Source organism: Thermosynechococcus sp. PP555, from assembly GCF_031583225.1.
GTDB lineage: Bacteria > Cyanobacteriota > Cyanobacteriia > Thermosynechococcales > Thermosynechococcaceae > Thermosynechococcus.
In genome coordinates, this window is record NZ_CP134168.1 from 2358553 (window position 1) to 2415003 (window position 56451).

At 53.7% G+C, this 56451-nt stretch carries 58 protein-coding genes (2 of these 58 cut by a window edge); 35 read left to right on the forward strand and 23 right to left on the reverse strand.

Annotated elements, in window-relative coordinates:
* Positions 1–645, forward strand: partial view of an LCP family protein gene (locus RHH27_RS11600; RefSeq protein ID WP_302678341.1) — the final stretch only. 717 nt of this gene lie to the left of the window's left edge; only the last 645 of its 1362 coding nucleotides appear in the window; the start codon falls outside the window, past its left edge; it ends in the stop codon at positions 643–645.
* Here the strand turns inward: RHH27_RS11600 and RHH27_RS11605 are convergent.
* Positions 642–1298: an ATP-dependent Clp protease proteolytic subunit gene (locus tag RHH27_RS11605; protein WP_206200256.1), complete on the reverse strand. Its 657-nt coding sequence runs from the start codon at positions 1296–1298 to the stop codon at positions 642–644. The two genes, RHH27_RS11600 and RHH27_RS11605, sit on opposite strands and share 4 nt — an antisense overlap.
* Before the next feature lie 106 nt (positions 1299–1404).
* On the opposite strand from RHH27_RS11605, the gene RHH27_RS11610 reads away from it, so the two are divergent.
* The 7 genes from RHH27_RS11610 (at position 1405) to RHH27_RS11640 (ending at position 8154) form a co-directional block, all read left to right on the forward strand.
* A complete protein-coding gene (locus RHH27_RS11610) occupies positions 1405–2244 on the forward strand; it encodes a prohibitin family protein (protein ID WP_206200257.1) in 840 nt (279 codons plus the stop codon).
* A 133-nt stretch (positions 2245–2377) separates the two neighbouring features.
* Positions 2378–3730, forward strand: a complete 1353-nt coding sequence (gene lysA / locus RHH27_RS11615; RefSeq protein ID WP_302678342.1) for a diaminopimelate decarboxylase — start codon at positions 2378–2380, stop codon at positions 3728–3730.
* A 20-nt stretch (positions 3731–3750) separates the two neighbouring features.
* Positions 3751–4629 carry a diadenylate cyclase CdaA gene (cdaA, locus tag RHH27_RS11620; protein ID WP_206200259.1) on the forward strand — a complete coding sequence of 293 codons (879 nt, stop codon included), beginning with the start codon at positions 3751–3753 and terminating at the stop codon, positions 4627–4629.
* A 22-nt stretch (positions 4630–4651) separates the two neighbouring features.
* Positions 4652–5401, forward strand: a complete 750-nt coding sequence (gene uppS, locus RHH27_RS11625) for a polyprenyl diphosphate synthase (protein ID WP_302678343.1) — start codon at positions 4652–4654, stop codon at positions 5399–5401.
* A gap of 58 nt (positions 5402–5459) precedes the next feature.
* Complete coding sequence (gene upp / locus RHH27_RS11630) at positions 5460–6122, forward strand: uracil phosphoribosyltransferase (protein WP_149819559.1); 663 nt, start codon at positions 5460–5462, stop codon at positions 6120–6122.
* A 3-nt stretch (positions 6123–6125) separates the two neighbouring features.
* On the forward strand, positions 6126–7031 hold the full coding sequence (thrB, locus tag RHH27_RS11635; protein WP_302678344.1) for a homoserine kinase: 906 nt from the start codon (positions 6126–6128) through the stop codon (positions 7029–7031).
* A 52-nt stretch (positions 7032–7083) separates the two neighbouring features.
* Positions 7084–8154 (forward strand): RuBisCO accumulation factor 1, encoded by a 1071-nt coding sequence (locus tag RHH27_RS11640; protein WP_302678345.1) that lies wholly within the window; start codon positions 7084–7086, stop codon positions 8152–8154.
* A gap of 7 nt (positions 8155–8161) precedes the next feature.
* Here RHH27_RS11640 and RHH27_RS11645 read toward each other — a convergent pair whose 3' ends face one another.
* Both RHH27_RS11645 and RHH27_RS11650 read right to left on the reverse strand, forming a co-directional pair.
* Entirely contained in the window at positions 8162–10390 is a 2229-nt protein-coding gene (locus RHH27_RS11645) for a polysaccharide biosynthesis tyrosine autokinase (protein ID WP_302678346.1), read from the reverse strand.
* Between the two features lie 16 nt (positions 10391–10406).
* Positions 10407–11528, reverse strand: a complete 1122-nt coding sequence (locus RHH27_RS11650; protein ID WP_302678347.1) for a polysaccharide biosynthesis/export family protein — start codon at positions 11526–11528, stop codon at positions 10407–10409.
* Between the two features lie 111 nt (positions 11529–11639).
* Between RHH27_RS11650 and RHH27_RS11655 the strand changes: the two genes are divergently transcribed.
* Both RHH27_RS11655 and RHH27_RS11660 read left to right on the forward strand, forming a co-directional pair.
* Positions 11640–12362, forward strand: a complete 723-nt coding sequence (locus tag RHH27_RS11655; RefSeq protein WP_302677513.1) for an ABC transporter ATP-binding protein — start codon at positions 11640–11642, stop codon at positions 12360–12362.
* 27 nt (positions 12363–12389) lie between these two features.
* Complete coding sequence (locus RHH27_RS11660) at positions 12390–12674, forward strand: DUF427 domain-containing protein (protein WP_206200266.1); 285 nt, start codon at positions 12390–12392, stop codon at positions 12672–12674.
* On the opposite strand, the gene RHH27_RS11665 is transcribed toward RHH27_RS11660, so the two are convergent.
* The gene (locus tag RHH27_RS11665; RefSeq protein WP_302678348.1) at positions 12628–13560 is read right to left on the reverse strand and encodes a methylenetetrahydrofolate reductase; all 933 of its coding nucleotides are present in this window, start codon (positions 13558–13560) and stop codon (positions 12628–12630) included. The genes RHH27_RS11660 and RHH27_RS11665 overlap by 47 nt on opposite strands.
* A gap of 55 nt (positions 13561–13615) precedes the next feature.
* On the reverse strand, positions 13616–14986 hold the full coding sequence (glmM, locus tag RHH27_RS11670; protein ID WP_206200268.1) for a phosphoglucosamine mutase: 1371 nt from the start codon (positions 14984–14986) through the stop codon (positions 13616–13618).
* Between the two features lie 183 nt (positions 14987–15169).
* Between glmM and rfaE1 the strand changes: the two genes are divergently transcribed.
* Positions 15170–16192 carry a D-glycero-beta-D-manno-heptose-7-phosphate kinase gene (gene rfaE1, locus RHH27_RS11675; protein ID WP_302677510.1) on the forward strand — a complete coding sequence of 341 codons (1023 nt, stop codon included), beginning with the start codon at positions 15170–15172 and terminating at the stop codon, positions 16190–16192.
* On the opposite strand, the gene RHH27_RS11680 is transcribed toward rfaE1, so the two are convergent.
* Positions 16189–17874, reverse strand: coding sequence for an N-acetylmuramoyl-L-alanine amidase (locus tag RHH27_RS11680; protein WP_302678349.1), 1686 nt, complete (start codon positions 17872–17874; stop codon positions 16189–16191). The two genes, rfaE1 and RHH27_RS11680, sit on opposite strands and share 4 nt — an antisense overlap.
* Before the next feature lie 553 nt (positions 17875–18427).
* Between RHH27_RS11680 and RHH27_RS11685 the strand changes: the two genes are divergently transcribed.
* Both RHH27_RS11685 and RHH27_RS11690 read left to right on the forward strand, forming a co-directional pair.
* Positions 18428–18652, forward strand: a complete 225-nt coding sequence (locus RHH27_RS11685) for a replication restart DNA helicase PriA (protein ID WP_149819579.1) — start codon at positions 18428–18430, stop codon at positions 18650–18652.
* A 68-nt stretch (positions 18653–18720) separates the two neighbouring features.
* Positions 18721–18999, forward strand: a complete 279-nt coding sequence (locus RHH27_RS11690; RefSeq protein ID WP_206200271.1) for a hypothetical protein — start codon at positions 18721–18723, stop codon at positions 18997–18999.
* Here RHH27_RS11690 and RHH27_RS11695 read toward each other — a convergent pair.
* Together RHH27_RS11695 and RHH27_RS11700 are read right to left on the reverse strand one after the other, a co-directional pair.
* Positions 18996–20198 (reverse strand): anion transporter, encoded by a 1203-nt coding sequence (locus tag RHH27_RS11695; RefSeq protein ID WP_206200272.1) that lies wholly within the window; start codon positions 20196–20198, stop codon positions 18996–18998. The two genes, RHH27_RS11690 and RHH27_RS11695, sit on opposite strands and share 4 nt — an antisense overlap.
* Entirely contained in the window at positions 20199–20372 is a 174-nt protein-coding gene (locus RHH27_RS11700; RefSeq protein WP_206200273.1) for a hypothetical protein, read from the reverse strand.
* A 273-nt stretch (positions 20373–20645) separates the two neighbouring features.
* Between RHH27_RS11700 and RHH27_RS11705 the strand changes: the two genes are divergently transcribed.
* Positions 20646–20951 (forward strand): DUF3155 domain-containing protein, encoded by a 306-nt coding sequence (locus RHH27_RS11705; RefSeq protein WP_149819587.1) that lies wholly within the window; start codon positions 20646–20648, stop codon positions 20949–20951.
* 245 nt (positions 20952–21196) lie between these two features.
* Positions 21197–22042: a transglutaminase family protein gene (locus RHH27_RS11710; protein WP_206200274.1), complete on the forward strand. Its 846-nt coding sequence runs from the start codon at positions 21197–21199 to the stop codon at positions 22040–22042.
* Here the strand turns inward: RHH27_RS11710 and cax are convergent.
* The gene (cax, locus tag RHH27_RS11715; protein WP_206200275.1) at positions 22039–23106 is read right to left on the reverse strand and encodes a calcium/proton exchanger; all 1068 of its coding nucleotides are present in this window, start codon (positions 23104–23106) and stop codon (positions 22039–22041) included. The two genes, RHH27_RS11710 and cax, sit on opposite strands and share 4 nt — an antisense overlap.
* A 97-nt stretch (positions 23107–23203) precedes the next feature.
* Positions 23204–24643 (reverse strand): DUF3084 domain-containing protein, encoded by a 1440-nt coding sequence (locus RHH27_RS11720; RefSeq protein WP_206200276.1) that lies wholly within the window; start codon positions 24641–24643, stop codon positions 23204–23206.
* Positions 24644–24745: 102 nt separating this feature from the next.
* Here RHH27_RS11720 and xth point away from each other — a divergent pair, with 102 nt between their 5' ends.
* Positions 24746–25531, forward strand: coding sequence for an exodeoxyribonuclease III (gene xth, locus RHH27_RS11725; protein WP_302678350.1), 786 nt, complete (start codon positions 24746–24748; stop codon positions 25529–25531).
* Here xth and surE read toward each other — a convergent pair.
* On the reverse strand, positions 25517–26320 hold the full coding sequence (gene surE, locus RHH27_RS11730) for a 5'/3'-nucleotidase SurE (RefSeq protein WP_302677506.1): 804 nt from the start codon (positions 26318–26320) through the stop codon (positions 25517–25519). The two genes, xth and surE, sit on opposite strands and share 15 nt — an antisense overlap.
* Before the next feature lie 173 nt (positions 26321–26493).
* Here surE and RHH27_RS11735 point away from each other — a divergent pair, with 173 nt between their 5' ends.
* The 11 genes from RHH27_RS11735 to RHH27_RS11785 all read left to right on the forward strand — a co-directional run bounded on the left by RHH27_RS11735 (position 26494) and on the right by RHH27_RS11785 (position 38953).
* Entirely contained in the window at positions 26494–26730 is a 237-nt protein-coding gene (locus RHH27_RS11735) for a hypothetical protein (RefSeq protein WP_225901576.1), read from the forward strand.
* 182 nt (positions 26731–26912) lie between these two features.
* Positions 26913–27494 (forward strand): thioredoxin family protein, encoded by a 582-nt coding sequence (locus RHH27_RS11740; RefSeq protein WP_206200279.1) that lies wholly within the window; start codon positions 26913–26915, stop codon positions 27492–27494.
* Positions 27495–27611: 117 nt separating this feature from the next.
* Positions 27612–29645 carry a BamA/TamA family outer membrane protein gene (locus RHH27_RS11745; protein WP_302678351.1) on the forward strand — a complete coding sequence of 678 codons (2034 nt, stop codon included), beginning with the start codon at positions 27612–27614 and terminating at the stop codon, positions 29643–29645.
* A gap of 11 nt (positions 29646–29656) precedes the next feature.
* Positions 29657–30514, forward strand: coding sequence for a UDP-3-O-acyl-N-acetylglucosamine deacetylase (gene lpxC / locus RHH27_RS11750; protein ID WP_206200281.1), 858 nt, complete (start codon positions 29657–29659; stop codon positions 30512–30514).
* Positions 30515–30576: 62 nt separating this feature from the next.
* The gene (gene fabZ / locus RHH27_RS11755) at positions 30577–31038 is read left to right on the forward strand and encodes a 3-hydroxyacyl-ACP dehydratase FabZ (RefSeq protein ID WP_206200282.1); all 462 of its coding nucleotides are present in this window, start codon (positions 30577–30579) and stop codon (positions 31036–31038) included.
* A gap of 12 nt (positions 31039–31050) precedes the next feature.
* Positions 31051–31857 carry an acyl-ACP--UDP-N-acetylglucosamine O-acyltransferase gene (gene lpxA, locus RHH27_RS11760; protein ID WP_315862932.1) on the forward strand — a complete coding sequence of 269 codons (807 nt, stop codon included), beginning with the start codon at positions 31051–31053 and terminating at the stop codon, positions 31855–31857.
* Between the two features lie 27 nt (positions 31858–31884).
* Entirely contained in the window at positions 31885–32346 is a 462-nt protein-coding gene (locus RHH27_RS11765) for a tRNA (cytidine(34)-2'-O)-methyltransferase (protein ID WP_302678352.1), read from the forward strand.
* Positions 32346–32846 (forward strand): gamma-glutamylcyclotransferase family protein, encoded by a 501-nt coding sequence (locus RHH27_RS11770; protein ID WP_206200283.1) that lies wholly within the window; start codon positions 32346–32348, stop codon positions 32844–32846. The genes RHH27_RS11765 and RHH27_RS11770 overlap by 1 nt, the downstream gene beginning before the upstream one ends.
* Positions 32843–34096, forward strand: a complete 1254-nt coding sequence (locus RHH27_RS11775; RefSeq protein WP_302677499.1) for an HlyD family secretion protein — start codon at positions 32843–32845, stop codon at positions 34094–34096. The genes RHH27_RS11770 and RHH27_RS11775 overlap by 4 nt, the downstream gene beginning before the upstream one ends.
* Positions 34097–34099: 3 nt before the next feature.
* Entirely contained in the window at positions 34100–36307 is a 2208-nt protein-coding gene (locus RHH27_RS11780; RefSeq protein WP_302678353.1) for a glycosyltransferase, read from the forward strand.
* A gap of 402 nt (positions 36308–36709) precedes the next feature.
* The gene (locus tag RHH27_RS11785) at positions 36710–38953 is read left to right on the forward strand and encodes a glycosyltransferase (RefSeq protein ID WP_302678354.1); all 2244 of its coding nucleotides are present in this window, start codon (positions 36710–36712) and stop codon (positions 38951–38953) included.
* On the opposite strand, the gene RHH27_RS11790 is transcribed toward RHH27_RS11785, so the two are convergent.
* From RHH27_RS11790 to RHH27_RS11800, 3 genes are all read right to left on the reverse strand, one after another.
* Positions 38950–40137, reverse strand: a complete 1188-nt coding sequence (locus RHH27_RS11790) for a hypothetical protein (RefSeq protein WP_302678355.1) — start codon at positions 40135–40137, stop codon at positions 38950–38952. The genes RHH27_RS11785 and RHH27_RS11790 overlap by 4 nt on opposite strands.
* A 278-nt stretch (positions 40138–40415) precedes the next feature.
* Entirely contained in the window at positions 40416–41000 is a 585-nt protein-coding gene (gene rdgB, locus RHH27_RS11795) for an RdgB/HAM1 family non-canonical purine NTP pyrophosphatase (RefSeq protein WP_206200288.1), read from the reverse strand.
* Between the two features lie 3 nt (positions 41001–41003).
* Entirely contained in the window at positions 41004–41657 is a 654-nt protein-coding gene (locus tag RHH27_RS11800) for a TIGR02281 family clan AA aspartic protease (protein WP_206200289.1), read from the reverse strand.
* Positions 41658–41719: 62 nt separating this feature from the next.
* On the opposite strand from RHH27_RS11800, the gene RHH27_RS11805 reads away from it, so the two are divergent.
* A complete protein-coding gene (locus RHH27_RS11805; protein ID WP_206200290.1) occupies positions 41720–42301 on the forward strand; it encodes a Uma2 family endonuclease in 582 nt (193 codons plus the stop codon).
* Position 42302: 1 nt separating this feature from the next.
* On the opposite strand, the gene RHH27_RS11810 is transcribed toward RHH27_RS11805, so the two are convergent.
* Positions 42303–42707 carry an NIL domain-containing protein gene (locus RHH27_RS11810; RefSeq protein WP_149819631.1) on the reverse strand — a complete coding sequence of 135 codons (405 nt, stop codon included), beginning with the start codon at positions 42705–42707 and terminating at the stop codon, positions 42303–42305.
* Between the two features lie 225 nt (positions 42708–42932).
* Here RHH27_RS11810 and RHH27_RS11815 point away from each other — a divergent pair, with 225 nt between their 5' ends.
* A complete protein-coding gene (locus RHH27_RS11815; RefSeq protein WP_302678356.1) occupies positions 42933–43127 on the forward strand; it encodes a hypothetical protein in 195 nt (64 codons plus the stop codon).
* Positions 43128–43811: 684 nt separating this feature from the next.
* On the opposite strand, the gene RHH27_RS11820 is transcribed toward RHH27_RS11815, so the two are convergent.
* The 7 genes from RHH27_RS11820 to speA form a co-directional block, all read right to left on the reverse strand.
* The gene (locus RHH27_RS11820) at positions 43812–45329 is read right to left on the reverse strand and encodes a CapA family protein (protein WP_302678357.1); all 1518 of its coding nucleotides are present in this window, start codon (positions 45327–45329) and stop codon (positions 43812–43814) included.
* Between the two features lie 96 nt (positions 45330–45425).
* Complete coding sequence (locus tag RHH27_RS11825; RefSeq protein WP_302678358.1) at positions 45426–45896, reverse strand: CBS domain-containing protein; 471 nt, start codon at positions 45894–45896, stop codon at positions 45426–45428.
* Between the two features lie 2 nt (positions 45897–45898).
* Positions 45899–46330, reverse strand: a complete 432-nt coding sequence (aroH, locus tag RHH27_RS11830; RefSeq protein WP_149819637.1) for a chorismate mutase — start codon at positions 46328–46330, stop codon at positions 45899–45901.
* A 30-nt stretch (positions 46331–46360) separates the two neighbouring features.
* Positions 46361–47185, reverse strand: coding sequence for a signal peptide peptidase SppA (gene sppA, locus RHH27_RS11835; RefSeq protein ID WP_206200295.1), 825 nt, complete (start codon positions 47183–47185; stop codon positions 46361–46363).
* 60 nt (positions 47186–47245) lie between these two features.
* Entirely contained in the window at positions 47246–48364 is a 1119-nt protein-coding gene (locus tag RHH27_RS11840; RefSeq protein WP_302678359.1) for an S-layer homology domain-containing protein, read from the reverse strand.
* Between the two features lie 49 nt (positions 48365–48413).
* Positions 48414–48800, reverse strand: coding sequence for a hypothetical protein (locus RHH27_RS11845; RefSeq protein ID WP_302678360.1), 387 nt, complete (start codon positions 48798–48800; stop codon positions 48414–48416).
* Between the two features lie 8 nt (positions 48801–48808).
* Positions 48809–50722 carry a biosynthetic arginine decarboxylase gene (speA, locus tag RHH27_RS11850; RefSeq protein ID WP_302679169.1) on the reverse strand — a complete coding sequence of 638 codons (1914 nt, stop codon included), beginning with the start codon at positions 50720–50722 and terminating at the stop codon, positions 48809–48811.
* Between the two features lie 156 nt (positions 50723–50878).
* Between speA and accC the strand changes: the two genes are divergently transcribed.
* From accC to RHH27_RS11880, 6 genes are all read left to right on the forward strand, one after another.
* Positions 50879–52240 carry an acetyl-CoA carboxylase biotin carboxylase subunit gene (accC, locus tag RHH27_RS11855; RefSeq protein WP_206200298.1) on the forward strand — a complete coding sequence of 454 codons (1362 nt, stop codon included), beginning with the start codon at positions 50879–50881 and terminating at the stop codon, positions 52238–52240.
* The gene (murG, locus tag RHH27_RS11860) at positions 52240–53310 is read left to right on the forward strand and encodes an undecaprenyldiphospho-muramoylpentapeptide beta-N-acetylglucosaminyltransferase (protein ID WP_302678361.1); all 1071 of its coding nucleotides are present in this window, start codon (positions 52240–52242) and stop codon (positions 53308–53310) included. Before accC ends, murG begins: the two co-directional genes overlap by 1 nt.
* Before the next feature lie 10 nt (positions 53311–53320).
* On the forward strand, positions 53321–53815 hold the full coding sequence (locus RHH27_RS11865; RefSeq protein ID WP_206200300.1) for a low molecular weight protein-tyrosine-phosphatase: 495 nt from the start codon (positions 53321–53323) through the stop codon (positions 53813–53815).
* Positions 53815–54840, forward strand: coding sequence for a phosphoribosylformylglycinamidine cyclo-ligase (gene purM / locus RHH27_RS11870; RefSeq protein WP_302678362.1), 1026 nt, complete (start codon positions 53815–53817; stop codon positions 54838–54840). Before RHH27_RS11865 ends, purM begins: the two co-directional genes overlap by 1 nt.
* 79 nt (positions 54841–54919) lie before the next feature.
* Positions 54920–55576, forward strand: a complete 657-nt coding sequence (locus RHH27_RS11875) for a Uma2 family endonuclease (RefSeq protein WP_302678363.1) — start codon at positions 54920–54922, stop codon at positions 55574–55576.
* Between the two features lie 3 nt (positions 55577–55579).
* Positions 55580–55768, forward strand: coding sequence for a nucleotidyltransferase substrate binding protein (locus tag RHH27_RS11880; protein ID WP_302678364.1), 189 nt, complete (start codon positions 55580–55582; stop codon positions 55766–55768).
* 114 nt (positions 55769–55882) lie between these two features.
* Here the strand turns inward: RHH27_RS11880 and RHH27_RS11885 are convergent, their stop codons facing one another.
* Positions 55883–56451 carry the 3' portion of an AI-2E family transporter gene (locus RHH27_RS11885; protein ID WP_302678365.1) on the reverse strand. 499 nt of this gene lie beyond the right edge of the window, so only the last 569 of its 1068 coding nucleotides appear in the window; its start codon lies off the right edge, out of view; it ends in the stop codon at positions 55883–55885.

Sequence of the window (56451 nt, forward strand, 5' to 3'; positions counted from 1 at the left end):
CGCTTTCGTTACGATGAACTGGGGGATATTGGTCGTGCCCAGCGGCAGCAAATGCTGATCAAGGCGCTGCAAAAGAAACTGGCCAATCCCGTCATGCTGACCCAGGTGCCGAAAATCTACAGCGTCCTGCAAAAATATGTGGATACGGATTTAACCTTTGCCGAACTGATGGCGATCGCCCAATTTAGTTTGCGCATTGAGCCAGACAACCTGCGTTTGATTCTGCTGCCGGGACGCTTTAGTGGTGATGGCTATGAGGTCAGCTACTGGCTTCCTGACTATGACCGCATTGATCGGGTGGTTGCTGAGCACTTTAGCGATCGCCCCTCAAAGCTGGTTGACCATACGTGGCGTGAAACAGGGACGCTACGCATTGCGCTGCAAAATGCCTCCGGTAGCAGTGACGCTGCCCAAGACATGGCGGATTTCCTCGCCCACCACGGCTATACCAATGTGATCATCAGTGAAGAGTGGTATCAGCAAACCCCCGAAACAGAGATTGTGGCACAGCAAGGGGATATTGGGGCTGCGCAAATGATTCGTTCTGTCCTTGGCATGGGGCGAGTATCCGCCAACTCCACGGGGGTGCTGTCTTCGGATATTACGATTCGCATTGGCCGCGACTGGGCAGCCGTCTTGCACTAGGTGAGAGTGGCGGGCAGTTTCTTGGTCATCGCTTCGGGTTCGAGGATGCGGTCAATAATGCCGTATTCCTTGGCCATTTGCGGCGTCATATAAAGCAGCCGATCCATATCGCGGGTAATGCGTTCGGGGGGTTGACCGGTATTTTGCGCCAAAATCTCGACCATCATTGCCTTATTGGCCAGAACCTCCTTGGCACGAATTTGAATATCGGTGGCCTGTCCTTGGGCATAGCTCTTGGTTTGGTGCAGAACAATCGTGGCGTGGGGTAAACTGGCTCGATACCCCTTTGTCCCCGCTGAGAGCAACATGGCGGCCATCCCCATCGCTTGACCAATGCAGATCGTATGCACAGGGGGCTTAATGTAGCGCATGGTGTCGCAGATGGCAAAGGCTTCTGTTTCAAAGCCAATGGGTTCGCCATCGTAGCGGGAGGTTCCCGTCGAGTTAATGTAAATGCGGATGGGTTTTTCGGGATCGTCGTATTGCAGATAGAGCAGTTCCGCAATGATCAGTTCCGTAACCGCTGGCACCAAAGGCATGCCGAGATAGACGATCCGCTCCTTCAACAGCAGTGAAGGGAGATCGGGGGGTGGGGTGCGATAGTAGGCATCACCATAGTAGGCCGCTTGGGCAGCAGTAAGGGGCAACCGCATAGGACGCTCAGCAAATGACAGACTATCTGTACTCTAGCAAGGAATTGCCTTCCGGATCGGCGGGAAGCACCGCCTATAATCAAAGCAGAAATTCAATTCTTGGGTCATGAATCAACTCCTCAGTTCGCGGCTCACCTCCTCAGTGGTGGCGATCGCCATTGTCTTGCTGGTTGTCCTTTTGAATGCCGTGGTGATTATTAATCCTGGCCAAGCAGGGGTGCTGAGTATTTTGGGTAAAGCTCAGGATACTCCCCTCCTCGAGGGCATCCACTGGAAACCGCCGTTTATTGCCAGTGTGGATGTCTATGACGTAACTGTACAGAAGTTTGAAGTGCCAGCGGAAAGTGCCACCAAAGATTTGCAGGACATTACCGCCAGTTTTGCCATCAACTTTCGCCTAGACCCCATGGCCATCGTGGATGTGCGCCGCACCCAAGGGACCCTAGAAAATATCGTCGCCAAAATCATTGCTCCCCAGACCCAAGAGGCCTTCAAAATTGCTGCTGCCCGTCGCACGGCGGAGGAGGCTATTACCAAGCGGGATGAACTTAAGGAGGATTTTGATCATGCCCTTGGCGATCGCCTAGCCAAGTACCACATTCTCGTACTGGATACCAGTGTCGTTAACCTTGACTTTTCCGAGGAATTTTCCAAGGCCGTCGAGGATAAGCAAATTGCTGAGCAGCGGGCACAACGGGCGGTCTATATCGCCCAAGAGGCGGCTCAACAGGCGCAAGCGGAAATTAACCGTGCCCAAGGGAAAGCGGAAGCCCAACGCCTCCTTGCCGAAACCCTCAAAGCTCCGGGTGGCCAGTTAGTGCTGCAAAAGGAAGCGATCGAAGCATGGCGTGAAGGCGGTGCCCAAGTGCCCCAAGTGATTGTGATCAACGGCCAAGAAGGGCTACCCCCCTTTTTCCTCAATTGGACAGGGACAGCAGCAAAATAGCTGAGGGACGGTTCGATGAACTACAGGTTCAGCAGAGACTCAACAGATGAAGGGAGCGATCGCCCAAATCCCCCTAGAATTAAGAATAGCGATTTGTTCTTTATATTCCCCTAATTTCTGCCGATACTGACCCATGATCTCCACCCCGCTTGCTGCCAATCAACAAATTTTACCCCTGACTGCGCAAACCAATGCCCGAGGCCATCTCACCATTGGTGGGTGTGATGTGGTGGAGTTAGTGGCTCAGTTTGGCTCTCCCCTCTACATCCTTGATGAATTCACCTTTCGCACCGCCTGCCGTCAATACCAAGACACCCTCCAGCAGACCTACGGTGGTGAATTTTTGGTGCTCTACGCTTCAAAGGCTTGGAACTGCTTGGCCACCTGTGCCCTTGCCCACAGTGAAGGCTTGGGGATTGATGTGGCCTCCGGGGGTGAACTCTACACTGCCTTGAGTGCCGGCGTCCCCGCCAGCCACATTTACTTCCACGGTAATAACAAGTCCTCCCAAGAACTCCTCTATGCCCTTGAGGTCAATTGCACGATTGTTGCCGATAACTGGCTAGAACTAGAGCGCCTTGCTGCCTACGTTGAGGAGCATGATCTCTCGACCCCACCGCGCGTCATGTTGCGGTTGACACCGGGGATTGAATGCCACACCCACGAATATATCCGCACTGGACATCTAGACAGCAAATTTGGCTTTGACCCGCAACAGTTTCCAGAGTTGCTTCAGTTTGCTAAGGCGCATCCCGAACTGGACTGGGTCGGACTCCACGCCCACATTGGCTCACAGATTTTTGAGGAACAACCCCATTTAGACCTCTGTGATGTCCTTGTGGATTGGCTGGCTCAAGCCCGTGAAGCGATGCTACCCATGCGCGAACTGAATGTGGGGGGTGGTCTTGGCATTCGCTACATCGAGTCCGATAACCCGCCGGCGATCGCCCACTGGACAAAGGCCATTAGTCATCAACTGAGCCAAGCCTGTCAGCAACGCCATCTTCCCTTACCCAAACTCATCTGTGAGCCGGGTCGCTCCATCGTTGGACCTGCGGCAGTGACGGCCTACACGGTGGGCAGCCGTAAGGTGATTCCTGAGCTACGCACCTATATCGCTGTCGATGGGGGGATGTCCGATAATCCACGACCGATTACCTATCAGGCGCAATATACAGCCCTGTGTGCCAATCGCATGACCACTGCCGCCACAGAAACCGTGCGTGTTGCCGGTAAGCACTGCGAATCGGGCGATATTCTGCTGCCCCAAGTCACCCTACCCCCCCTGCAAGCCAATGATATTTTAGTGGTGGCCAGTACGGGTGCCTACAACTACAGCATGGCCTCCAACTACAATCGTGTGCCCCGGCCGGCGGCGGTGGTGGTCTGTGAGGGGGAAGCCAACCTGATCCTGCAACGGGAAACCTACGCTGATTTGGTGGCCCATGATGTCTTGCCCCTGCGATTGAGCACCCCCGCCCCCTAGGAGGTGACGAGCACGATGGGATGATAAGCCTCCTAGGTAACTTGTCGTGGCTGCTGCTGTCCTCGCAGACACTGGCCAAGGTGCGAACAGTCGTGGATGTGGTTTTGGTCTTGACCCTAACCTACGCTATTTTGCGGGTTGTGGCCGAGCGGCGAACCCTCTGGATGATACGGGGCTTTATCTTCCTCCTTTTGGCAACCTCCCTCAGTCGTGCCATTGAGCTACAGTTTTTGAGCTTTGTGCTGCACAACTTAGTGATTGGCTCTGCGGTGGCCTTAGCCGTTATTCTGCAATCGGAAATTCGCATTTTTCTGGAACAGTTGGGACGAGGACAGTTTTTCGGCTTTATGCAGCCCGTGGCCGAGTCGAGCCTGACCAATGATGCCGTTGATTTGATTGTGACGGCCGTGAAGGGATTATCTCAAGATCGTACGGGGGCACTCATTCTGCTGGAAACCCATACAAAGCTCAGCCCCCAAGATTTTACCCATGCAGGGATCGCCCTCAATGCCCGCCTTTCACCGGAACTCATTACCTCAATTTTTCAGGTGAGTTCCCCCCTGCACGATGGCGCAATTTGGGTGCGGGGGGCTGAAGTGATTGCGGCAAAGTTGATCCTGCCCCTCTCGGATCGCACGGGGCCTTGGCAGTTGGGCACTCGCCATCGCGCCGCCCTAGGGATTACCGAACGCATTAGCCACTGTGTCTGTGTAGTGGTCTCTGAGGAAACGGGGTCAATTTCCCTTGCCTTTAAGGGGGAGCTTCAACGTCCCCTCACCAGCAGTAAACTAGGGGAATTGTTGCGGCAATATGTGCAGGATCAAGGGACGGCAACTTCACAACCCCGTCAACGTCGGCACAGCTTAAAATTTTGGAAGACTGTATGGCCACTGCGCTAATTTCCGCCAATAGGATGTGTCCATGACGCTACAGCCCCATTCACTCATTGAGTTACCCGAAGATCTAGATCGCGATCGCCTACCTCGCCATGTGGCGGTGATTATGGATGGCAATGGCCGCTGGGCAAAGCAGCGCAATTTACCGCGTATTATGGGACACCAACGCGGGGTGGACACCCTCAAGGAACTGCTGCGCTGTTGCAAAGATTGGGGCATTGAAGCCCTGACCGCCTACGCCTTCTCCACAGAAAACTGGGGGCGCCCCCTGCCGGAGGTGGATTTTCTGATGACCCTCTTTGAGCGAGTGTTGCGGCGGGAACTGGCGGAAATGGTTGCCGAGGGCGTGCAAATTCACTTTGTGGGTGACTTGGCGTGTTTGCCGAACTCCCTACAAGCGGAAATTGAGCGAGCGATGACCGCTACGGCCAATAACCAAAAAATTAAATTTGTGGTGGCAACCAACTATGGTGGGCGACGGGAAATTATCCACGCTTGCCGTTCGATTGCAGCCCAAGTGAAAGCGGGACGCCTGGACCCCGCCGATATTGATGAGGTACTCTTTGAACGCCATTTGTACACGGGCGGCCTACCGGATCCCGATTTATTGATTCGCACCAGTGGCGAGATGCGCGTCAGTAACTTTTTGCTGTGGCAGGTGGCCTATTCAGAAATTTACGTCACCAAGACCCTCTGGCCGGATTTTGACCGCGCTGCTTTCCATGAGGCGCTCCGGGATTACCAACAGCGACAGCGGCGATTTGGCCGTGTCTAAAGGGGACGATTTCAGTGGAGAATAGGAAAGCTCGCCGGGTACGTATTGGAGCGATACTGTGACCCCCCAATTGCGCATTTATGTCCCCCCTCATCCCCTCATTCAACATTGGCTAACGGTGGCTCGCGATCGCAACACGCCCACCCCTCTGTTTCGCGTAGCCATGACAGAACTAGGTCGCTGGTTGGCCTATGAGGCGGCGCGGGAATGGTTGCCAACGGTGGAAACAGTGGTTGAAACGCCCCTTGCCCCCTGTGCAGCGCTGGTGGTGAATCCGCAAGTACCCGTCGTGGTGGTACCCATTCTGCGGGCGGGTTTGGCCTTGCTCGACGGTGCCCAAGGGGTCTTACCGACAGCAAAGACGTACCACTTAGGGATTGTGCGGGATGAGGCCACCCTTGAACCCAGTTGCTATCTCAATAAGTTGCCCCCGCAGTTTGACCCGCAAACCCGTGTCCTGATTAGTGAGCCGATGCTGGCGACGGGAGGTTCAATCATGACAGCAATGCAGGAACTGGTGCAGCGGGGGATTGACCCAGCCTTGGTGCGAATCATTTCCGTGGTCACTGCGCCGCCAGCTTTGCAGAAACTCGGTGCCCATTTTCCCGCAGTGCAAGTCTATGCAGCCACGATTGATGAGACAGTGAATGAGCAGGGCTTTATTGTGCCTGGCTTAGGGGATGCGGGGGATCGCGCCTTTGGTACCGGGGAGGAAGTGTAACCGATGATGACAGTGGTGACTGTGCCAGCAACAACGGCTAATTTGGGTCCGGGGTTTGATTGCTTAGGAGCCGCTCTGACCCTCACCAATACGTTCACCTTTTCCTTGAGCGATCGCCCCCATGTCAATGTGCGGGGCACTGAGGCAGCCGGTGTCAGCAGTAGCTCCGACAATTTGGCCTATCGTGCCTACCACCGTCTCTATCAATATCTAGGGCGTGAAGCCCCACCTGTGTATTTAGAGATTGATCTGGGGGTTCCCCTCGCACGGGGCCTCGGCAGTTCAGCAACCGCAATTATTGGCGGCTTAGTAGGGGCAAATCGGCTGGCGGGCTTTCCCCTCAGTCATACCGAGGTTCTGGAATTGGCCATTGAAATGGAAGGCCACCCCGATAATGTGGTGCCGGCCTTGCTAGGGGGCTGTCGTCTTGCTGTCCAAGGGAGTGCAGGGGGATGGCATTGGCTAGAGATTCCTTGGGATCAGGATGTGGTGCCGATTGTGGCGATTCCAGACTTTGAGCTAGCCACGGAAACAGCGCGGCAAGTGCTGCCCCCCCACTGTACCTACGGTGATGCAGTTTTTAATATCAGTCACCTTGGTGCTCTGCTGCGGGGTTTGGAAACGGGTCAACGGGAGTGGCTGCAACTGGCCTTGGGCGATCGCCTGCATCAACCCTACCGCCAAAGTCTGATCAAAGGCTATACCGACCTCCACAGGGCGGCTCTTGAGGCGGGTGCCCACGGTTTGGTCATTAGTGGCGCAGGACCCACGCTTTTAGCCCTCGGGGATCCCGTTACCGCTTCCGCCATTGCCACTGCCCTCAAGAAGACTTGGGCAAAGTTTGATGTGCAGGCACGGGTGGAGGTGCTGGCCATTCAACGCCAAGGGACAACGGTGCGCGATCGCTAGGCAATCTTAGGCAATTGTATAGCATGCTTCCCTGTCAATAGGAGGTGATTAAATGAGTCAAGAACAGGATGCCCTGACAACGGAAGTGCTGCAACGCCTACGCCGCAAGGAGGGCACTTGGCAGGATTGGGGAGCCGGATGCCAGCAACTGCAAAAACAAGGGCTATCTCCCCAAGCGATTTTTGAGGCCACGGGCATTGAACCCATCCACCAAAATCAACTGATCATTGCCCTGCAAGTGAGTCAGAGCCTGCGCGAGGCGCCGGAAGCGGTGCGTGCCTATTTTCAAACGCGGGGCAGCGATCTGCTCTATGAACTGCGGGTGTTGTCAGGGAGCGATCGCCTTGCAGCAGCCACACTCATTGTTGAGAAACAACTGGATGTCACTGCGGTTCATGAGGTCTGCCGTGCCCTCAAGGCCGTGAGCTATCAAAAGGATGAGAGTGCAGGTTTTGGTGAGAGTGTGGGCGATCGCATTGGTCGCTACTATTGGCAACTGGCGCGGCAGCAACGCGATTTAGCCCAGCGATCGCGCCTCATTGCCCAAGGCTTTCGCTTTGTTGAATCCGCCACAGGTCGCCAAGCGCTTGAAAAACTGCTGACGGACTTTACCGTGGTTCCCGCTGCTAGCCAACCCCGACTCCCCCTTTACCGCTTGGATTCCGCTGAAGACCTGCCCTACCTCGTTCCGGTCGCAGGAACAGCCCCGCTCGCTGCTGCAGCCTTTAATCAAGTGCCCCAGTTAACTTCTACAGGCGCCTTGCAATTAGTCGCTGTTCCTCAACCCATGACCCTCGTGGCTCTCCCCAGTTGGCAGGTTCTCCTGAATGCTGTTGACCCAGTCACGGTGCTTTGGCCAGTGGCAGACCTACCCGCAGAATTACCGCCCACGCCTGAGGGACTCCCCATTGAACAAGTGCTCCTGATAGTGGATCGTGGTCTTCCAGAATGGGATCGCGATCGCTATCTGTTGATTGCACCTAGGGCCAGCGATCCTGTCCAACTGGCTTGGTTTCCTGAACCCCCTACAGCGCCAATTCTTGGCCAACTCCTGCTCGTCTTACGCCCCCCCCAAGTGCTGGATGAGAGTATCAACAAGGAACTTTGGTTCTTTGAGGAATAGCTTAACCTTAGGCGAGATTCACCACAACGCCCAGAGCGCTACCACGCCCCAAACTGTAATCTGCCAAGGCTAGTCGCACAGGCTGCTGGGGTGCTTTCAGATTCACTACCACAAGGGTCTGATCCACCAGTCCCGACCAGAGTTTGGCATCAGCAAAGTTGGCCAAGGGGGGTGTATCCACAATCACCAGATCAAAATAGTTTTTCAGGTGAGCCATGAACTGTTTGAGCGTGTCTTGGCTGAGGAGCCGCATCGGCTGTTGCCGCAACTCACCAGCGGTTAAAATTGCCAGACCGCGCCGCGCCTGAGCAACGCTATACCAGTGCCGCCGATGAATTAACCAATCCGCCAAGCCCTGTTCATTCGTCAGGCCGAGATAGCGGTGAATCTGGGGTCGCCGTAAATCCCCATCAATCAGCAGAACCCGCTGCCCCGTGCCTGCGGCAGCAAGGGCAAGATGCAGAGCAACGGTGGTGCGCCCATCAGTGGGTAGGGCTGAAATCACGGCTAACGAATGCTCCAAACCCACGGCTTGAAGGTTGGCAAACACATGGTGAAAGGTTTCCTGAAACTTCACCCATTCCCCGACAAAGGGTAGAACTTGAGTCACCTGCCACAGCCCTGAATTGCCCTTCACCGCGCGCTCTAAGCGGAGATTGGTTTGGGGGGTTGCCTTGGGAATTTTGCCAAGGAGGGGCAAGCCTAGGGCATCTTCCACTTGGGCTGGACTGACAAACGTATTGGCGGCTGCATCTGCAACATAAGTAGCCAGAACCCCCAACACAAGGCTGGCGATCGCCCCTAGCACCAACAGCAGTAAGCGCGGGAAGGTGGGTTGGACAGCGGGATTCTCTAAATCCGTCAACACCTGCCACGCAAAGTAATTCTGCGCCAGTTGTAGTTGCACTGCCTGTCGGGCTTGATTGAGCATCTCAAGGGAGAGGTTGGCCGTCCGAATCCGATGTTCAAGGCGATCAATGGCGGGGAGTTGGCTACTCAGTTGTTGTAATTGTTGGGCAACCGCCGCTTGGGGAGCCGCAAGCTCAGCATCATAGCGCCGCTGGTTTTCGTATTCAATCCACGCCGTAATGTAGTTGGTAATCAGCGTTTGTGACACTGTTCCCTGAAAGCCTAGGGCCGTGGGGTTGTCCACTTGATATTGCTCACCAATCACTTGGCGGGCGATCGCCTGCAATTGCTCCACCAAAACTCGCCGCTGTTCCTCAAGAGCTTGGATAACGGGTGTCCCTTCCCGAAAAATGGCTAGATTCTTGGCAATTTCTTGATCCAGTTCTTGAATGCGTGCCAGTTGTTGCTGATAAGCAGGGGAGGTACTTAAGTTCGCTGCTGCTAGGGCTTCTGCGGGCGTCATCTTGAGTTGTTCTTGAAACCCTTGAAAACGACCGTAGGCTTCCACGGCCTTCAGGCGAGCCGCTTGGCGCAGGCTATGGATTTGGCGATACTGTTCTGTTAAAAAGCGCAGTTGTTCTGAGGGTTGCAGGCTCGTGCCTTGGGGTTGGCTGGCTTGGAGTTGCTGCTGGAGTTGCTCTAATTCTGTAAGGTGCTGATTGATGTCTTTGTCCAGTTGCTCTAGGGTGCGATTGAGTTGTTCTTGGCGATCGCGCTGACTGTAGTCAACAAAGGCCTCTGCCACGGCCTTTAATACTGCGGTCACGATTTCTGGCTGGCGATCGCGATAGACCACTTCTAGTACTTTTGTTTGGGTCGGCAGTTGCTCTGTGGCGGAACTAACCACTGGTCGAATTTCCAGATGCTCAGCTAAGACCCGCGTGGTCAAATGAGGATACTGCTGTTGTAGTTTCTGGGCAATGGGAGCTAGTACTTTGTCACTTTCTAGAACGAGAATCTGTGACCCCACATCCACTGGAGGGGGTGTGGTTGGCGGCGGGGAGGGGAGGGTACTGGCAATGCCATCACGGGGGGTCAGGGTTGGCGCAGGCTGTGGTTCCTTCACTGGTTCCATCAGAAGGCGAAAATAGGCCTCGTACATTTCGGGTTGCCAGAAAACATACCCCCCCATGACCAAGAATGAGAGTAAAACCGTTCCTGACAGTAGTCGCCACCGTCGCCGACAGCGATCGCTAAAAGCTTGCAGCCCACCCTTTTGAGAATTCTTTCTGGTGCTGAACCGTGATGGATTTCGCTGGCGATCGCCCGCAGGACGCGCTTCGCGATCAACGACCCGTAAATTGGGTATCTTTTGTGGGAGCGACATCAGTAGTACGCCATTCTTAATTCAATAGATTGATGATAATCCCTAAGGTTCCTAAGGCGCCGATAGGCCGCAGGGCATTCCCAATCGTATCCCCCACCTGCGTCAGCGCTGACCGTTCCACCACAATCACATCCCCCTGTTGCAACACAGGATTATTGTTGGCATTGGGTTGAGCCGCCAAGCTAAAGGGAATCCGTCGCCGACTGACCGTACCATCGCGATTCAGCCGCACCAGCGTCACCCTAGACATATTGGCACGTTGCACATTGAATCCGCCAGCCGCCCCAATTCCCTGAGTGAGCGTGGCATTCGCTGGCACTTCCACCAAGCCCGGTCGCAATACTTCGCCCACAACCTGCACCCGAATCACCTGTGGCGAAAACGTCGCAGAGGCCACCCGTACCGCTTCAGCCGCATTCACTTCCTTCGCCTTGGGCACCACAATCACATCATCGCTGCGCAGCGTGATATCTTGGTTCGCATCCCCCGACTGAATCATCTCCCAAAGATTAATTCTGGTTACGGCTGTTTGGCCATTCCCCAGTTGGCGGCGTATCTCAATGTTGCGAATATCGGCCTCTTGGGTAATTCCACCGCTTTGAGCAAGGACTTGGCTCAGGCGAGGCCATGTTAAGCCACCGGAAAGGCCGATACCGGGGGCAGAAGCTGATACAGAAGTAAAAGGAACAACATAGGAGCCTGGACGGCTCACCTCACCTGCCACTAAAATCTTCATGGGGCGCGGCGTCTGCAATGTAACCGTTACTGCTGGAAAGCGCATGACTTTACTATAGGCGTTCAGAATCACCTGCTCCGCTTGGGGGAGAGTTAAGCCACCCACCATGACGCGCCCTGCCAAAGGTAGGGTGACTGAGCCATCGAGATTAACAGTGAATTGTCGTTGATTAGTAACTGTTGGTGGCAGGTTGACCACTTCAATGAAAAGCACATCCCCTGCACCTAGGAGATAGTCCTGAAGGGGGTTAATGCTGGTAAAACTATAGGAGCTTGGGCTGACGGGCATGGGTTGAGCAGTGGCCGAGCGGGGTACCATCAGTGTTGCCCCAAGGGTGAATCCACTGGCGATCGCCAGGGTGATGACGGTGTTGTGTAGCCTTGGCAATGATTTGCACCCCATGGTTCATTCTCCTCACTCACTTGTTTGTTCTACCATACGCCATCTATTCGCCACCAAGGTTATGAAAAAAGGCTTTAGAATGAGTGCAAATGGCCTTGTCACCTCATTGTAATGCTGAACCCGCCGCTCATTTGCCTAGAACAGATTTCTAAAGTGTATGGCCAGGGGGAAACGGAAGTTCACGCCCTTAGGGAGGTGAATCTCAACATTCAGCGGGGAGAGTACTGTGCAATTATGGGGGCTTCGGGGTCAGGGAAGTCCACAATGATGAATATTATTGGCTGTTTAGATCGCCCGACCTCTGGCCGCTACTTTCTCGATGGCCAAGATGTGGCACATCTCAGTGATGATGAACTCGCCCATATTCGCAATGCCAAGATTGGTTTTGTCTTTCAACAGTTTTACTTGCTGGGGCAACTCACGGCACTGGAAAATGTGATGCTACCCATGGTCTATGCCCAAGTTCCCCCCAAGGAACGGCGCGATCGCGCGATCGCTGCATTGGAACAGGTGGGGTTGGGTCACCGCCTTGAGAATCGTCCCAATCAACTCTCGGGAGGACAGCAACAACGGGTGGCGATCGCCCGCGCCATTGTCAATCAGCCGCTACTCCTGCTCGCCGATGAACCTACCGGTGCCCTTGATAGCCACACCACGGCGGAAATTCTTGCTATCTTTGGGCAACTCAATGCGGCCGGCATGACGGTAATTATGGTGACCCATGAACCCGATGTGGCGGCTGTCACGCACCGCATTATTCAGTTTCGTGACGGTCAAATTCGTTCCGATCGCCCCAATGTGCCTAGCCCGCTGACGGCACCTGCTTTATCTTAAGAAGGGGAACGACTGAGAAAAAAAGCAATGGCAAAAGCAGTTTGGAAAGGCGCAACCTTGGCCGAGAGCGATCGCTATGAAGTGGTCGAAGGCAATGTTTATTTTCCGCCAGAGGCACTCAATCCGGCCTATTTTCAGCCCAGCGATACCCACACCGTTTGTGGTTGGAAAGGCACAGCCAGCTACTACCACGTTGTTGTCAATGGTCAGGTGAACCGTGATGCGGCATGGTACTACCCCGATCCCAAGCCGGCGGCTGCCAATATCAAGGGCTATGTGGCGTTTTGGCGCGGGGTGCAGGTGACGCGCTAAGGGGAGCAATTCCCGCTCGGTTGAGAATTTCGGGAATCAAATCCTCACGGCGCACCGCCATTAAGTGCACCCCCTGGCAGAGTTCCCGCGCCTGTTGTACCTGCTCGGCAGCAATAGTTATCCCTTCATCGAGGGGATCAGCGGCAGCGGCAAGGCGATCAATAAGGTGCTGGGGAATCAGTGCACCGGGCACAGCGCGATTGATAAACAGAGCATTTTTGGCCGACTTGAGGAGAAAAATTCCAGCAAGAATGGGTCGCCCACAGCCCGCCGCAATCTGATCCATAAACTTGGCTAGCCGCTCAAAGTCAGTAATTAACTGCGTCTGGAAAAATTGAGCACCCGCTGCCAATTTGCGTTCAAACCGTTGTTGCAGGCCTGACCAACTGGCAGACTGAGGATCAACCGCTGCCCCGGCAAAAAATTGCGTCGCTCCATCGGCTAGGGGGCGATCCTCGCTATCCACCCCTTGATTCAGTTGGCCAATGACGCGCAATAGCCGCACAGACTCCAAATCAAAGACGGGTTTGGCTTGGGGATGATCGCCTGCTTTGACGGGGTCGCCCGTGAGTGCCAAAATGTTGTGCAAACCTAAAGCAGCAATGCCCATGAGATCCGCTTGCAGGGCAATGCGGTTGCGATCGCGACAGGCGATCTGGCAAATGGGTTCAAACCCCTGCTGTTGCAACAAATAGGCGGCTGCCCAAGAACTCATGCGCAACACAGCGCGACTGCCATCGGTGACATTGACCGCATGAACCCGCCCCTTGAGATGGGCTGCTTGGCGCAACATCGTACTGGCATCCCTACCCTTAGGGGGGCAAACCTCTGCGGTGATGAGAAACTCACCCTGCTCACAGGCAGCTTGAAAACGCGAGACTGACAAGGAAATGGCTAGAGCGCGACTAGGCAATTATCATACAAGCTAGTGACGCCTGTTCCTAGGCCGCTAAATAAGCAGTCACCGTCTGCACCAAGGTCTCTGTCCAATAATCAGCAACACTTTGCTGCTCGGCTTCCACCATGACGCGGATAACGGGTTCTGTCCCAGAGGCACGTACCAAGACTCGCCCGCGATCGCCCATATCCAGTTGCGCTTTGGTAATCATCTGTTGCAAAGGCTCACATTCTTGCCAGTGGAGTCGTCGCTGTCGATCGTCAACACGGACATTGCGAAGAATTTGCGGGTAGGCGGTAAAACTTTGGTCTCGCAGTTGTGCCAAGGATAGACGGGAATCCTGAACTAGGGTCGCTAAATGAACCGCTGTGAGCAAGCCATCCCCCCCCACACCATAGTGACGGCAGAGGATGTGTCCCGACTGTTCTCCCCCCAGCATGGCACCGTGGCGCAGCATCTCTGCATGGACGTATTGATCGCCCACAGCAGCCCGCACCAGTTGTCCACCCCGCGCTTGCCAAGCTCGCTCAAAGCCGAGATTTGACATCACAGTGGCGACAATCAAATCCTTGGGGAGTTGTGCCTGCGACTGAAGCCGTTGTCCCCAGAAGTAGAGAATGTGATCGCCATCAACCACCCGCCCTTGGCTATCCACCGCCAGCACGCGATCGGCATCGCCATCAAAGGCAAACCCCATAGCGGCACGGGTTTCACGGACAGCCTGTTGTAATGGTTCTAAATGGGTGGAACCGCAGTTGACATTAATGCGATCGCCATCGGCGCGATCGTGGAGAGCAATCACCTCAGCCCCTAGGGCATGGAACACCGTCGGTGCCACCGCCACCGCAGATCCCCAAGCCAAATCCAACACCACCCGCAGTCTCCGCAGCGGTTGACGATCCTCAAGGGGCGCTTGCACCGCATGGCGATAGCGCTGAAGCAATTCGGGACGATGATGCAAATGCCCCCAGTGCTCCGTATGGGGCAAGGATAGGCCAGCATTTAGGTGGGCTTCAATTTCTTTTTGCAGATCAGGGCTGAGCTTGCTGCCATCGCTGCCAAAAATTTTAATGCCGTTATCGGCGGGGGGATTGTGACTGGCGGAAATCATGGCGCCACCGATGGCTTCTGTGGTGGCCGTTAGGTAGGCAATACAGGGGGTCGGGCACAGACCCACATTCCACACTTCAAAACCAGCGGCGGTTAAGCCGGCGGCCAAGGCTGTGGCCAACATATCACTGGAGTTGCGGGAATCTTGACCAATGATAAAGGGGCGCTGGGGTGCATCCGTCCTTTGTCGCAGCACTTCTCCCACCCAATATCCCAAGCTCAAGGCCAAGTTGGGGGTTAGCAACTCCCCCGCCCGTCCACGAATGCCATCGGTTCCGAACCGAATCGGCTGCTGCCCAGTCATGGTTGATTCCTCACGCCACACCAATACTCACTATTTTCTAGTCGATCCCCTTGGCTATGCAGGAGACGATTCTTAACATTTATTTACCCTTTTTGGACTATATCATCTCTGTGAACCTTGCCCTGCGCATGGGTGTCCCCCCACAGGAGTATTCTGGATCAGCGGGAATTGAGGCAAAGCCAAATGTTACCACCCGACCTGCGCCAGCAATTGCAATCGTCCCAAGGGCGACTCCTACACCTTTTGGAGTCCTTTTCCTCAGCACGGGTACTGGTGGTGGGGGATCTCACCCTCGATGAATTTCTCACGGGTCAGGTGGAGCGTCTCTCGCGGGAAGCCCCTGTTCTGATTTTGCGCCATGAGTTTACCCGCCAAGTGCCCGGCGGCGGTGCCAATGCCATCTACAATTTGGCCAAGTTGGGTGCTCAGGTGCAGGCGGTTGGTCTGGTGGGTGTAGATCCGCAGGGGGAGGCGCTTTGTAGCATTTTTCAAGGGGCAGGGATTGATACGCGGGGCATCTTTAAGGATGGCGATCGCCCCACCGTGACGAAAACCCGTATTTCTGGCCATGCTCGCCAGTCGGTGACGCAGCAAATTGTGCGCGTGGATCGCAAGTCCGATGATCTGCCTGCCCCAGCCCTTCAGGAGGCGCTAGCGGCCTTTATTCGTCAGCAGGTGGGGACTGCCGATGCCGTGGTTTGCTCCGACTATGGCGATGGTGTCTTTACACCCCCTGTGATTGCGGCTGCCCTAGAGCATGAGCGCACGATTGTTGATACCCAACGGGATTTAGCTCGCTATCGCGGTGCTTTCCTATTTACGCCAAACCTGCCAGAAGCAGAGGCAGCGGTGGGCTACCCAATTCGCACAGAGGCGGAGGTACTGCGAGCTGGGGAAGACCTGCTGGAGTTGACGGCGGCTAAATATATGCTGATTACGCGGGGGGATGCTGGTATGAGTCTCTTTAGTCGCGAGGCGGCGCCCTACCATTTACCCGCCTTTAACCGTACGGATGTCTTTGATGTCACTGGCGCAGGCGATACCGTTGTTGCTGCTTTAACCCTTGCCCTTGTGGCGGGTGCCAGTCTTTGGGAGGCGGCAGTTTTAGGCAATTTGGCCGCCAGTATTGTCGTACGTCAGTTTGGCACAGCCACCACATCCACTGCCGAGATGGCGGCAGCCCTTCACCATTTGCTGGAAGATTAATCCCGCGTCGCCTGCTGTAACCACTCCAGAATGCCTTGAGCCAAGGTATGGGCAAGCTCAGCTTGGGCTTGGGGGTTAACAATCCACTCAAACTCCTCCGGGTGAATCATGAAGCCCAGTTCCAGCAGCACCGCAGGGGCAATTGTCGGACGAGTCAGGGCAAGGTTATTCCAAAACACACCGTACTGCTGCCGCCGCAGCCGCTGACTGAGATACCCCTCTAGGAAAACGGCAAGGTCATGGCTTTGGGGATGATACCAAAAGGCGCCAATCCCTTGGGTATTACGGGCATCGCCAGCATCGGGGAGAGCATTGTAGTGCAAGCTGAGGGCAAGGGTGGGTTGGGCTGATTCAATGGCGAGAAGGCGATCGGGCAAGTCCAGATCAATATCCTCTGTGCGCGTCAAAATGACTGTTGCCCCAAGGCGTTCTAGCTCGGGTGCCAGTTTTTGGGCCAGTGCCAATGTGACGACCTTCTCTGGCGTACCATCTGGGCCGCGTGCTCCCAAGTCCTCAGGCCCGCCATGGCCGGGATCAAGGAGAATTTTAATCCCCCGCAGGGGTTGTGTCCCCCGTTGGAGTTGGGGTGGATGACGCAGTTGCAGCACCAGCCGATTGCCTTCATAGGCCACACGATAGCCCCACTGTTGGCGATGATGCAGCGTCAAACGATACTCCACCCGCTCTTGATCAAGGGGGTACCAGTCAAGGCGCTGGATGACGGGATCGGCATCGAGGCGAATGATGTCGGTTTGGGGAATCGTGTTGTGGAGCGTTAGGGTGAACTGGCGATCGCCCTGCTGAATCGAAATCGGTACGGGCACATCCAAAGGAAAGCTGATTTCTGTCCAACCCGCAAGCTGACGGCTGGTTATACTGCGGATAGTGGCGGTGGTCGGCAGAGCACTGGAGAGGAACCGCACTTCATTGGCGCGGATCCAACCCCCATAGTCCAAATGCAGCCAATCCCCCGTTTGTCCGCGTACCCGTGCGCGTGTTCCCACTGGCAGTGGCGTCAGCCGGGAATAGTCAGTGCTAGGGCCAGTGCGGGCTACCCCCCCAAGGGAGCGGGTGACTTCCACAACTGGTAATTGCGTTGGCTCAGCTACACGAATGCGGGCACCGGGTTGGCGTTGGTTTCCTAATTGCCATTGAATCGGGCCATAGTCGCCCACTTCGGTGAGCTGGAGGCAATTGCGATAGAGAGAAGGGCGAGCAGTAACCACCTCCGCTTGATGAATCAGCGCAGCCAGATTAGAGGGCAGTTGCACTTGGGGCGGTAGGGGTTCTAGGGGCAGAATGCGCTGACCCACTTGGACTTGCACGGCGCGATCGCTGGGGGCAGCAGCGGTAAAGCAAACAATTTCATTGGCTAGGCGCACTAAATCGGCTGTTGGCTCTAGGGGTTGTAGGGTGGTCGGTACTTGGGGCACCGTGCGGGTGATGGCAAAGTCAAGGCGTTGATCCCCTGCTTGCAGGGTGATGTGATTCAATCCGGGTTGCAGGGGAAGACTGGGGGCAAAGTGTCCCGCTGGCGAGCGATCGCCAACGACCTGCCCATTGAGGGTAACGACAACTTGCGGCGGTGCTGTACCAATAAAGAAAATCCGGGGTGCGCTTGTAGTGTGCTCTCGCGGCGGATAAACCACCTGCAGAGAACCCTGTGCTACTGCTGAGGTCATTGAGCCAACGAAACATCCACTTAATAGACCAAGGCTGAACCACTTCACTGGCTACCCCCATGCACTCAACTTCTTAATATTTTCTTCAGATTATTACTATTGAGTTGTCAATGATCAGAGTTACAAACCATTACATTAAGTAAACATCGCTGAATAGAAATGCAAGTAAGGTAGATGCCTTTCTTTTCCAAAGCAGGGAGGACGTAAAGAGAATGTAATACTTTTCGAGGGCAGTTTTGCCTAGCTTGATCTTCTTCAATCTTTGTGAAAAGGGCTGTAATAAAGGTCAATCACCTCTCAGAAAAGCGAAGCAAGTTTCTCTAAGGCCATTTGTAGAATTCCTTGATCCCCGTCGAATTAGCATATTTTTTAACATTGGGATCATTGCCATCGCTAGAAAATCCATCCATAATAAAAAGTGTCCTCTCTCATAAACTCCCTTAATGTTGCGCAATACTATTTGTTGAGTTTTGTTGTTTTGAAACGCAGATTTGCGCAACGCCTTTTATCACAAGTTCCTACACACCAAAAAGAATTTAAGGATTATTTAACTATGGTTACCATGCAAACGATTCACTGTCCTCACTGTGGTAAATTAGCCCTTCGCCAACGCTATGGCTCCGTGAGTCACACCCAGTGTCCCCACTGTGATTACGTCCTAACGATGTGCGATCGCACAGGACGGGTGCTAGAGGCCTACACGCCTGAAATTACCCATGTGGGTCAGTATGGCGCCAATCTCACCTGCACCATAGAGCGAACACGGGCACTGTGCTAGCAAGAATTCATTAGAAGAATCTAAAGATTGATGAGGAAAATCCTGAGAGTTGTTAAGATAGTTTACATATGGCTATCTTACTTCTACTGGTACTGGCATTGGTGCTGTGGTCGGTGCGACTCCTCCACGGTGCCTACCGCCTCCGGGATTTTTCCTTACTGCTGGCCAGTGGCCTCGTGGCCATCTCAGCGGGAGGCGTGATTTTTGTCTATAGCCTGATGAATGGCTGTGTCGGCTATCTCAGTCAAGGGCAGCCCATTCCTGAATCCGATGCGCCTGTTATTCTGTCTGACGTGGCCTACTTTGAGAGTGCCTCTGGAGCAACGACCCCAACCTTTAGCCCCTAGGTCTGACTCACGATCCAAACGTAGGCGATCGCCAGCGTCAACACTGTGAGCGGTGCACCAAAGCGCAAGTGCTGCCAAAAGGAAAACCGCTGTCCTGAGCTAGCAGCGGCCTCAACTGTAATTAAATTAGCCACAGCACCAAAAAGCGTAAGATTGCCCGCGAGGGTACTTGTGGCTGCCAGTAGGTACCAGAGTTGATCGGCACCTTTGGGGATAAACTGTGCGAGCAGCAGCACCGTGGGCACGTTAGAAATTAAATTTGACAGCAGTGCTGTAATCACCACGAGGGGCAAGGGCTGATTCACCCAAGGGCGCAAAACGGCTAATAAATCAAAGTTTTGAATACAGCGGGTAAGAATAAACAGACCCGCAAACAGAACCAATAGTGACCAATCCACCTGAGCAAGGATGCGCTCTGGCTTCACCCGACGGGTGACCAGTAAAGCTGCTGCCGCCAAAAGAGAGGATTCTGCCAAGGGAAAGCCGAGCAGAAAGGCCAAAAACATCAGCCCAGAGACAATCAGTGTCTTGTGGAGTAACCCTTTTTGCACCTGCACCGGTTGGAGCGTAGCCAATGTACAGGGTTGGCGCGATCGCACCTCCGGATAGAGCCACCCCAACCAAGCCACTTGCAGCCCTAACCCCAGCACTGCGACGGGAACCATCACTTGGGCAAACGGCAGATATCCTAACTCGGAAAACGATCCCACGAGGATATTTTGGGGGTTGCCGCTGAGGGTGGCCACAGAACCGATATTCGTTGCCGCGGCGATCGCCAGCAGATAGGGCACTGGATTTAAGCCCAAGACATGGGTAATGCGCAGGGTTAAAGGCGTCGTCACAAGGGCAAGGGTGTCGTTGAGAAAGACCGCCGACAACATTCCTGTAGCTACAGTGAGAAACACCAGTAGCCCCAAGGGACTGCCACTAAAGCGCACCACCGTCACCATCGCTATTTGAAAAAAGCCGCTCAAGCCCAGATAAGCATTGACAATCATCATGCTCAACAGAAACACAATGGTCTGGGGATCAATGGCTTGCCATGCAGTGGGTAGATCAATCGCCCCTAAGGCAATCAAAAGAGCCGCACTCACAAGGGCGATCGTTGCGCGATTCATACATAGCCCCGGCACCCCCCCAAGGGCTAAGGCACTGTAGCTGAGGGCAAGGATCAGAAGTTGCAGGAGAGACCGCAGCACCTACTGTTGGGTTTGAATTTTCTTGGCCTCTAGGGCATCGAGCAATTCCCCAAGCGCTGCCATGTCATCACCGTCATATTCCCGCTTCCACAACAGTTGGGAAATTTGGTTTTCAATGGCTGAGGTTAACACTTGGGTTTCGAGCACCCGTTGCACTAAGCGTTGGCTCATCATAGGGGTTCAGCAGCTTAGACAGTCGTTCTCTAGGGTAGCCCATTGGCTGTGGGGCAAATGGAAGGAACCACTTTCTCAAGTGGCACAATTTGCTATAGTGGGGTCACTGGGATCAGCAAAGCGTTGATCCTAAGCTGGGGATCGTTGTCCCGTCAATAAATCGTGTTTCGATAAATTAAGGAAAGTTGAAATTCTAGGATACACCAGATATACTAAAGGGCGACTTTTGTAAACTCAATAACAGTTCTTTGAAGGCAAAGGAGGTAAGGCAACTTGGCCAGAAGACGGAAGCGGAAGAGCCGGCGGCGTCTCGAAGGACGCAAAATCCTTGAGTGCGTACCTCAATATAGCATCGAAAGTGGCGAAGATAAACCTGTGACAGCGGCACGAAAATTTATTCAAGCCAAGGGGATCACCCCACCCGCTTTACTTCTTGTTAAGCGGAATGAGCACACCACCGATCGCTACTTCTGGGCAGAAAAGGGCTTGTTTGGTGCGCAGTACGTTGAAGAAAACCACTTTTTATTCCCTAGCCTAAGGGAACTGGCAGAAGAGAAAATGGCAGCCACGACTCGTTAGGCTGTTTTTTTTACAAACATCTGTTTTATTGAGGAGTCAGGATCTGTTCTTGACTCTTTTTGCTTTGGTAGTGAGAGGATCTAGGGTGTGGTCTAAAGATTTGATCTTTTTACGCCATTTACTTATGGCAATTTGGAAACTGTCCCCTACAATAGAAATAGCGGAGACGCACGTTTCCGTTCACTCCTCACACCACACCCCGCCTGGACAGTTATTGGTTCGGGCGGCTTCCTTTTAGATATGAAATGGAATACCGCATTTATCATCAAACTAGCTACACCTACAGCGCCCCTGTTGCCCTTGCCCCCCATGATTTACGCTTGATCCCGCGTAGTGATGGCCACCAACGCCTGCGATCGCTCTCCCTCCAAATTTTACCAACTCCCCAAGGCCAAAGTACTGTCCTCGATGTCCATGGCAATCACATTCAACGCTACTGGTGGTCACCACAGCCCACCACCTCCCTGATGATTCAGGTCACCTCTGAAGTAGAAACCTATTGCGACAACCCCTTTAACTATCTGCTTGACTCGTGGGCAGTCACCCTCCCTTTTAACTATCCGCAGCGACTGGCAACTAGCTTGCATCCCTATCTATCACCGTCAGTGGATCCTGTTGCCTATGAATTGGCTTGGCAAATTTTAGCCAGTGGCGATGGCAGTGTCCTCACATTTCTCAGTGACCTCAATAACAAAATTTACCGTACCTGTCAGCACCAAATTCGTGAAACCGGTGCCCCTTGGCCCCCCTGTGTGACTTGGGCAAAACAAATGGGTTCCTGTCGCGATACAGCCGTCTTGTTTATCCATGCCTGTCGGGCTGTGGGCTTAGCGGCGCGGTTTGTCAGTGGCTATCAGGAAGGAGACTTGGATAATCCTGAACGGCACCTCCATGCTTGGGTAGAAGTGTATTTGCCGGGGGCAGGCTGGCGCGGCTATGATCCCACCCACGGCCTAGCGGTGAGCGATCGCCACATTGCCCTTGTGGCTGCCGCTGATCCGACGGATGCTGCCCCCATTCAAGGTACCCTGCGGGGACAAGGGGTGACCTCAACCATGACCTATCAACTACAGATTCAGCGCCTCTCCTAGGTATGGAAGAAAAAGGCGGTGCCGAGAATCCCATAGGTGGCCAACAGCAGCGCCCCCTCCAGCCAGTTGGAGCGGCCATCTAGGCTAATCACATTAGCAATCACGACCGCAATAATCACCGTCACCACTTCAAAAAGACTAAAGTTTAAATCCATCGGCTGACCAATAAACTGGCCAATCAGCACCAGCACAGGTGCCACCAAGAGCGCCACCAAGAGGGATGAACCCAAGGCGATGGACACGGACAAATCCATATTGTTTTTCAGGGCAACCCCCACCGCAGTCACATATTCCGCTGCACCGCCCACCAACGGCAAGAGGATGACCCCAGTAAATAGGGGCGTTAGACCCAAGCCCTCCGTTGCTGCTTCAACTGCGCCGACAAAAATTTCTGACTCAAAGGCTACGCCAATCGTGGCAATCATTAGAACCGTGATCCACAGGGGCAGGTTCGGCTTTTCATGGTGCCCCGCTTCGTCCCCCAGTTCCACCTGACTGACATCGTAAAGATAGCTGTGGGTTTTCAAAGAAAAGAGTAACGTTAGTCCATAGACCAGAATCAGAATGATGGCGGCCACCACTGACATTTTGGAAATTGCGGTTGGCGGCACACTGCTGGAGGTGTAAATGACCATTGCCGGTAGGAGAATCGCGGCGATCGCCACCGTCATCGAGGAAGCATTCACCCGTGCCACCACTGGGGCAAAGGATTGCTCCTTGTAGCGAATGCCCCCCAGCAGCATGGATAACCCCATCACCAGCAAAAGGTTCGCCATCAGGGTGCCCGTAATACTGGCTTTGACAATATCTACTAAACCCGCTCGCAGCGCCACAATAGCAATAATCAGTTCCGTTGCATTGCCAAAGAGGGCATTCAAGAGGCCACCGATCGTCGGCCCCGTGGCAAGTGCCACCTCCTCTGTTGCGGTGCTCAACCAAATCGCCAAGGGCACGATCGCCAGTGCTGCCAAAATAAAGACCGTGAGGGCACCCCATGCCAGTTTTTCAGCGGCAATAGAGAGGGGAATAAACACCAAAAAACCAATCGAAACCAGTCGCTTCATGGGGGCACCCCTTACATGGTGAACGGAGAAAAATCTCCTCTATCCTAGCCTGCGGTTTGATGAATCCAGCCCAATTCGCGGGAAATGATGCTGATGCCTAACCACTGCGCAGGATCACCCGCTGATTTTGGCGGGCGACAAGGGAAAGGGTGAGAGGGCCAGCGGTATAAACAGAGGTGGGGGTAACTGCACTAATATCAATCGTCCCTTGGTGATCTTTGAGGTCGAGGACAAATTTCACCAGTTCAATTTGGCGAAAGGAGCCAACACTGCCAGTCACAGGATCGGGGAGGACACCCGAGGCGATCGCCCGCTGATTACTGACCGTAAACAACTGATCCAAGCGTTGCAAAATTTGCTCATCGGTCATCTGGCTCGGATCCAAGGAAATGGTAGCTAGATTCTCACCCTCGCGGAAAACCTCCTGATTGCGCGCCACTTGGGGCACCACAAGAATGTTACTTTCCCCCTGTAGATAATTGGCCGCAGCTAAAATGCGCACCACATAGGGCTGGCCATCACTAATTTGGCTGCGCAGGCGGTTCACGTCTTCGGTGGTAATTTGAATCACCTGATCCGTCGGTTTGAGGTTCTGGGGACGATTCAGGACAATGGCATTGCGCCGCGCCTCCCGCAGGAGTTCTTCAATAACTTGGGTGGCCTGAGCCGGATCCTTGACATGTTGAATCACTGCAGAGGCCAAGACTTGCCCCGTGCGAATGGCGATCGTCCCCCGCCGTAATCCTAGCAAAAGGATGCTCACGTTTTCCTCAAGGCGTTGGCGACTGGCCTCAAGGGCAGCAATTTCCTGCTGAAGCGTGCGCTGTTGATTGCGTAACACCTGCTGCTGCTGATTGGCAACGGCCAGTTGATCCTGAATGCGATCAATCTCTGCTTGGAGACGATCCTTTTGACCTTCCACCTCGGCAAGGCGCTGTTGAGCCGTGCGAATGGCAGTTTCTAGGGCTGCTTTTTGGCTAGCCACATCCTCGAGGCGGCCTTGGATGGCTTGTCGCTCCCGTTGCAAACGCTGAATTTCTTGCCGCAGGCGTGCCCCTTGGGCTTCAAAGTTTTCGAGGTCTTTTTGGGCTTGGGTGTAGCGGTCTTGAAGTTGCTTGAGTTCTGCTTCTGTGAGGGTTTGACGATTGACGGCCTGCTCTAGGACTTGGTTGGTTTGACTAAGGCGTTGGCGAATGTTGGCCAGTTCAATTTGGGATTGTGCCAGTTCCGCCTCAATTTCATCCTTTTGGGCACGGGTTTCGGCGAGTTCTTGTTCAGCCGCCGCTTGTTGACGGCGAATCGTATCAATGCGCAGCACGCCATCGCGCAATTCACGGCTGAGGGCAAAGAGGATGGCAAGGGTGGAGGCAGAAATTAAACTGCCTGTGAGAATGGTAATCAGGACAGCTGTCTGTCGAGGCCGCAAATTAAACCAGCTCAATCGGGCTTTGCCCACTTTTGAGCCAAGGCGATCGCCCACCGTCGCGATCGCGCCCCCAAGAATAATCACGGCCAACACCAAAACATACCCAGCCATATTTCGGGTACTGCTGCCACTCCCCAACTATACTTTCTACAGTATGTGCCGATGCTGCCCCCTATAACGGTTTGGGCAAATCACTTTGACTGAAATCAACCGATGCCAAAAATTGCTACTTGGAACGTCAACTCAATTCGCACTCGCCTTGACCATGTGTGCCAATGGTTAGACACCACTGGAGTGGACTATCTCTGTCTTCAGGAGACCAAAGTCACAGATGCTGAGTTCCCGCGTCAGCCCTTTCTGGATCGTGGGTATCAAGTTTATTGTAGTGGCCAAAAGGCCTACAACGGGGTGGCCATTCTCAGTCGTCAGCCTCTTGCGGGCGTAGAAGCAGGCTTTGCCCCCCAATTACCCAGTCACAGTGAGTTGGATACGCAAAAACGACTGATTCGCGCCCAATTAGCTCCTGATGTCACCTTGGTAAATGTCTATATTCCCAACGGTGGAGAGTACGACAGTGAGAAATACCACTATAAGCTGCACTGGTTAAAAACCCTCCATGTGTATCTCGAGCAGCTCACTGCCCAAGGGGAGGTGATTCTCTGTGGTGATTTTAATATTGCCCCAGAAGATAAAGACCTTTTTGATGCTAGCGATCGCGCCACAAAAGTGGGAGCCACCGACGCCGAACGCAACCTTTTAGCGGCCATTCGTAACCTTGGCTTCCACGATGCCTTTCGCCACTTTACCGAGGAGCCTGGGCACTACTCTTGGTGGGATTATCGCGCTAATGCCTTTCGCCGCAATCACGGCTGGCGCATTGATCACCTCTACCTTACCCCTAGCATCACAGCCCGGGCCTGCAACTGTTACATTGATACTGCCCCGCGGCGCTTACCCAAGCCCAGTGATCATGCACCCGTGATCCTAGAGATTGAATAGAGGCTGTACAGTGGGCTGGCGCAGCCATTCCGTTAAATCCTGCACCCCTTGACCGTAGGTAAGATCAAAGGTCAACGGCGTAATACTAATCAGATTTTGGGCAATGGCTTCCACATCCGTGGGGGCTTGATTGGGGTCTTGGGGATATTCTTCAACCACTTCACCAGCGAGCCAGTAGTAGGTTTTGCCGCGAGGGTCAATGCGCTTCTGGAACAGGTCATGGTAGCGCCGAATCCCCTGTCGTGTAATGACAACGCCAGCAATTTCACTGGCAGGCAGCGCCGGTACATTCACATTGAGGAGCATCTTTGGGGGCAGGGGGGCGGTTTCCAGCGCCTTGAGGAGACGACTGGCAAAGTCAGCGGCTGGCTGAAAGTCATGAACTGTGAAACTGGTGAGGCTAATGGCAATACTGGGAATTCCCTCAATCACCCCCTCCATGGCAGCAGACACTGTGCCGGAGTAAAGAATATCCGTGCCGAGGTTGGAGCCTTGGTTAATCCCAGAAACGACAAAATCTGGGGGTTCCTCTAGGAGGGCACCAAGGGCGAGTTTGACACAGTCAGAGGGGGTACCGGAGCAGGCCCACGCCTTAATACTGGGGTGAAAGCGATCGCTAACGACTTCGGCGCGAATCGGATCAAAGACCGTGAGGCTATGCCCTGTAGCAGAGCGTTCGCGATCCGGACACACAACCACGACTTCATGGCCAGCGATCGCCAGCGTATCTGCTAACGCCCGAATACCGGGGGCAAAGACCCCATCATCATTAGCAATGAGTAACCGCATTTCCTGCCCCCTGAATCGTGAAGTATTGGCAAAACATTACAGTTGATTGCAAATCGCAACACCCTCCCTGAGAAATGTTAACCTCTAAAAGGGTTAAGTGACGCACCCCACCCTGCCGAACAGTTTGAACGCACCATTCCTGACATGACCGCTTTTGGGGATTGACAGGATCTATGGAACGCCTACTGAACTATCAGTTGAAGGAGAACACTGTGTCTGTGCATCAAAGTCATCCGCTACTCCGCGAAGACCTCAGCGAATACGTTGCCCATTTGCAACTGCACATGGCACTCCAAGCGCGCAATTTGGTGCCTGCCCTGAAACACACCAGCGACAGCCGCGAGCAACTTCTCCATCAAACCCAAGCCACCTTTGAGAAGCACGTCTCCCGTCAAAGCTATATTGGCTAAAGCAATTTTTCTCTGTGCTCAAAAATTAAAACCGATGATATCTAAGCAGGAGTGATCTTGCTGCTTTTTGCGTTCGTTGGGGGAGTTGCTCCTCTCACCACTTTGAGGAACGATCGCAACAGAGTACACTAGGGACGATATTGCTATTTGTAACACTCTTGCCAGCGTTCTCAGGAGGTTTTATGGCGCGGACAGAGTCCACGATGCTTGCCCTTGGTACTGTTGCTCCCGATTTTCAGCTGCCCGATGTGGTGAGTGGGCAAACGATTTCCCTCAGTAGCTTTGCCGATAAGAAAGCCCTACTGGTGATGTTTATTTGTCGCCACTGCCCCTACGTAAAACACGTCCAAGAGGAACTGGCGAAGCTGGGGCGCGACTACAAAGACACAGACTTAGGGATTGTTGCCATTAGTGCCAATGACGCTGCCAACTATCCCGATGATGCCCCAGAGTCCCTGAAGGCGATGGCCACTGAACTAGGGTTTACATTTCCGCTTTGCTACGACGAGAGCCAAGAAACGGCCAAGGCTTACACGGCAGCCTGTACACCGGACTTTTTCCTGTTTGATGGCGATCGCAAGCTTGTGTATCGTGGACAGCTCGATGATAGCCGCCCCCAGAATGGCTTACCGGTGACTGGGAAAGACTTGCGTGCAGCCATTGATGCCGTGTTAGCTGGTCAAACCCCCAGCGAAGATCAAAAACCGAGTCTCGGCTGTAATATCAAGTGGAAAGCGGGGAATGAGCCCGCCTATTATGGCTAAGGGTCAAGGGCAAACAGGGGGGCACTTTTGTTGCCACTTCTGAGTCATTAACCTACTGTTATAGGAATGCCAATGGGTTTGGCTGTGTTGACGCGATTTGTTTTTTAGGTGTGAGCAGTGAATAACCAACTTTTTTCGCCAGTGCGAATGCAGCCAATGGGGGCTGCCCTGAAAACGGTAGCAGCGGCAATGGCAACCGTGGCGATCGCCCTCAGTTCTTTGCATCCCAGTCATGGCCAAGAAGCCCCGCCGCCTGAAAACCAACCTGCGGAAACTCCAGCATCCCCAACGCCACCAGCGGCAGAGCCTGTGCCTGAAAGCCCTCCCGCAGCAACCCCAGCACCGCCCACCCCGCTACCTGTGAGCCAGCCCCCCGCTGATGAACCTCAAGTTCTCATTGCCGAAGTGGTGGTTGAAGGCGCCACACCCGAACTTGAGCAATTGGTGTATCAAGTCATTCGCACTCGCCCTGGCAGTACCACCACCCGCACGCAACTACAAGAGGATACCAACGCCATCTTTGCCACGGGCTTTTTTGCTGATGTCAATGCCGTCCCCAGCGATACTCCCCTCGGTGTGCGGATTACCTTTGTCGTGCGCCCCTATCCAGTACTGCGAGCCGTTCAAGTAGCGGGCAACCAAGTGCTCACCCCAGAAAAAGTCAACGAGATTTTTGCACCGCAAATTGGTCGCACGCTCAATCTAAGAGAGCTACAGTCTGGCATTGAGCAAATCAACCGGTTCTATAGGGACAATGGCTATATCTTGGGGCAGGTGGTTGGTACACCCCAAGTCGATCCCGATGGGGTTGTGACATTGCAGGTGGCTGAGGGCGTGGTTGAACAGGTCACCTATCGCTTCCTGAATAAAGAAGGAGAGCCGACAAAACAGCGTACCCGTGACTTTGTGATCAGCCGTGAAATGGACACCCAGCCCGGCGTGGTTCTCAACCAAAATACCGTGCAAGCAGATTTGCGACGCCTCTTTGAATTGGGACTCTTTGAGGATGTGCAAGTTGCCCTTGAACCCGGTCAAGATCCCCGCAAGGTTAACTTGATTTTGAATATCAAAGAGCGCAATACGGGCAGTATTTCTGCTGGGGCGGGCTATAGTTCCGCTGCGGGGCTATTTGGCACAGTGGCATTCCAACAAAACAACCTCTTTGGTCGCAACTGGAAATTTGGTGTTGAAGCCCAAGGGGGGACGGAAGGGGAGTTTCTCTTTGACATTAACTTTACCGATCCTTGGATTAAGGGGGATCCCTATCGCACCTCCTACACCGTGAGTGCCTTTAACCGCCTGACAGTGCCCACCACCTTCACCAATGGCCCAATTGATGTTCGCTTGCCCAATGGTGACTTTCCGCGGATTAACCGCTTGGGGAGTGCCGTTTTCTTTACGCGACCCTTTACGAAGGATCGGGATCAGATACGCACCGCTTGGACCGGTTCCTTGGGGCTGCAATATCAGCGGGTTACCTCCCTAGACAGTGGTTTTAGCCGCTTTAATACGGATGCTTCAGGCAACTGCTTAACCTTTCCAGACAATGGTGTTTGCCGTGGTTTTAATGACCTGTTTACGGTGCAGGCGGCAATTCTGCGAGACCTGCGCAATGATCCGCTGCGGCCAACGAGTGGTCAGGTGATTCGCTTAGGGGTGGATCAGTCAATCCCTGTGGGGGCAGGCAACATCTTAATGAACCGGGTGCGCGGCAGTTATAGCTTCTATATCCCCGTGAAGTTTCTGCGCATTGAGGGGCCACAAACCCTTGCCTTCAATATCCAAGCGGGCAACATTTTTGGCGATTTGCCTCCCTATGAATCCTTTACGATTGGGGGTGCTAACTCAGTACGTGGTTGGGAAGAGGGGGCGATCGGCTCCGGGCGCGCCTTTGTGCAAGGAACAATAGAGTATCGGTTCCCCATTTTTAATATTGTTGGTGGCGCCCTCTTTGTGGATGGGGCCAGTTTGCTCGGTACCCAACGCAGCGTACCCGGTCAGCCGGGGATTGTGCGCGGTAAACCCGGAGAGGGGCTAGGCTACGGGGCAGGGCTGCGGGTGAATACCCCCCTAGGCAATATCCGCATTGACTTTGGCTGGAATAATGAAGGGGGCAGTGCCTTCAGCTTTGGCATTGGCGAGCGCTTCTAGGAGAAATACCCATGGTAACGACCTCTGTACCAACGGCACCGACTGCAACTGCACAGCAAACTCTTGGAAAGGCTGCCCAATGGTCAGGGGTAGGTTTGCATTCTGGTCAATCAGTTGAAGTGACCTTGAAACCCTCACCCGCCAACACGGGGCGACAGTTTGTGCGCCTTGATCTGGAGAGACAGCCCGTGATTCCTGCTCAGATTGATGCGGTTCAATCCACTCAGTTGGCAACGGAGTTGGTCGCCAATGGCGCCAGTGTGCGCACGGTTGAACATCTCTTGGCAGCGCTGGCGATCGCTGGTATTGATAATGTCACGATTGAGATCACAGGCTCTGAGGTGCCGGTGCTCGATGGCTCGGCGCAACCTTGGTTAGAAGGCATTCAAAGGGTCGGTGTTGTCCCTCAGGAGATTCCTCGGCCAGCAGTCATCTTGAAGGAACCTGTCACCATTTACGAAGGAGCAGCCTTTGTCAGTGCCATTCCTGCTCCTGAGCTACGCCTCACCTATGGCATTGACTTCCCCTATGCGGCGATTGGTCGCCAGTGGTGTAGCTTTACCCCTTCGGAACTAGCGGTGGCCGTTGCCCCTGCCCGTACCTTTGGTTTTGCCGAACAAGTGGAGTATCTGCGCAGCCAAGGCCTGATTCAGGGGGGCAGTTTAGAGAATGCTCTGGTGTGCAGTGCCAGTGGTTGGGTCAACCCGCCGTTACGCTTTGCCGATGAACCGGTTCGCCACAAGTTACTCGATCTTTGGGGAGATTTAGCCCTCCTAGGGACACCCCCCATCGCGCATTATGTCGCCTATCGGGCGAGTCATCATCTGCATACCCAATTGGCACGGGCGATCGCCCAACAGATGGTTTAGTCGGCAACCATTCTCCCCTATGATTTGTGTATATCTTTGATGTGAAGCTGACCCCTATCCCTATGCCAACGTTGACTGACTCCCCACCCACCACTGTGCTGACGGTAACGGATCTCCAGCAATTGCTCCCCCATCGCTATCCCTTTCTGCTGGTGGATCGCATCATTGACTATGTTCCAGAAAAGTATGCCGTGGGGCTGAAAAACGTCACGATCAACGAACCCTTTTTCCAAGGGCACTTTCCCGGTCGCCCAATTATGCCGGGGGTGCTCATTGTGGAAGCCCTTGCCCAAGTGGGAGGGGTTGTCCTGATGCAGATGAATTGGGCAAAGGATAAGCTCTCTGTGTTTGCGGGCATTGATAAGGTGCGCTTTCGCCGTCCCGTCCTCCCCGGCGATCAGTTAATCCTGCGGGCCGAGCTTCTTGTTGTCAAGCAGCAGCGCATCGGCAAAATGCAAGGACGGGCTGAGGTGAATGGTCAATTGGTCTGTGAGGGCGAGATGATGTTCTCGCTGGTGGACTAGTCACAATCAATGATGCAAACACTGATCCATCCTACTGCTGTCATTCATCCCAGTGCCGAGCTACATCCCACAGTTCGGGTCGGCCCCTATGCCGTGATTGGCGAACAGGTGCGCGTTGGTGCCCATACCGAAATTGGTGCCCACGTGATTATTGAAGGGCCAACGGAGGTGGGGGTAGGTAATCGTATCTTTCCGGGAGCGATCATCGGCACGGCTTCTCAGGATCAAAAATATACGGGTGCCAATAGTGCCCTACGTATTGGGGATTACAACACCATTCGCGAGTTCGTGACGATCAACCGTGCCAACGGCGAAGGGGATGCCACAATTATTGGTAACCACAATCTGTTGCTGGCCTATGTCCATGTGGCCCATGATTGTGTGATTGAGGATCAGGTGGTGATTACAAATGCGGCCTCGATCGCGGGCCATGTTTGCATTGAATCAAAGGCTCGCATTGGCGGTATGGTGGGCATTCATCAGTTTGTCCATATTGGCCGCTTGGCAATGGTGGGAGCCATGGCACGGGTAGATCGGGATGTGCCCCCCTATATGCTGGTGGAAGGTCATCCCGCACGGGTTCGTGCCCTCAATCAAGTGGGGCTGCAAAGAGCGGGGGTGACGGAGGCAGAAATGCGCAACCTCAAGGAAGCCTTTCGGATTCTCTATCGGCGGGACTTGCCCCTTGCCCAAGCGATCGCCCAATTAGCAACCCTGCCCCCTTCTGAGTATTTAGAGCATCTACAGCGCTTTTTAACCTATGCCCGCGAAGAGGGACGGCGCGGCTTAACCCCCAGTGGCCGGGCGACAACGGATTAAGTCTCTAGTTGCCACTGACTCAACGCCATGCCTGCTGTGGTGCTTGTCCATCCCCAAATTCCCCCGAATACAGGCAATATTGCCCGCACCTGTGCTGCCACCCACACACCGCTGCATCTGATTGAACCCTTGGGCTTTGAACTCAGCGATCGCTACCTCAAGCGAGCTGGTCTTGATTACTGGCCCTATGTCACCTTGCACTGCCACCCCGACTGGCCGACGTTCCTCAAAACTACCCATAGCGGGGGGCGTCTGATTGCCTTTGAGCCTTCAGCCCAACAGATTTACTGGGACTTTAGCTTTGCTGACAGTGATTGGCTGATCTTTGGCAGCGAACCCGATGGCATCCCCGCCGAAGTCTTAGCGACCTGTGACGCCTTTTTGAAAATTCCCATGTGGCAGCCGGCGGTGCGCAGTTTGAATCTCTCGGCTTCGGTGGCGATCGCCCTCATGGAAGTTTACCGCCAACTCTATTCCTCAACTGCTTGATGACCGAATCACTCCCCCTTGATGATTCCCATATTTTAGACAACGGCTGTATCTGGTACTTTGCCTACGGCAGCAACCTCTGTACCGCCCAAAAAAAACGTCGCATCGGTACCGTCCCCACTGCTGAAGTTGCTGAACTGCGGGGCTATCGCCTTGTGTTCAATAAACGCAGTAATGATGGCACTGGCAAAGCAAATGTTGTCCCTGATCCTCACCGTTCTGTTTGGGGTGTGATTTATCGCTGCACAGAAGCAGACATTGAACGCTTAGATTTTTACGAAGGTGTTAAGTGGGGACATTACCGCCATGAATTTGTTAGAGTCATAACGTCCACGGGTCAGGCGATAACAGCTCTGACTTATGTGGCAGGGGAGGATTTTATTGATGAAACCCTGTGGCCTTCAGCCGACTATTTAGAGACAATTCTCCAAGGGGCAAAGGAGCATGGGTTTCCTGTTGAGTATGTTGCTGAGCTGTGGCAGTGGAAAAACCGAATATGAATACCTCATCATCTTCCAGTGCAGTTGCCACCAAACCCCCACAAACTGAGAAACGGCGCCGCATTTTTCGGATAGTGCGGATTGGCTTGGGGGTGACGCTTATTGGCTTAGCGGTCTATCTCCTCTGGTGGCGACAGCGCAATGTGGTCAGTCGTGTCGGCTACCTCAATGGCACAGTGATTACCCTCTATGCCACGATCCCCGGCACCCTAACCCTAAAAGACTTGCGCCCTGGCGAACGCCTGAATGCCGGTACGGAAATTGGTACCATCCGCAACGATCGCAATCCCCAACTGGAAACCGATCGCCAAAATCTAGAAACTCGACTCAATGTCGCCCTTTCCCAGCAGCAGGGACTGCAACAGAAACGCAACAGCCGTATGGCTCTGATTTCTCAACTCGATCGCTATCAGCAGAGTCAGCAAACCCTTGAAGTTCGCTTTGCCCAAGAGGCAGTGCAGCGTACCCTAGGGGAACTGCGCCAAGCCCAAGAAGCTCTGGCCATTGCCCGCATTGAAGCCGATCGCTATACCAGCTTAGTGGAAACAGGGGCTGTGGCGCGCCAACTCGCCGATGAAGCCGTTTCCCGTGCCAAGCAAGCAGCGAAATTTGTTGAGAGTAAACAGGCCGAACTGCGCCGCCAACAAACAGCCCTACAAGCGGCTCGCCAAGGACTGCAACTCGATGCATCACGCACCTTTAGTTTTCCCCAGATCCGTTTGATTGATTTGCAAGTTGAACTGGTCGATATTGAGGTTGAACGCTTGGCAGTGGCCACAACGATTGCCGAGCTACGCCGTGAAATTGCCAATATCAAACAGCAACTCTCCCTGCAACGCCTTGCCCCCGTGACAGTACCGACGACCGCAGTGGTTTGGTCAGTGATCCACAAAACAGGGGATTTGGGTATTCCCCTGACCGCAGGGGATCCGATCGTTAAAATTCTCGACTGTAGCGATGTTTGGGCAACGGGCTTGGTGGCGGAGCGGGATAATCCTCGCCTGCGGGTGGGTCAGGAAGCAACAGTGCGCTTATTGGATGGGAGCGATCGCCGGCTAACGGGGATTGTCCGTGCCATTCGCGGCGGGCCAGGTAAAGTCGAAGTGGGTGAAAATGTGGCTGTGCCCCCCCCCGATCTAGTGCGCAATGAACTGGCGGTTGATGTTCAACTCTACAACCTACCAGAGGACTTAACCGCTGAGCGTTTCTGTGGTGTGGGCCAAAGTGTCGAAGTGGTGTTTAGAAGCTAAATCATGCGCCTCAAGTCGTTGCAAGCCGATGGCTGGCTCTTGCTCTTAGGCATTCTCGCCCTCCTAGGGGTACTGCTGTGGCAAGTGAACTGGCGAGATTTACTACCGAATCTTGTCGGTTTTTGGCATGGGGGACAAGCCATCATGCGCCCCCAAGGAACCACACTTGAGGCTTTACTGTTGCCGGCGTTTGTCTGGTTGGCAATCACGTTTCTCCTAAAGGAACTCTCCCCTAAACCGACCTTCTGGTCACGGCTGATTGTCAGTGTGGGTCTTGCCCTATTGGGGATTCGCTATGAACTCTGGCGCCTGTTGAATAGCCTCAACTTGGATGATCCCCTCAATGGCACGATCTCCGTCGTTCTCTTTTTGGCAGAATTGCTGACGGTTTTCAATAGTGTGGCCTTTTTCTTTCACTGTATTTTCTCCATTGACCGCACACCCGCAGCCGATCGCCTCAGTCAAGCGGTGATTCGTGGTGAGTATCTGCCTTGGGTAGATGTGATCTTACCGACCTACAACGAAGGGGTGGATATTTTGCGGCGTTCAGTCATTGCCTGCCAAGCCATGGACTACCCCCACAAGCGCATCTACTTGCTGGACGATACCCGTCGCCCGGCGGTACGTGCCCTAGCTGCAGAACTGGGCTGTGAATATCGCGATCGCCCCGACAACCGCCATGCCAAAGCTGGCAACATTAACCATGCACTGCCCACACTCACGGGGGAGTTGATTGCCGTCTTTGATGCGGACTTTGTGCCGAGTCGCAACTTTCTCACCCGCACCGTGGGTTTTTTCCAGGATGCGAAAACGGCAATGGTACAGACCCCCCAACACTTTTTCAATGAGGATCCAGTGACTGTGAATCTAGGGCTAGAGGGGATTCTCAACAACGAGCAGACGCTGTTTTTCCGCTTTATTCAGCCCAGCCGCGATTACTGGGACTCTGTGGTGTGCTGTGGCACCTGTTTTGTGATTCGCCGCCGTGCCCTCGATGAAATTGGTGGCATTCCCACAGACAGTATCACCGAAGACTACATGACAACCATTAAGCTGCAAAGCCTTGGCTATCGCGTCAAATACCTCAATGAAGCCTTGGCGGCGGGGATGTCGCCGGAGACGATTAGTGCCTACATTAACCAACGCTTGCGCTGGGGGCAGGGCACACTGCAAATGCTCTTTTTGGGGGGCAACTTTTTCACTGCCCCTAATCTGCGGTTAACGCAGCGCCTCTCCCATTCCTTGAGTATCATCTACTGGTTTCTTTCCATTCCGCGGGTGATCTTTCTTTTGGCACCGTTGGCCTTTTTGCTCTTTGGTATTGCTCCCTTGCGAGCAACGGTGAACGAGATTCTTTACTTTTACTTTCCCTACTATCTGGGGAATATCATGGCCTTTTCATGGCTCACCGAAGGTCGCCGCTCCGCTTTTTGGTCGGATGTCTATGAAACAATTATTGCCTTTCCGATGGCGATCACGGTGATTCGCACCCTCATCAATCCGCGGGGCAAAACGTTTAAGGTAACGCCCAAGGGGATTGTGGATCCCCACCGCATCAATGTTAATTGGCCACTCATTCGCCCCCTGCTGGTGATTGCCCTTTTGACGATTGGGGGCTTGATTTGGCGCAGCTCTTCCCTTCAAGAGACGAATGTCAATCCCGATAGTTTGGCGGTGAACATGGTCTGGTCAATCTATAATTTGTCACTTTTGTTGGTGTGTATGCTGGTGGCCATTGATGTACCGCAGCGCCGTTTTACCCGCTTCCTGCGGACTGAACCCTGCGAACTCATTGTTGGGGGCGATCGCTATGTCGGGCAAACTGTGGATATTTCTGAAGAGGGCGCCCGCTTACAAATCCGCCACTGTGACACTTGTCAGGAAAACCATGCTTCACCGCAGGGATTACGAACCTACAGTGCCCAATTTCGCCTCTTGCCTCCTAGCGAACTCGCAGATCTATGGCTCTCGGCAGAGCTGCGCTGGCACGATCAGGAGCGCCTGATTCAACTTCAGCAGGGGGCGAGCAGCAACCCTGTCGAAATGCGCATTCGCTTTCTGGATCTATCCTTGGCAGAGCACCGTCGTCTCATCCCCTACCTCTACTGCCAACCGGGACAATGGGATGAAATTCGTGTGCCTGAAATTAAGACCGCTTGGGCAATGATTCAAAGCGTCTTTCGCCTGCATCCCCTTGCGGAAAGTCGCTAGCCCATTGTTGAATTTTTGCTTTAATTTTTCGGTATAGGCTTAGTTTTGCTAAAGCATTGGGTACACTAGAGGTAAGTTCCCTAAATGGATTAGCACCATGGTGAAAAATTACATCTGTCCCATTCTTGCCAAGCCAAACTGGCCATATTTGTTAGCCTACGAATTCGCTGCAATTATTCTAGGCAGTCGGAAATTTTGCTGATAATTAGTCTTGCATGTAGAAGCATTGTTATTCATCAAATCAATTAACACGACTGCTACATCCAAGATTCATTGATCAAAGCATTGAAAATAGTTGAAATCTAAAGAGTTGCTCACCCGATCGTAATTTTGAGGTCGTGGCGTTGTTCAACTCTGAGTGAGTACAGGATGTAGAGCTTCATCCCAACTGACTGTGTTCCCATGAAGCTACTTGAAACTAACAACCTATCCCCTAGGGTTTCTCAGCCATCGAGGCCGCCTACACCACAGGCACCTGCGCGATCGCGACGTATTAGCCCTGATCTGTGGCTTTTACTGTTGGGCAGTGGCGCATTTCTGGCCGTCCTGCTGAGTCAACTGGATTGGCAAAACTTTCTACCCAACTTAGTCGGTCTTTGGCACGAGGGGAAAGCGCTGCTGCGGGCTGACGGCACGACGCTTCAAGCACTCCTATTGCCCACACTAGTCTGGATTGCCATTACGTTCTTCCTGAAGGAGATTTCCCCCAAGCCCAATTTTTGGTCGCGTTTAATTGTGGGTTTGGGGCTGACCCTGTTGGCACTGCGGTATATCCTCTGGCGTTTTTTTAACAGCCTCAACCTAGATGATCCCCTCAATGGCACGATTTCGATTCTGTTATTTATCGCTGAACTACTGACCCTAACAAATACCATTTGCTTTTTTGCCCTGTGTATCTTTTCCAAAGACCGCAGCCCTGAGGCCGATCGCCTAAGCCAAGCCGTGATTCGGGGGGAGTATTTGCCTTGGGTGGATGTGATTCTGCCCACCTACAACGAAGGGGTGGACATTTTGCGGCGTTCAGTCATTGCCTGCCAAGCCATGGACTATCCCCACAAGCGCATCTACTTGCTGGACGATACCCGACGGCCGGCGGTGCGTGCCCTAGCAGCAGAACTGGGCTGTGAATATCGCGATCGCCCCGACAACCGCCATGCCAAAGCTGGCAACATTAACCATGCACTGCCCACACTCACGGGGGAGTTGATTGCCGTCTTTGATGCGGACTTTGTGCCGAGTCGCAACTTTCTCACCCGCACCGTGGGTTTTTTCCAGGATGCGAAAACGGCAATGGTACAGACCCCCCAACACTTTTTCAATGAGGATCCAGTGACTGTGAATCTAGGGCTAGAGGGGATTCTCAACAACGAGCAGACGCTGTTTTTCCGCTTCATTCAGCCCAGCCGCGATTTCTTTAACGCCATTGTGTGTTGTGGCACCTGTTTTGTGATTCGGCGCCGTGCCCTCGATGAAATTGGCGGTATCCCCACCGACAGTATCACCGAAGATTACCTCACCTCGCTCTATTTGCAGGGGCGTGGTTATCAGATCAAGTATCTGAATGAAGCCCTCTCAGCAGGAATGTCACCAGAAACCATCAGCGCCTATATTAACCAGCGATTGCGGTGGGGACAAGGAACCCTGCAAATACTGTTTCTCAAGGACAACTTTTTTACCATTCCTAACCTCAACTTCCTGCAGCGTTTTTACCATAGCCTTGGCGTGCTCTATTGGCTGCTGTCGATTCCCCGCCTGATTTTTCTCTTGTCACCTTTGGCCTTTTTGCTCTTTGGGCTGGCGCCGCTGCGCGCCACAATTAACGAGGTAGTGTACTTTTACTGTCCCTACTATTTGGGCAATATCATGGCCTTTTCTTGGCTTACCGAAGGCCGCCGCTCCGCCTTTTGGTCCGATGTTTATGAAACCATCATTGCCTTTCCCATGGCTATCACAGTGATCCGCACCCTGATCAGTCCTAGGGGCAAAACCTTCAAAGTCACGCCTAAGGGGATTGTGGATCCCCATCGCATCAATGTTAATTGGCCAGTCATTCGTCCCTTGTTAATCATTGCCGCTCTGATGATGTTTGGTCTCATTTGGCGGAGTTTGCCTTTGCAAGAGACGCTGGTCAATCCCGATAGTTTGGCCATTAACATGGTCTGGTCTAGCTACAACTTTCTCTTGATTTTGGTTTGTGCTCTAGTGGCCATTGATGTGCCGCAGCGACGACATCCGCGGTTCCTGCGTTCTGAACCCTGTGAACTCATCGTTGGGAACAACTGCTATGGCGGACAAACGGTTGACCTGTCTGAGGAGGGGGCACGAATACGCCTCAATAGGTTGCCGGCGGAGTTGTTAGATGACCCCCGAGGCGAACTGCACTTTCTGGCGCCGAGCCCTTTGATCTACTTGCGCTTACCGATCCAACTGCGGTGGTCAAGAATGGTGGCGTTAGGAAAAAACGCCACGGCTCTAGAGATTGGGGTGCAGTTTCTTCCCTTTTCTTTGCCAAAGCAACGTCGCTTTATTCGTTATCTTTACTGTCAACCCGGCCAATGGGATGAAGTTCGTGTGCCTGAGATTAAAACCGCTTGGGCAATGATTCAAAGTGTCCTTCGCCTGCATCCCCTCGCCGAGAGCCGCTAACCATTGAGAAGGGTGAGGAGATTTTGAATCGCCATACTGGTAGCGCGAATAGCTGCATGGATATTGGCGTTTTTTGGCTCCACTTGTAGCAGATAGGCCAAGCTGGATTGGAGATACGTCAGCGCCATCTGAATGTTGGGATCAATGTGCTGGTAGGTTTGGGGCGGGTAGGGCTGACCATAACTGGGATGGGCATAGCCAACGGAGTGCTCGTAGTTGGCCGCTGGATACCCTTGGGAATAGTCATAGTTGGGGTGGGGATAGCCCACAGAATGCTCGTAGTTGGCCGCTGGATACCCTTGGGAATAGTCGTAGTTGGGGTGGGGATAACCCACGGAATGCTCGTAGTTGGCCGCTGGATACCCTTGGAAGTAGTCATAGTTGGGGTAGCCGACGGCGTGCTCGTAGTTGGCCGCTGGATGGTCTTGGGTGGCTTCAACCGGTTGTGCAGGCTCAGAGGGGGTTGAAACTGTTGCTGCAACTGCAGGTACTGGTGGCGCTGACGGCAAAATGACGGCGTGATCTTCTTCCTTCTCCGGTTCGCCAGCAGGGGAGGCAATTGGCGTTGATGGGGTGCCACTGGCCTTGGCAGCCATAATTTCCGTAGCCTCAAGGATTTGGGTGGGGGCGCTGTCAATGTCTCCCATGCGTTCTCCCCGTTTGTAGGCACTGATCTGACTGGGACTCTCGGCGGTGTCTTTTTCCTCTTTTTTTAGCCATACCAGAAAGTCAGAGGCACTGTAGGTGGCTTCCCCGCCCAAGGTACGAATGGCAACAAAGCCATTGGCCGCATTGACGCTTTGAATGGGATACCAAGTGCCCCGATAGAGAATCATCGCATCCATCCCAAGGGAGTTACCCCCTGTCAGAGCGCCGCGTCGCTTACCCCGTGCCCAGCGGTCTTTCCACAGCACTCCCGCTTCGGTGTATTGGATCACATAGCCTTCGGGAACGGTGCGATGTTCGTAACGTAAACATCCGGGGGTTTGAGCCACGCCGACTTGGAAGATCTCATAATCTACCATTACCTCTTGAATCAGAGGCCGATAGGGGGAGGCATCTCGTACTTCAATGGCAAGGGTGGGGGCATCTGTTTTCACCCGAGCAACAATGCCATCTTTGTAGGAAATCAACTGAACTTCATCAAATGTTGTTTCTACGCGCAGGTGCCGATTCGAGAGCATTCGCGAATTTTTCTGAATCAAGTCTTTAATAAATTGGTCTATTAATTCGCGATCGCCCATAGTTTTTGCTTTGAATCACGGCAAGAAGACTGCCACTGGGCCTAAGGGACGTGCCCCCTTCCTTTCATTATATTCCCTATGAACTTCTTTCAATGAAGGGCATTGCTGAATGCAACTTTGCGACGCTAGACCCGTTCTTGCATAGGAGCCACAGGTTGGTTGAGGAACACTATTGGCGTCAGTGTAGGACAAAAAGCTTGCTGCCAACAACCGTGAATCTACGGATGAAAGGTTTGCAAATACTCCCGCAGCCGCTGCAATGCCTGACCCCGATGACTGACCTGTTGCTTTTCAGTGGGACTCATCTCGGCAAAGGTACGCTGCTGACTGGGCACCCAAAAGATAGGATCGTAGCCAAACCCCCCCCGACCGCGGGGCGCCGTTAAAATCTCGCCTGCACACCGTCCTTCGGTCGTAACGGCAATCGTGCCATCGGGACGCGCGAGGGCAATGACACAAATAAATTCAGCAGCGCGATCGCTGACACCGGCCATTTCCCGTAATAGACGCTCAATACGCTCAGCATCCGTCGCACCGTAGCGAGCCGAGTAGATCCCCGGTGCCCCCTCAAGGGCATGAACGGCTAGCCCCGAATCATCAGCGATCGCCCACGTTCCCAGCTCCTGAGCAGCAGTGGTGGCCTTCAAACAGGCGTTGCCCACAAAGGAATCCGCAGTTTCAGCAATCTCAAGCGTGGCTGGCAGGGGCAGCAACTCCCCAATCCATGGCTGTAACCAGCCTTGAAACTCTCTGACTTTACCGGCATTGTGACTGGCTAAGACCGCTTGGGCGAGAATGGGCATTGCCTAAGGACGACGCTGCAACTGAATATGATCTTGCCGCAAACTGACATCAAAGTGCTGGAGAAAATCCTGCCCCAATAGGCCAATGGTCATTTCAGGCCCAGCGACAGCAACGGGCACTTGCTTCCGATGAAAACCGCCGACGCTGATGGATTGGACATAGACCACTGGCAGCACCACTTGACCATTCGCGGTATGAAACAGGCGATTATCCACCACTTGAGCGGGGGTAATGCCTAAAGCGCGTGCCATCGATCGCGTAATCACTGTCATACTGGCGCCTGAATCCACTAGCATCTCAAACCGTAACCGTTGATTAAACATCACTGGGATAACGGGAATTCCTCCCTGCCGCCGCAGAATCGGTACGATGCCACTGGGCTGGGTGATCACTGTTGCCATGGGCGGAGCAGGGGTTCGGGGAAGTTGTTGCAGCCGCACCAATTCTTGACGATAGCTAGTAAGGGCTGGCGCCTGTTGGGGATGGGCACGAATGACCTGATCGAGAATTTGCACCGCTGTTGCCCAGTCTTGGCTGGCGATCGCCCGATAAAAACTTTCTGGCAGTGCCACCACAGGCACCCCCTTGGCCGGGGCAATCAGGAGCATCATCCCCGCCAGCGTTGCCAGTGCCCAATATCCGTGTTGTTGGGTCATAATTTTCTTCGTACCCTAGGATCAATAGTAGCGAGATAAGCGTTGGCTATTCTAGGCTGCCAATGAGCACGCAACCTTCGCCACAACTGAGTCCTGAAGACTATCTGCAACGGGAAACCCAAAGTGGGGTCAAGCACGAATACATCAACGGTCAGATCTACGCAATGGCAGGGGCAAGCGATGCCCATGTCACCTTAGCCTTAAATTTGGCAACTCTGCTACGACCAACGGTGCGCCAACGGGGCTGTCGTCTCTACATTTCAGATATGAAAGTGCGTCTGGAGCAGCGAAATTGCTTTTACTATCCGGATCTTTTTGTTACCTGCGATCCACGGGATCGGCAAACCTCTCTCTATAAATCTTTTCCTTGCTTGGTGATTGAGGTGCTCTCTCCTTCAACAGAGGCCTTTGATCGCGGCGATAAGTTCCTTGACTATCAAAGCCTTGAGACGCTAGAGGAATACGTGCTGGTCAATACTCGTCAGCAGCGGCTAGAGACCTTTCGTCGCAGTACCTCGGGCTTATGGGTTTGGCAGGCCTATTCCCCGCCACAAAATTCGGTTGAACTCAAGAGCATCGCTTGGCAAGGCCACTTGTCTGATATCTATCAAGACGTGACCCTTGAGGAGGAGTTGAGGAGTTGAATTAAAAGTTGGTGTGAATCGCCTCCATCGGACACGCGGTCACACATTGCTCACAGACAATGCAACGGGAGCGGCTAAATTGGAGTTGAAACGTCTCTGGATGGAGCGTCAGCGCCTGAGTGGGGCATACCCCCGTACAGAGGCCACAGTGGACACAGGCCTGCTCATCAATCACAATTTCACGGCTGGCAAGGGAAACCTCAATATTCTGTTGCCGCAACCATTCTAGGGCGGCCTCCATTTGATCAATGTCCCCAGCCAACTCTAGAACCAGTTTGCCCACTTGGTTAGGTGCCACTTGGGCGCGAATGATATTGGCAGCAATGTTAAAGTCCTTGGCTAGGCGATAGGTGACGGGCATTTGAATCGTCCGTCGAGGGAATGTCAATGTGACTCGCTTTTTCACTGGTTGAAGCTTTGCATCGCAGTACAGCCCTTTCCACAAGTATCGCACACTCGCAACGCTGTGAAAGTTAGTGCACAGCCCTTTTCATAGGAATTGAAAATGAAAAACCACTAAATTTTGTTTACTAGTCTATAAACCTAAAAGCCATCTCCAAGGTGAAATTGTTACCCTGCTAGATAGGGATGAGATAGAGAATTTTTGTCAAAATTTAATAAATTATTAAAAATGAACATCGCAAAGAAAAACGAATCTCAAATCAAGCTAGAAGGTTCATCCGTTGCTGATGAAATGGCTCTTTTATGGATGCTTGCTGGCTTGATAATCATTTTCTTAAAATTATACTTTTCTCCCATCCTTTCAGGACAGTTGAGTTGTCAGCGCACTGAAACGAAAGATATGACCGCCACTGCCCAGTGCTGAGTTAAAGAATATTGGTTTTGGGGATTGTATAAACGAAATGAAATGTTAGTTGAATACGTCTCAGGGAGTAACATTGAAATCAAAGAGGAAATATTGCGCTTCTTGGAGCCTAGAGGATCATGGGAGTTCCCATTTTGGTGGATGGGGTGGGGGAGATTGTGGTGCGATGAAAGCGGCACAAGACTGATTATCAAGATTCCTGTAGTCTAATCGAGAAACCTAGACGTATACCTATAGAAACCGTGATTAGTTACCGAGTGCAATTATATCTATTTTGACTTTTCCTTTGACGGTTAACTTCTTAGCAGTCTCTTATCAGCGATTCTACTATCCTCGTATGTCAGAGTCGTTGAAATATAAGGAAACATTAATCATTGATCGATCTACAAGAAAGATTATATGGGAGAGTCCGAAAACCAAATTTCGCAGAGAATATGACTTTCCCGATATAGAGGCAATGATTGTCCAAAAATATGTCGAAGTGATACAAGGCAGGCATGGCCGTTCTTGGGAACAGAATCATTTCAAGATTTACTTCACTCTTAATGTGCCGGGGCCTCCTCGCAGAGTGCCTCTTTATCAAGGGTGTAACGATGCCATAGCCGAATCCCTTATTACACAAATTCCTAAGTTTCTACCGGTCAAAATTGAGCACCAACAGTTGTCTCATCGACCAGAGGAAGACTAGGATTGGGAATCGGTGCTGACAATTTCACCGAGGCGTTCAATCTGCAAGGGAGTGTTGGGAAAGTCGGCTTGGGTTAAACGGCGAATCAGTTGCACACTGGCAAAGTTTTGATCAATGTGGGGAATCCCCTTGGCATCGAGGCGTACAGGAATGACTTTACCTTGAAGGAAGCGGCCAGAACCGTCGAGTTCAACATCTAGGATTAAGGACTTGCCAAGGGTGCCGTGACTGCTCAGGGTCTGATAGCCGACAAAGTTCCCTAGGGAATAAGCAATGAGGCGGCCTTTGTACAATTCAAGGGCACGGGGGACATGGGGGCCATGACCTAAGATTAAATCGGCACCGTTATCAATCATGGTGCGAGCAAACTGAACCACATTGCCGCGGTCTTCGCCATAAAAGTACTCAGTGCGATCGCGGGTGTGAATTTGATCGCTGCCTTCGGCGCCACCATGGAAACTAACAACCACAATATCACCGTTTTGCTTGGCCTTCTGTACAAGAGCGGCACCGGCCTTGAGGTCTTGAATGCGATTTTGGCCGTAGTAGGTGGCAAAGCCAATAAATGCGGTTTTCAGGCCATTGACTTCGAGGTAGGTAATTTGATTGAGATCACCAATGGCGGTCATACCAGCGGCGTTGATGTGGCGAATCGTATCGCGAAATCCCTGCTCATGAAAGTCGTAGCTGTGGTTGTTGGCAATGTTGAGAACATTGAAACCAGCTTGGCGCAACACCTGTGCATAACTGGGCGGTGAGCGAAAGACAAAACTGCGACCACTACTGGTGTTTTTGAAGGGATGGGGATGATCGGTGAGGGTACTTTCATAATTGCCAAAGAGGAGATCTGCCCCCTGAAGATAGGGTTTCACTTGGGCAAAGAGCTTTTGTGGATCCGCAGGCAAGCGGTTACTCGGAAAATTGGTGCCAAGGACAATATCGCCAACGGCCTTAATCCGCAGCCGGCGATCGCTCGGGGCGGGTGGGGGGGGCACAAGGGGAACGTCGGGTTCAGGGGTTGTAATGGCTGGACTGGGTTCCGCACTCGGCGGGGCATCGACACTGAGTTGATTTTGCAGGGTAAGGGCAACGGCACTCGTGCCCGCGATCGCCAGTAAACTGAGGGCAAAAGCACTGACCGCTTGATGGGATGGCGTGGTGGCAGGTGTTGTTGGATTTGAGCTTGCCTGGACAGACGGCGCCGCTGGTAAGGTCTCCTGTAAGTCAACAGTCTGTGTCCATTCTGGCCATTCTTCGCCAAGGAGCCGAGCATGGAGCCGTACACGTAGAACGCCTTGGGGCGCCAATTGCTTGAGGCCTCGGCAAACAAACTGAACGCAGACTTGGGGAGGGAGCGATCGCGCCGCTTCAAACATAATTTGTAAACAGTCACCCCGTCGCCGAACGAGGGCACGCACTCCCTTGGCCTGAAGCGTGCGGTTCATCAAATGGGCAATGGCCTCTGCTTGACCCTGCCGTGCCTGCTGCCAAATCAAATCAAGGGAAGCGGTCATGATCAAAGAACCCTCAGGCGATCGCGAGCGAACCTGTGGTTATTCTATGGGAAGTCACCAATCTTGAAAGTTAGTGTCAGGCCAATTTGACAAACGTCACGCAGAAGTTTCTTGGGTATGCAGGGCGCGCAACAGATCATGACGGCTAATAATGCCGATCAATTCTCCTTGGGCATTCAAGACCGGCAGGCGACTAATGTGGTGATTCACCATGAGGCGAGCCGCTTCGGCAATGGGGGCATCCACCCCAATGGTGTGGGGGTTAGGGGTCATCACATCCTGCACCTGTTGGCCAAGGGTTTTCTTGAGGTGTTGATGAAAGGATTCTGGAGACTCAAAGTAAATGATGCTGCCGAGGAACGTAATGTACAACGGTGGCTCGAGAGGCGCTTCGCGCACGATCAGGTCAGCTTCAGACACCAAGCCCACCAATTTGCCTTTATCATCCACCACGGGGAGGCCGCGCACCTGTTTTTCTTCCATCAGGCGAACTGCCTCAGAAATCGGGGCATCGGCACGAATGGTAAAGGGGTTGGGGGTCATGTAGTCACGGACAAGAGCGGTCATAGTTAACCTAGGGAATGAGAGGACAGATGGAGGGGATGGTAGTCGCCGTGCATTGCCAGATCGGGACGGAGGCTCTGGGCATGGCGCAGGTAGGCATGGTAAATCGGTTGATCGGGGTTGGGGGTGTTGAAGTAAATCAAGCAGCGGATACAGCGGGGTAAGCCTCCCTCCACATGCATTTGTTGAACATCGAGGAGAGGAATGTTGCGCCAATGGGGACATTCCCGGGCGATCGCCGCCGGAAAGATTTGATCGAGGTCACGGGTCACAGAGAAGGTCACACTAATCACTTCCGAGAAATCGAGGGCATTGCGCCGCTCAATCTCGCCGAGGAGTTCCAAAACCGCCTCACGGATTGCTGGAATTGAATTTTCAGTGGCGGTAGTTGCTCCACGAATTGCTCGGACGCGCCAGCCCACAGTGTGCTCCTCCATCAAGATATCCGCAAGGGTACTGTATCCAGCTTAGGGGCGATAGAGCCATAGGGGAAGTCCATTGGTGGCCATTTCAAATTCCAACCAGTCGAGACCCGCTTGCCACGGAAAGGGGAATCGTTCCTGCTGACGCGGAAACAGCCGAGCCAAGGGCGACTTGGGTTCTTCAATGGTTTGCACCTTGGTTTTGTCGGGGTCAAGTCCTGCCAATTCCGCCAGCCAGCGACGGGCATCCTCCTCGGTTCCCAAGCGATCCACCAGTCCGAGAGCAAGGGCCTGTTCACCGGTAAAGACACGGCCATCGGCAAAACTGCGTACCGTTTCCACATCGAGGTTACGGCCTTCGGCCACGGTTTGGACAAATTGGTGATAGCTGGTGTCAATGAGGTCTTGGAGAATGCGGATTTCTTCCTCAGTGAGGTCGCGATCGAAAGCAAGAATGTCTTTGTAGGGGCCAGACTTGATCACTTTGAATGAGACCCCCACCTTGTCGAGGAGCCGTTGCAAATTGTTGCCCCGCAGGATGACGCCAATACTGCCTGTAATGGTGCCGGGGTTGGCCATGATGTGCTGTGCCCCCATACCGATATAGACCCCGCCAGAGGCAGAGATATTGCCAAAACTGGCAACGATTTTCATTTTCGACTGCAAACGCTTGAGGGCCGCATAGATTTCTTGGGAATCCCCCACGGTTCCGCCGGGACTGTCAATGCGCACCAGTAGTGCCGGATAGCTCCGTTCTTCAATGGTTTTCAGGGCTTTGAGGACACGACGGCGAGTACCCCCAGCGATCGCCCCCGTAATTTCGAGGCGGGCAATTTGACGATGGTAACCACGGGATAAGGGCCAAGGCATAGGCAGCAATCAGTTCCGCAAATCGTAACAATTGACTCGGATTTCTAATCTAGCAAGGTTCTAGGAGGCAGAGGGCGGTGCTTGCTTCACCATCGCTGCTGAGAGTCCCTCGGTCCCGTTGCCGATATACCACAGGGCTGCTGCGGCTTCGGCGCGGGTGACGGGTTTTTGGGGCTGGAGCAAGAGGGTTTCTCCCCAAACGCGGCGAATGTTTGAGAGATCCCCCGCGAGATAGTCAGCGGCCACGGCATTGATGGCGGGCGGAGCAATCCGTTGACTGTCCTTGAAGCCCCATGTTTGCTGAATGCGGTCAATCGTGCTGGGACTGAGCCGCCCCTGTTGATCGAGGGGCACTTTCCACTGCAACAGCGTTTCGCGAGTAAGGGGAGCATTGGGGCGAAAGAGGGTACTAGTATCGCCGGTGAGGGGGCTGGGCAAAAATCCTGCCATCGCCAGTCCCTGAATATAGGGAAAGTCGGGATGATCACGAAGCACATCTTGGAAAATGGGTGTGTCGTTGCGGCTGCCCAAGCGGATTTGGCGTGCGGGGCGATCGGCATAAAAGCGGTTGTAGGTGGTCACCAACCAACGCACAAACTGAGCACGACTGATGGGGGTATTGGGTTGCAGGCGATCGCCCGTGGTGCTGAGAACCCCCAGTTCTGCCAAGTCACGAATGGCCGGCTGTAGGGGGGCAGGGGCGTCCTCTAGATCAGCGAACGTTTGGGGGGAGGAATGGGTGGGCTGGGGAGACGGTGTGGCCGTGGTGCTATTGACGGCTGTGTAGGCCACGGTGAAGGTTGTCAGGTTATTTTCTGGCACCGTGTTGATGGTGACGCTCACTTCCAGTTCAGCACTGCGCCCCTTGAGGGTGATCGTATTGTCGGCTACCTGTTGCTCCACCAGTTGCCAGCCCGACTGTTGAAATTGTTGGCTATAGAATTGCTGGATGGCGATCGCCGGCGCGGGTGCTTGCCAGCGGGTTTCCGTCGTCTGGGGTGACCCCGCTTGGGGCTGATTGGCTACAAGCATCGCATTAGGAAACCGTAAATTCTCTGGTAGCGTTGTCGTCGGTTCTGGCGTGGGTGCCTTCCCTGCCCATTGATCAGCATTGGGGTCAGCAGCAAACCAACTTTGTAGCCCACTGCCCTCACAACTGCTGAGAAGCAGGGCACTCAAGAATAAGATCCATCCCAATTGGCGCGATCGCTTCAACGTTCTTCGACCCTCAGCTTGCTACCGTTTCACTCAGCACTGATTTCAACCGCCATAGGAGGAAAGTCTGCCCCAACTCTAGAGGCAGCGGTGTTACCCCCTCAATACAGGACTGTACCCAGCCCTCTCCCCACGACCATTCTTGCCAGCCCTCAATGGCCTGCCGCAGCACCAATACCAGTCGCTCTGCTGTGAGTAGTTCCACGCGATGTTCCAGTTTTAACCACAGGAATTCACTGGTGAAGGTATCCCCCACTTGCAGGCGATCGCCCGTCGTCTGAACCTGTAGGGGCCACAACCACTGCCGTAACTGTGCTGGCTGCGTCAAATACTCCCGCAGTTGGTCTGCGGTGGCCGGCACCTCAATGCGCAAATGGCTTGACTGAAATGTTCCCAGCATCGCTTTCCCTAAGAGGATAGATACGTATAGCTGCGCAAACTCCGCTCATAGTTTTCTAGCAGGTGCTGCGCTTCTGCCAATGTAATTTGCTGTTCTGCCAGCGCTGCCTCAGTGCGACGGCGAATTTTTTCTAACAGGGCATCTCCTTGGTACTGCACATAACCGAGGACTTCTTGCATTGTATCGCCCCGCACCAGGTGCTCAATTTCATAACCCTTGGGAGTTAGACGGATATGGACGGCATTCGTATCCCCAAAAAGATTGTGGAGATTGCCCATGATTTCCTGATAGGCACCGTTGAGAAAGAGACCAAGGTAGTAGGGTTCCCTTGGGCGAAAGGGATGCAGTTCCAAGACCGATTTCACATCCCGCAGGTCAATAAATTGGTCAATTTTGCCGTCGCTGTCGCAGGTCAGATCTGCAAGGATGCCCCGTTCTGTGGGTTCTTCATCGAGGCGGTGGATTGGCATGATTGGAAACAGTTGATCGATCGCCCAGCTATCAGGCACCGACTGAAACACCGACAGATTGATGTAGTAAATCGAAGCCATGATTTTCTCAAGATCTTCGAGATCGTCGGGCACATATTCCTGCTGGCGAGCAATGCCGAGGATTTTGGCACAACAGGCCCAAAAGAGACTTTCTGCCCGTGCCCGCTCTGGCAAACTCAAGTAGCCAAAGTTAAAGAGACTGATGGCCTCCCCCTTGAATTGCAGGGCGTCGTTGTAGGCCTCTTGGTAGTTGTTCTCATCAATCGTTTGGTAGGTGTCGTAGAGGTTGCGGATAATCAGGTGCTCGTCCTCCGTGGCCGGTTCGGGGGTAATTTTGGGCACTTCACTGACCCCCAAGACATTGAAAATCAATACCGATTGATGGGAGGCAATGGCGCGGCCACTCTCACTGATGAGAATGGGATCGGGAATGCCCCGCTGCCGACAGGCGTCCTTAATGCCGGCCACGACATCACTGGCGTAGTTTTGCATGCTGTAGTTTTTCGAGGCATGGAAATTGGTTTTGGAGCCGTCGTAGTCCACCCCCAAGCCGCCGCCCACATCGAGGTATTGCATATTGGCACCGAGGCGCACCAGCTCGCCATAAATTTGCCCCGCCTCACGAATCGCATCCTTAATGACGCTAATGGCAGAAATTTGCGAGCCAATGTGAAAGTGCAACAGTTGCAGGGAATTGAGCATTCCTGCTTCTCGCAGTTGTTCGACTGCCGTTAAAATCTCTGGCACCGTCAGACCAAACTTGGCGCGATCGCCCGCAGAAGTGCCCCAACGCCCTACCCCCTGGGTGCTCAGTTTTGCCCGTACCCCCACAATGGGTTCAATGCCCAAAGCCTGACTGACAGCAATCACTTCCGCGACTTCTTCGGGCTGCTCAAGGACAATGATCGGGGTGTGGCCAAGGCGACGGGCGAGAATCGCCGTTTCAATGTAGCTGCGATCTTTGTAGCCATTGCAAATCAGCAGTGCCCCCGGTGTATTGAGCATGGCCAAGGCAATCAGCAATTCCGGTTTTGATCCTGCCTCTAGGCCAAACTGATGGGACTGGCCAAAGCGCACGAGGGCTTCAATGATGTGGCGTTGTTGATTGCACTTAACGGGAAAGACCCCCTTGTAGGCTCCCTGATAGCCATAGCGAGCAATGGCGCGGGCAAAGCAGGCATTCAGTCGCTCAATGCGATCCTCAAGGATATCGGAAAACCGCAGTAGCAGGGGGAGGCCAATGTTGCGCTGTTGGAGCGCCTGCACCAATTCATAGAGATCCAATGACCCACCGCGATCGCCCTTGGGAGAGACGGTGACATGACCCGCAGCATTAATCCCAAAGTAGGGTTCGCCCCAGCCCTGAATGCGGTAGAGCTGCTCGCTGTCTTCGATTGTCCAATTGCTGGTTTTCGTAACGGTCAAGGCCATCGTGGGTGACACAGCAGCCATAGTGCGCTCCCAAATAAAACCCTGCTGATCCTAACTTGTTTTTGCCAGTGGCACCAATGCAATTGCCGTCGCCTTTTCGGAAGCGTTGAGCTGGCATGGTAGCATTAGGGATCGCTTCCCCTACCGTTGACCGCCATGGCCTTTACGAAAATTTTGATTGCCAATCGTGGCGAAATTGCACTGCGGATTCTGCGTACCTGTGAGGAATTGGGCATTGCAACGGTTGCCGTCTATTCCACCGTAGATCGCCATGCCCTGCATGTGCAATTGGCCGATGAGGCGGTGTGCATTGGCGAAGCCCCCAGTAGCCGCAGCTATCTCAATATTCCCAACATTATTGCTGCTGCCCTCACCCGCCATGTCTCGGCGATTCACCCAGGCTATGGCTTTTTGGCGGAAAATGCCCGCTTTGCCGAGATCTGCGCCGACCACAAAATTACCTTTATTGGGCCGAGTCCCGCTGCCATGCGTGCCATGGGGGATAAATCCACCGCCAAAGCGACGATGCAACAGGTGGGGGTGCCGACAATTCCCGGCAGTGATGGACTGGTGCAGGATGAGGAAACTGCTCGGGCGATCGCCCGCAAAATTGGCTATCCCCTGATGATTAAAGCCACGGCTGGGGGGGGTGGCCGGGGGATGCGCTTGGTGCGCTCTGCTGAAGATTTAGGACGGGCCCTCAGTGCCGCCCAAGGGGAAGCGGAAGCCGCCTTTGGCAATGCCGGCGTCTATCTGGAGCGATTTATTGAAAATCCCCGCCACATTGAGTTCCAGATTCTGGCGGATAGCTATGGCAATGTCATTCACCTTGGGGAGCGCGATTGCTCTGTACAGCGGCGTCATCAAAAGCTCCTTGAGGAAGCGCCTAGCCCTGCCCTCACCCCCGAACTGCGTGCCAAGATGGGGGCTGCCGCCGTGACTGCGGCTAAGGCGATTAACTATGTGGGCGCTGGCACCATTGAATTTCTCCTCGACGGCCAAGACAACTTTTACTTCATGGAAATGAATACTCGCATTCAGGTGGAGCACACCGTCACAGAAATGATTACGGGGCTGGATCTGATTGCGGAGCAAATTCGCATTGCCCAAGGGGAACCCCTCAGCTTGACCCAAGAACAGGTGCTGTTGCGGGGACATGCCATTGAATGCCGCATCAATGCCGAGGATCCGGAGCGCAATTTCCGTCCCCATCCCGGTCGTATTAGTGGTTACTTGCCCCCCGGTGGCCCTGGGGTGCGCATGGACTCCCATGTTTATACCGACTATGAAATCCCCCCCTACTATGATTCGCTGATCGGTAAATTGGTGGTGTGGGGGAGCGATCGCCCCGCTGCCATTGCCCGCATGAAGCGTGCCCTAAGAGAATGTGCGATTATGGGGGTGCCGACCACCATTCCCTTTCATCAGCAGGTGATGGACACGCCAGAGTTTCGCAGCGGTATTGTCTATACCAACTTTGTCGATAAGCTCATGACCACATTGGGCTGGAATGTTTAATGCTTGGGCCAAGGAAACTACTGATTGCAGCGAGTGGTACTGGCGGGCATCTCTTTCCCGCACTAGCAGTAGCAGAAGAGTTACCTGAATATAACATCCATTGGTTGGGGGTGCGCGATCGCCTTGAACAGAAATTAATTCCGCCCCATTACCCCCTGCATACGATCAACTTCGCTGGTGTCCAAGGCAAGACCCCTTGGGCAAGGCTGCGCCCCCTCTGGCAATTTTGGGGAGCTTTTTGGCAAACGCGCCAGTTGTTAAAACAGGGACACTTCCAAGGGGTGTTTACCACCGGTGGCTACATTGCAGCGCCAGCTATTTTAGCGGCTCGCAGTTTGGGGCGTGTCGCCCTGCTCCATGAATCCAACGCCCTACCAGGCAAAGTCACCCGCTGGCTGGCGCCTTGGTGTACGCTGGTTGCCTTGGGTACCCCCGCGAGTTTAGCCTACCTCAAATCCAAACGGCTGAACCTACGGGTCACGGGCACCCCGGTGCGTCCCGATATTCTCCATCCCGGCGACTTGGAGTTGCCGATTCCCAAGGAGGTACCCCTGATTCTAGTGATGGGGGGGAGTCAAGGGGCAGTGGCCATCAATCGCCTTGTACGGGAAACGGTTCACCGCTGGCTCGAGGCGGGGGCTTGGGTGGTGCATCTCACGGGCAACAATGATCCCGATGCCCAAAGTGTTCAGCATCCCCACTATCTCGTCTTTCCCTTCTTTGAACCCATGGGATCCCTGCTGCACCGCGCGGATATCGTCATTAGTCGAGCTGGCGCCAGTGCCTTGGCGGAACTAACCCTCACAGGAACCCCAGCGCTGTTGATTCCCTATCCCTATGCGGCTGAAGATCACCAAACGGTGAATGCTGAAGTGCTGGTGAGTGCCGGCGCTGCTGAAATGATCCCGCAGTCGGCATTGACGGGCGATCGCCTCGGGCAGATCATTTTAGAATGGCTAGGGCAGCCGCAAAAATTACAAGCCATGGCCGAGAATGCCCGCCAATTGGCGATGCCCAACAGCAGTCAGCAGGTCGCTGATCTCATCCGTACGTTGATTCCCGCCCCCTAGGAAATGTCCTATGCCCATCCGTCTTCTTTTTGTTTGTCTTGGTAATATCTGTCGCTCCCCTGCCGCCGAAGGGATCATGCAAGATCTGATCAAAAAGGCAGGTTTAGAGTATGAGATTCAGTGTGACTCTGCCGGCACCAGCAACTTTCACGTTGGCGATCCACCGGATGCCCGCATGGTAATGACGGCACGGCAACGGGGACTGCACTTGACCCATCGAGCACGCCAATTTCATGCCGCCGACTTTGAGGAATTTGATCTGATTTTGGCGATGGATCGGGAAAACTACTATGATATCTTGCGCCTTGACCCCGAAGGGAAATACCGCGATAAAGTGCGGTTAATGTGTGATTTTTGCCGTCACCACGACGCGAGGGAAGTGCCCGACCCCTACTACGGTGGCCGTCAGGGGTTTGAGAAGGTGTTGGATCTGCTCACCGATGCCTGTGAAGGCCTCCTAGAGTATCTCAAGGCTCACTACCCCCAACTACAGGAGCAGCATTGATGGACTACCGCAGTGCCGGTGTAGATGTGGCCGCTGGCCGTGCCTTTGTCGAGCAGATTCGCCCCTTGGTGCAACGCACCCAACGACCGGAAGTAGTGGGACGACTGGGAGGCTTTGCTGGGCTATGTCAAATTCCCAAGGGCTATCGTCAACCCCTTTTGGTGTCGGGAACTGATGGAGTGGGCACGAAGCTAAAACTGGCTCAAGCCCTCGATCGCCACGATACGGTTGGCATTGATCTGGTGGCCATGTGCGTCAATGATGTCCTCACCTGTGGTGCTGAGCCGCTCTTTTTCTTGGACTACATTGCCTGTGGTCGTCTGGCGCCAGAGATGATGACCGCTGTAGTGGCGGGTATTGCCCAAGGGTGTGAAGCGGCGGGTTGTGCCCTCTTGGGGGGGGAGACAGCGGAAATGCCGGGATTCTATGCCGAAGGGGTCTATGACCTTGCGGGGTTCTGTGTTGGTGTCGTTGAGCAGGATCAGGTGCTGGATGGCACCCAGGTGCAGGTGGGGGATGTGGTCTTGGGATTGGCCAGTTCTGGGCTGCACAGCAATGGCTTTAGTTTGGTGCGTAAAATTGTTAGCGATCGCCAGCTCAGTTGGCAGGATACCCCCCTTGGCTCCACCCCCCTTGGCGAGCTGTGCTTAGAACCGACGCGCCTCTATGTCCAACCCATTCGTGCTGCTTTGGCGCAAGGGATTCCCATCCACGGCATGGCTCACATCACCGGCGGTGGTCTGCCGGAAAATTTGCCCCGCTGCTTGGGTCAAGGGCAATCCGCACAACTGGATCCTCAGGCTTGGCCAATTCCGCCACTCTTCCACTGGCTAGGGGAAATGGGAGGGGTCAGTTTGGGCGAACTTTTCAACACTTTCAATATGGGGATTGGGTACACCGTGGTTTTACCGCCGTCAGCGGTTGCAGCGGCGCAGGCCTGCTTTGCCGAGTGGGGGGTTGAGAGTTGGCCAATTGGCACCGTTGTTGCGGGCACCAGTGAGGTACTGGGATTACCTCCTGCTTAGTTGATGCGCATGTACCATTCACCATTTCGCTGACGCCTAGAATAAAGGTGCTGGCTGCTATCACGGACGGTTGCGAAAAATGACGGCTCCTCTCCTCACCCTTGAAAGTGGCGATCGCCTGACCCGCGAGGAATTTGAATACCGCTATGAGCACTCTCCCCACATCAAAAAAGCGGAACTCATCAATGGAGTCGTGTTTGTGGCCTCCCCAATTAGAGTAAGAAAGCACGCTCAACCTCACGGACACATGGTTGTGTGGCTGGGTACCTATGCGACACTGATGCCCAGTTTGATGATGTGTGACAATGCTACTGTACGGCTGGATGACAGCAATGAAGTGCAACCTGATGTGCTATTGCGCCTCGAAGAATCGGCGGGGGGACAATCACGCATTAGTGCCGATGACTACATCGAAGGGGCACCGGAGTTAGTGATTGAAATTGCCTCTAGCAGTGCCGCCTACGATCTCCACGACAAGAAAGACCTCTATTGCCGCTTTGGCGTCAAGGAATATCTGGTGTGGGTGGTCTCAGAACAGGCCTTTTACTGGTATCACCGCGAGCAGGGGAGCTACGTTCAACAACAGCCCGATCGCGAGGGAGTGCTGCGTAGTCAAGAGTTTGCCGGCCTCTGGCTGAACTTGCCGGCCCTTTTACAAGGGGATATGAAAAAGGTGATGCTCACATTGCAACAGGGGTTGTCAACAAGAAGTGATCACCCCCTCAGTGAAGGATAGATCATGGAACGCTGGCAGTGGCGACTCAAGAGTTATAAAAAAGCGTTTCAGAGGCTTCAGGAAGGGGTGGAACTGTGCCGTACTCGCCCCTTGAGCAATATAGAAAAGCAGGGAGTGATTCAAGGATTTGAGTACACGTTTGAACTGGCGTGGAACTTGCTCAGGGACTATAGCTATTCCAATCAAGAATGAGATATTATCCAGCACAATAACTGTGAATGCGTCAGGACACCTTTGTAAAGGTCAGCGTCAAGGCAAAACGTTTGAGAGCAGGATGGGACGATGACTATCTCGCTCATCTCCTTGCTACTGCCTGAGTATGCGTTTGCCCTGCGAGGATTTCGGAGCAGCCTCACTGCTTGCCTGCAAGGCTTTGAGATCTAGCAAACTGACGATCGTCCCCGTCATCGGAATGGCAAGGAAAATACCGACAATTCCTGCGACTGTTGCCCCTACTAGGAGGGAAAAAAATAAAACCACTGGATTCAGGTTGACGGTGTTGCGCATGACACGGGGCATGAGAATATTTTCTTCCACCTGTTGCAGCAGAATACAGCTAATCAGCACTTGTACACTCAGGGCAATACTCTTGGGCAGCAGGATCAAGCAGATGAGGGAAATGCCCATCGTTGAGCCAATCCCTGGAATGAGATCCAAGCCACCGGCGATCGCCCCAAGGGCAAGGGCATAGGGGGCACGTAACACCAGCAAGACAAGGAATGTGGCGGTACCAAAGAAGAGAGAGAGAAGCAAACGGCCACTAAAGAAGCCCAAAAAGTTCCGCTCTAAGGCTTGGGGCACGCGATCGCGCCACGGATCAGGCAAAAAACTCAGTAGGTACTGCCATAGCCGCTCCCCCTCCAGCAGCATAAAGA

Bases quoted from the DNA above. Each gene is read 5' to 3' on its own strand.
- RHH27_RS11610 (WP_206200257.1), top strand. From the start codon at position 1,405: ATGAATCAACTCCTCAGTTCGCGGCTCACCTCCTCAGTGGTGGCGATC.
- RHH27_RS11660 (WP_206200266.1), top strand. From the start codon at position 12,390: ATGGCAAAAGCAGTTTGGAAAGGCGCAACCTTGGCCGAGAGCGATCGC.
- RHH27_RS11735 (WP_225901576.1), top strand. From the start codon at position 26,494: ATGGAACGCCTACTGAACTATCAGTTGAAGGAGAACACTGTGTCTGTG.
- murG (WP_302678361.1), top strand. From the start codon at position 52,240: ATGCTTGGGCCAAGGAAACTACTGATTGCAGCGAGTGGTACTGGCGGG.
- RHH27_RS11825 (WP_302678358.1), bottom strand. From the start codon at position 45,896: ATGACCGCTCTTGTCCGTGACTACATGACCCCCAACCCCTTTACCATT.
- RHH27_RS11685 (WP_149819579.1), top strand. From the start codon at position 18,428: ATGGTTACCATGCAAACGATTCACTGTCCTCACTGTGGTAAATTAGCC.
- thrB (WP_302678344.1), top strand. From the start codon at position 6,126: ATGATGACAGTGGTGACTGTGCCAGCAACAACGGCTAATTTGGGTCCG.
- RHH27_RS11680 (WP_302678349.1), bottom strand. From the start codon at position 17,874: ATGACCTCAGCAGTAGCACAGGGTTCTCTGCAGGTGGTTTATCCGCCG.
- RHH27_RS11845 (WP_302678360.1), bottom strand. From the start codon at position 48,800: ATGCTGGGAACATTTCAGTCAAGCCATTTGCGCATTGAGGTGCCGGCC.
- RHH27_RS11790 (WP_302678355.1), bottom strand. From the start codon at position 40,137: ATGCTCTCGAATCGGCACCTGCGCGTAGAAACAACATTTGATGAAGTT.
- lpxA (WP_315862932.1), top strand. From the start codon at position 31,051: ATGCAAACACTGATCCATCCTACTGCTGTCATTCATCCCAGTGCCGAG.
- RHH27_RS11765 (WP_302678352.1), top strand. From the start codon at position 31,885: ATGCCTGCTGTGGTGCTTGTCCATCCCCAAATTCCCCCGAATACAGGC.
- RHH27_RS11815 (WP_302678356.1), top strand. From the start codon at position 42,933: ATGAACATCGCAAAGAAAAACGAATCTCAAATCAAGCTAGAAGGTTCA.
- RHH27_RS11645 (WP_302678346.1), bottom strand. From the start codon at position 10,390: ATGTCGCTCCCACAAAAGATACCCAATTTACGGGTCGTTGATCGCGAA.
- RHH27_RS11655 (WP_302677513.1), top strand. From the start codon at position 11,640: ATGCTGAACCCGCCGCTCATTTGCCTAGAACAGATTTCTAAAGTGTAT.
- RHH27_RS11780 (WP_302678353.1), top strand. From the start codon at position 34,100: ATGCGCCTCAAGTCGTTGCAAGCCGATGGCTGGCTCTTGCTCTTAGGC.
- surE (WP_302677506.1), bottom strand. From the start codon at position 26,320: ATGCGGTTACTCATTGCTAATGATGATGGGGTCTTTGCCCCCGGTATT.
- RHH27_RS11880 (WP_302678364.1), top strand. From the start codon at position 55,580: ATGGAACGCTGGCAGTGGCGACTCAAGAGTTATAAAAAAGCGTTTCAG.
- RHH27_RS11640 (WP_302678345.1), top strand. From the start codon at position 7,084: ATGAGTCAAGAACAGGATGCCCTGACAACGGAAGTGCTGCAACGCCTA.
- RHH27_RS11710 (WP_206200274.1), top strand. From the start codon at position 21,197: ATGGAATACCGCATTTATCATCAAACTAGCTACACCTACAGCGCCCCT.
- uppS (WP_302678343.1), top strand. From the start codon at position 4,652: ATGACGCTACAGCCCCATTCACTCATTGAGTTACCCGAAGATCTAGAT.
- RHH27_RS11690 (WP_206200271.1), top strand. From the start codon at position 18,721: ATGGCTATCTTACTTCTACTGGTACTGGCATTGGTGCTGTGGTCGGTG.
- RHH27_RS11820 (WP_302678357.1), bottom strand. From the start codon at position 45,329: ATGACCGCTTCCCTTGATTTGATTTGGCAGCAGGCACGGCAGGGTCAA.
- RHH27_RS11800 (WP_206200289.1), bottom strand. From the start codon at position 41,657: ATGACCCAACAACACGGATATTGGGCACTGGCAACGCTGGCGGGGATG.
- RHH27_RS11720 (WP_206200276.1), bottom strand. From the start codon at position 24,643: ATGGCTGGGTATGTTTTGGTGTTGGCCGTGATTATTCTTGGGGGCGCG.
- cax (WP_206200275.1), bottom strand. From the start codon at position 23,106: ATGAAGCGACTGGTTTCGATTGGTTTTTTGGTGTTTATTCCCCTCTCT.
- lpxC (WP_206200281.1), top strand. From the start codon at position 29,657: ATGGTAACGACCTCTGTACCAACGGCACCGACTGCAACTGCACAGCAA.
- cdaA (WP_206200259.1), top strand. From the start codon at position 3,751: ATGATAAGCCTCCTAGGTAACTTGTCGTGGCTGCTGCTGTCCTCGCAG.
- RHH27_RS11875 (WP_302678363.1), top strand. From the start codon at position 54,920: ATGACGGCTCCTCTCCTCACCCTTGAAAGTGGCGATCGCCTGACCCGC.
- aroH (WP_149819637.1), bottom strand. From the start codon at position 46,330: ATGGAGGAGCACACTGTGGGCTGGCGCGTCCGAGCAATTCGTGGAGCA.
- RHH27_RS11865 (WP_206200300.1), top strand. From the start codon at position 53,321: ATGCCCATCCGTCTTCTTTTTGTTTGTCTTGGTAATATCTGTCGCTCC.
- RHH27_RS11650 (WP_302678347.1), bottom strand. From the start codon at position 11,528: ATGGGGTGCAAATCATTGCCAAGGCTACACAACACCGTCATCACCCTG.
- RHH27_RS11775 (WP_302677499.1), top strand. From the start codon at position 32,843: ATGAATACCTCATCATCTTCCAGTGCAGTTGCCACCAAACCCCCACAA.
- RHH27_RS11805 (WP_206200290.1), top strand. From the start codon at position 41,720: ATGAGCACGCAACCTTCGCCACAACTGAGTCCTGAAGACTATCTGCAA.
- rfaE1 (WP_302677510.1), top strand. From the start codon at position 15,170: ATGTTACCACCCGACCTGCGCCAGCAATTGCAATCGTCCCAAGGGCGA.
- rdgB (WP_206200288.1), bottom strand. From the start codon at position 41,000: ATGCCCATTCTCGCCCAAGCGGTCTTAGCCAGTCACAATGCCGGTAAA.
- RHH27_RS11605 (WP_206200256.1), bottom strand. From the start codon at position 1,298: ATGCGGTTGCCCCTTACTGCTGCCCAAGCGGCCTACTATGGTGATGCC.
- lysA (WP_302678342.1), top strand. From the start codon at position 2,378: ATGATCTCCACCCCGCTTGCTGCCAATCAACAAATTTTACCCCTGACT.
- RHH27_RS11785 (WP_302678354.1), top strand. From the start codon at position 36,710: ATGAAGCTACTTGAAACTAACAACCTATCCCCTAGGGTTTCTCAGCCA.
- accC (WP_206200298.1), top strand. From the start codon at position 50,879: ATGGCCTTTACGAAAATTTTGATTGCCAATCGTGGCGAAATTGCACTG.
- xth (WP_302678350.1), top strand. From the start codon at position 24,746: ATGCCAAAAATTGCTACTTGGAACGTCAACTCAATTCGCACTCGCCTT.
- RHH27_RS11770 (WP_206200283.1), top strand. From the start codon at position 32,346: ATGACCGAATCACTCCCCCTTGATGATTCCCATATTTTAGACAACGGC.
- glmM (WP_206200268.1), bottom strand. From the start codon at position 14,986: ATGACTGGGCAGCAGCCGATTCGGTTCGGAACCGATGGCATTCGTGGA.
- fabZ (WP_206200282.1), top strand. From the start codon at position 30,577: ATGCCAACGTTGACTGACTCCCCACCCACCACTGTGCTGACGGTAACG.
- speA (WP_302679169.1), bottom strand. From the start codon at position 50,722: ATGGCCTTGACCGTTACGAAAACCAGCAATTGGACAATCGAAGACAGC.
- RHH27_RS11740 (WP_206200279.1), top strand. From the start codon at position 26,913: ATGGCGCGGACAGAGTCCACGATGCTTGCCCTTGGTACTGTTGCTCCC.
- purM (WP_302678362.1), top strand. From the start codon at position 53,815: ATGGACTACCGCAGTGCCGGTGTAGATGTGGCCGCTGGCCGTGCCTTT.
- RHH27_RS11700 (WP_206200273.1), bottom strand. From the start codon at position 20,372: ATGATGAGCCAACGCTTAGTGCAACGGGTGCTCGAAACCCAAGTGTTA.
- sppA (WP_206200295.1), bottom strand. From the start codon at position 47,185: ATGCCTTGGCCCTTATCCCGTGGTTACCATCGTCAAATTGCCCGCCTC.